Annotated in this window: 55 protein-coding genes (1 of these 55 running past the window's edge); 41 read left to right on the forward strand and 14 right to left on the reverse strand. The window is 44.0% G+C overall.

The annotated features are described in order from the left end of the window. The first annotated feature begins 180 nt into the window (after positions 1 to 180). The 8 genes from B4J50_RS09270 to B4J50_RS09305 all read left to right on the forward strand — a co-directional run bounded on the left by B4J50_RS09270 (position 181) and on the right by B4J50_RS09305 (position 7,287). Positions 181 to 996: an ABC transporter permease gene (locus tag B4J50_RS09270; protein WP_286934304.1), complete on the forward strand. Its 816-nt coding sequence runs from the start codon at positions 181 to 183 to the stop codon at positions 994 to 996. 5 nt (positions 997 to 1,001) lie between these two features. Next, positions 1,002 to 1,487 carry a TIGR00725 family protein gene (locus B4J50_RS09275; RefSeq protein ID WP_024821413.1) on the forward strand — a complete coding sequence of 162 codons (486 nt, stop codon included), beginning with the start codon at positions 1,002 to 1,004 and terminating at the stop codon, positions 1,485 to 1,487. Beyond that, the gene (locus B4J50_RS09280) at positions 1,484 to 2,527 is read left to right on the forward strand and encodes an ABC transporter ATP-binding protein (RefSeq protein WP_024821414.1); all 1,044 of its coding nucleotides are present in this window, start codon (positions 1,484 to 1,486) and stop codon (positions 2,525 to 2,527) included. Before B4J50_RS09275 ends, B4J50_RS09280 begins: the two co-directional genes overlap by 4 nt. A gap of 26 nt (positions 2,528 to 2,553) precedes the next feature. After that, positions 2,554 to 3,636, forward strand: coding sequence for an extracellular solute-binding protein (locus tag B4J50_RS09285; RefSeq protein ID WP_024821415.1), 1,083 nt, complete (start codon positions 2,554 to 2,556; stop codon positions 3,634 to 3,636). A 63-nt stretch (positions 3,637 to 3,699) separates the two neighbouring features. Next, positions 3,700 to 4,530 carry an ABC transporter permease subunit gene (locus B4J50_RS09290; RefSeq protein WP_024821416.1) on the forward strand — a complete coding sequence of 277 codons (831 nt, stop codon included), beginning with the start codon at positions 3,700 to 3,702 and terminating at the stop codon, positions 4,528 to 4,530. A gap of 62 nt (positions 4,531 to 4,592) precedes the next feature. Further along, positions 4,593 to 5,468, forward strand: a complete 876-nt coding sequence (rfbD, locus tag B4J50_RS09295) for a dTDP-4-dehydrorhamnose reductase (RefSeq protein ID WP_286847068.1) — start codon at positions 4,593 to 4,595, stop codon at positions 5,466 to 5,468. Next, entirely contained in the window at positions 5,458 to 6,051 is a 594-nt protein-coding gene (locus tag B4J50_RS09300; RefSeq protein ID WP_286847070.1) for a ribonuclease HI family protein, read from the forward strand. The genes rfbD and B4J50_RS09300 overlap by 11 nt, the downstream gene beginning before the upstream one ends. A 48-nt stretch (positions 6,052 to 6,099) precedes the next feature. Further along, a complete protein-coding gene (locus B4J50_RS09305) occupies positions 6,100 to 7,287 on the forward strand; it encodes an MFS transporter (protein WP_286847071.1) in 1,188 nt (395 codons plus the stop codon). Here the strand turns inward: B4J50_RS09305 and B4J50_RS09310 are convergent. Genes B4J50_RS09310 through B4J50_RS09330 form a run of 5 tightly spaced genes read right to left on the reverse strand, consistent with a single transcriptional unit; the run spans position 7,259 to position 12,692 of the window. Then, positions 7,259 to 8,068 carry an ABC transporter ATP-binding protein gene (locus tag B4J50_RS09310; RefSeq protein ID WP_024821420.1) on the reverse strand — a complete coding sequence of 270 codons (810 nt, stop codon included), beginning with the start codon at positions 8,066 to 8,068 and terminating at the stop codon, positions 7,259 to 7,261. The two genes, B4J50_RS09305 and B4J50_RS09310, sit on opposite strands and share 29 nt — an antisense overlap. Further along, complete coding sequence (locus B4J50_RS09315; protein ID WP_286847074.1) at positions 8,065 to 8,844, reverse strand: ABC transporter ATP-binding protein; 780 nt, start codon at positions 8,842 to 8,844, stop codon at positions 8,065 to 8,067. Before B4J50_RS09315 ends, B4J50_RS09310 begins: the two co-directional genes overlap by 4 nt. After that, a complete protein-coding gene (locus tag B4J50_RS09320) occupies positions 8,841 to 10,025 on the reverse strand; it encodes an ABC transporter permease (RefSeq protein ID WP_286847077.1) in 1,185 nt (394 codons plus the stop codon). The genes B4J50_RS09315 and B4J50_RS09320 overlap by 4 nt, the downstream gene beginning before the upstream one ends. Continuing rightward, positions 10,025 to 10,999, reverse strand: coding sequence for an ABC transporter permease (locus B4J50_RS09325; protein WP_024821423.1), 975 nt, complete (start codon positions 10,997 to 10,999; stop codon positions 10,025 to 10,027). Before B4J50_RS09325 ends, B4J50_RS09320 begins: the two co-directional genes overlap by 1 nt. 10 nt (positions 11,000 to 11,009) lie before the next feature. Next, entirely contained in the window at positions 11,010 to 12,692 is a 1,683-nt protein-coding gene (locus tag B4J50_RS09330; RefSeq protein WP_024821424.1) for an ABC transporter substrate-binding protein, read from the reverse strand. A 194-nt stretch (positions 12,693 to 12,886) separates the two neighbouring features. Between B4J50_RS09330 and mscL the strand changes: the two genes are divergently transcribed. The 3 genes from mscL (at position 12,887) to B4J50_RS09345 (ending at position 15,874) form a co-directional block, all read left to right on the forward strand. Continuing rightward, positions 12,887 to 13,342, forward strand: a complete 456-nt coding sequence (gene mscL, locus B4J50_RS09335; RefSeq protein WP_034326166.1) for a large-conductance mechanosensitive channel protein MscL — start codon at positions 12,887 to 12,889, stop codon at positions 13,340 to 13,342. Positions 13,343 to 13,435: 93 nt separating this feature from the next. Further along, complete coding sequence (ggt, locus tag B4J50_RS09340; protein ID WP_024821426.1) at positions 13,436 to 15,235, forward strand: gamma-glutamyltransferase; 1,800 nt, start codon at positions 13,436 to 13,438, stop codon at positions 15,233 to 15,235. 108 nt (positions 15,236 to 15,343) lie between these two features. After that, positions 15,344 to 15,874 (forward strand): O-acetyl-ADP-ribose deacetylase, encoded by a 531-nt coding sequence (locus B4J50_RS09345; protein ID WP_024821427.1) that lies wholly within the window; start codon positions 15,344 to 15,346, stop codon positions 15,872 to 15,874. A 73-nt stretch (positions 15,875 to 15,947) separates the two neighbouring features. Here B4J50_RS09345 and galE read toward each other — a convergent pair whose 3' ends face one another. Then, a complete protein-coding gene (galE, locus tag B4J50_RS09350) occupies positions 15,948 to 16,922 on the reverse strand; it encodes a UDP-glucose 4-epimerase GalE (RefSeq protein WP_024821428.1) in 975 nt (324 codons plus the stop codon). 176 nt (positions 16,923 to 17,098) lie between these two features. Between galE and B4J50_RS09355 the strand changes: the two genes are divergently transcribed. The 8 genes from B4J50_RS09355 to B4J50_RS09390 all read left to right on the forward strand — a co-directional run bounded on the left by B4J50_RS09355 (position 17,099) and on the right by B4J50_RS09390 (position 25,546). Continuing rightward, positions 17,099 to 17,302 (forward strand): cold-shock protein, encoded by a 204-nt coding sequence (locus tag B4J50_RS09355; RefSeq protein WP_156923315.1) that lies wholly within the window; start codon positions 17,099 to 17,101, stop codon positions 17,300 to 17,302. A 389-nt stretch (positions 17,303 to 17,691) separates the two neighbouring features. Next, positions 17,692 to 19,302 carry a sugar ABC transporter ATP-binding protein gene (locus tag B4J50_RS09360; protein ID WP_024821430.1) on the forward strand — a complete coding sequence of 537 codons (1,611 nt, stop codon included), beginning with the start codon at positions 17,692 to 17,694 and terminating at the stop codon, positions 19,300 to 19,302. Further along, the gene (locus tag B4J50_RS09365) at positions 19,295 to 20,350 is read left to right on the forward strand and encodes an ABC transporter permease (protein WP_024821431.1); all 1,056 of its coding nucleotides are present in this window, start codon (positions 19,295 to 19,297) and stop codon (positions 20,348 to 20,350) included. The genes B4J50_RS09360 and B4J50_RS09365 overlap by 8 nt, the downstream gene beginning before the upstream one ends. Further along, entirely contained in the window at positions 20,347 to 21,438 is a 1,092-nt protein-coding gene (locus B4J50_RS09370; RefSeq protein ID WP_024821432.1) for an ABC transporter permease, read from the forward strand. Before B4J50_RS09365 ends, B4J50_RS09370 begins: the two co-directional genes overlap by 4 nt. 20 nt (positions 21,439 to 21,458) lie before the next feature. Further along, positions 21,459 to 21,839, forward strand: a complete 381-nt coding sequence (locus B4J50_RS09375; RefSeq protein WP_024821433.1) for a DUF6672 family protein — start codon at positions 21,459 to 21,461, stop codon at positions 21,837 to 21,839. Positions 21,840 to 21,870: 31 nt separating this feature from the next. Next, positions 21,871 to 23,073 carry a M20 family metallopeptidase gene (locus B4J50_RS09380; RefSeq protein ID WP_024821434.1) on the forward strand — a complete coding sequence of 401 codons (1,203 nt, stop codon included), beginning with the start codon at positions 21,871 to 21,873 and terminating at the stop codon, positions 23,071 to 23,073. A gap of 107 nt (positions 23,074 to 23,180) precedes the next feature. Further along, on the forward strand, positions 23,181 to 24,377 hold the full coding sequence (locus B4J50_RS09385) for a DUF3798 domain-containing protein (protein ID WP_024821435.1): 1,197 nt from the start codon (positions 23,181 to 23,183) through the stop codon (positions 24,375 to 24,377). A 71-nt stretch (positions 24,378 to 24,448) separates the two neighbouring features. Continuing rightward, positions 24,449 to 25,546, forward strand: a complete 1,098-nt coding sequence (locus B4J50_RS09390) for a M24 family metallopeptidase (protein ID WP_084043835.1) — start codon at positions 24,449 to 24,451, stop codon at positions 25,544 to 25,546. Positions 25,547 to 25,570: 24 nt separating this feature from the next. Here the strand turns inward: B4J50_RS09390 and B4J50_RS09395 are convergent, their stop codons facing one another. From B4J50_RS09395 to B4J50_RS09405, 3 genes are all read right to left on the reverse strand, one after another. Continuing rightward, the gene (locus B4J50_RS09395) at positions 25,571 to 26,281 is read right to left on the reverse strand and encodes a FadR/GntR family transcriptional regulator (protein WP_024821437.1); all 711 of its coding nucleotides are present in this window, start codon (positions 26,279 to 26,281) and stop codon (positions 25,571 to 25,573) included. 51 nt (positions 26,282 to 26,332) lie between these two features. Further along, positions 26,333 to 27,028 carry a FadR/GntR family transcriptional regulator gene (locus tag B4J50_RS09400; protein WP_024821438.1) on the reverse strand — a complete coding sequence of 232 codons (696 nt, stop codon included), beginning with the start codon at positions 27,026 to 27,028 and terminating at the stop codon, positions 26,333 to 26,335. A 95-nt stretch (positions 27,029 to 27,123) separates the two neighbouring features. Beyond that, positions 27,124 to 27,816: a FadR/GntR family transcriptional regulator gene (locus tag B4J50_RS09405; RefSeq protein ID WP_024821439.1), complete on the reverse strand. Its 693-nt coding sequence runs from the start codon at positions 27,814 to 27,816 to the stop codon at positions 27,124 to 27,126. A gap of 190 nt (positions 27,817 to 28,006) precedes the next feature. On the opposite strand from B4J50_RS09405, the gene B4J50_RS09410 reads away from it, so the two are divergent. From B4J50_RS09410 to B4J50_RS09455, 10 genes are all read left to right on the forward strand, one after another. Then, complete coding sequence (locus B4J50_RS09410; protein WP_024821440.1) at positions 28,007 to 28,999, forward strand: ornithine cyclodeaminase family protein; 993 nt, start codon at positions 28,007 to 28,009, stop codon at positions 28,997 to 28,999. Between the two features lie 90 nt (positions 29,000 to 29,089). After that, positions 29,090 to 29,638: a TRAP transporter small permease gene (locus B4J50_RS09415; RefSeq protein WP_024821441.1), complete on the forward strand. Its 549-nt coding sequence runs from the start codon at positions 29,090 to 29,092 to the stop codon at positions 29,636 to 29,638. Further along, entirely contained in the window at positions 29,639 to 30,943 is a 1,305-nt protein-coding gene (locus B4J50_RS09420) for a TRAP transporter large permease (protein WP_024821442.1), read from the forward strand. 24 nt (positions 30,944 to 30,967) lie between these two features. Then, positions 30,968 to 32,569: an L-serine ammonia-lyase, iron-sulfur-dependent, subunit alpha gene (sdaAA, locus tag B4J50_RS09425; RefSeq protein WP_024821443.1), complete on the forward strand. Its 1,602-nt coding sequence runs from the start codon at positions 30,968 to 30,970 to the stop codon at positions 32,567 to 32,569. A 20-nt stretch (positions 32,570 to 32,589) separates the two neighbouring features. Further along, positions 32,590 to 33,606, forward strand: a complete 1,017-nt coding sequence (gene dctP, locus B4J50_RS09430) for a TRAP transporter substrate-binding protein DctP (RefSeq protein WP_286954118.1) — start codon at positions 32,590 to 32,592, stop codon at positions 33,604 to 33,606. A 58-nt stretch (positions 33,607 to 33,664) separates the two neighbouring features. After that, entirely contained in the window at positions 33,665 to 34,936 is a 1,272-nt protein-coding gene (locus B4J50_RS09435) for a serine dehydratase subunit alpha family protein (RefSeq protein WP_024821445.1), read from the forward strand. An 11-nt stretch (positions 34,937 to 34,947) separates the two neighbouring features. Continuing rightward, positions 34,948 to 36,240: a glycine/sarcosine/betaine reductase component B subunit gene (locus B4J50_RS09440; RefSeq protein WP_286847100.1), complete on the forward strand. Its 1,293-nt coding sequence runs from the start codon at positions 34,948 to 34,950 to the stop codon at positions 36,238 to 36,240. Between the two features lie 11 nt (positions 36,241 to 36,251). Then, the gene (locus B4J50_RS09445) at positions 36,252 to 37,562 is read left to right on the forward strand and encodes a glycine/betaine/sarcosine/D-proline family reductase selenoprotein B (protein WP_084043836.1); all 1,311 of its coding nucleotides are present in this window, start codon (positions 36,252 to 36,254) and stop codon (positions 37,560 to 37,562) included. Between the two features lie 2 nt (positions 37,563 to 37,564). Next, positions 37,565 to 37,915, forward strand: coding sequence for a GrdX family protein (locus B4J50_RS09450; protein ID WP_024821449.1), 351 nt, complete (start codon positions 37,565 to 37,567; stop codon positions 37,913 to 37,915). 13 nt (positions 37,916 to 37,928) lie between these two features. After that, on the forward strand, positions 37,929 to 39,014 hold the full coding sequence (locus B4J50_RS09455; RefSeq protein ID WP_286847105.1) for an NAD/NADP octopine/nopaline dehydrogenase family protein: 1,086 nt from the start codon (positions 37,929 to 37,931) through the stop codon (positions 39,012 to 39,014). Between the two features lie 72 nt (positions 39,015 to 39,086). On the opposite strand, the gene B4J50_RS09460 is transcribed toward B4J50_RS09455, so the two are convergent. The 5 genes from B4J50_RS09460 to B4J50_RS09480 form a co-directional block, all read right to left on the reverse strand. After that, positions 39,087 to 40,397, reverse strand: coding sequence for a serine dehydratase subunit alpha family protein (locus tag B4J50_RS09460; protein ID WP_024821451.1), 1,311 nt, complete (start codon positions 40,395 to 40,397; stop codon positions 39,087 to 39,089). Positions 40,398 to 40,425: 28 nt separating this feature from the next. Next, on the reverse strand, positions 40,426 to 41,415 hold the full coding sequence (locus tag B4J50_RS09465; protein ID WP_024821452.1) for a uroporphyrinogen decarboxylase family protein: 990 nt from the start codon (positions 41,413 to 41,415) through the stop codon (positions 40,426 to 40,428). Between the two features lie 86 nt (positions 41,416 to 41,501). Continuing rightward, a complete protein-coding gene (locus B4J50_RS09470) occupies positions 41,502 to 42,167 on the reverse strand; it encodes a GntR family transcriptional regulator (protein ID WP_024821453.1) in 666 nt (221 codons plus the stop codon). Positions 42,168 to 42,490: 323 nt separating this feature from the next. Further along, positions 42,491 to 43,576, reverse strand: a complete 1,086-nt coding sequence (locus B4J50_RS09475; protein ID WP_024821454.1) for an AI-2E family transporter — start codon at positions 43,574 to 43,576, stop codon at positions 42,491 to 42,493. Positions 43,577 to 43,831: 255 nt separating this feature from the next. Continuing rightward, positions 43,832 to 44,491, reverse strand: coding sequence for a GntR family transcriptional regulator (locus B4J50_RS09480; RefSeq protein ID WP_024821455.1), 660 nt, complete (start codon positions 44,489 to 44,491; stop codon positions 43,832 to 43,834). 505 nt (positions 44,492 to 44,996) lie between these two features. Between B4J50_RS09480 and gcvPA the strand changes: the two genes are divergently transcribed. The 12 genes from gcvPA to B4J50_RS09540 form a co-directional block, all read left to right on the forward strand. Further along, a complete protein-coding gene (gcvPA, locus tag B4J50_RS09485) occupies positions 44,997 to 46,388 on the forward strand; it encodes an aminomethyl-transferring glycine dehydrogenase subunit GcvPA (protein ID WP_024821456.1) in 1,392 nt (463 codons plus the stop codon). A gap of 30 nt (positions 46,389 to 46,418) precedes the next feature. Continuing rightward, positions 46,419 to 48,002: an aminomethyl-transferring glycine dehydrogenase subunit GcvPB gene (gene gcvPB, locus B4J50_RS09490; protein WP_084043901.1), complete on the forward strand. Its 1,584-nt coding sequence runs from the start codon at positions 46,419 to 46,421 to the stop codon at positions 48,000 to 48,002. A 6-nt stretch (positions 48,003 to 48,008) separates the two neighbouring features. Beyond that, complete coding sequence (locus B4J50_RS09495; RefSeq protein WP_286847113.1) at positions 48,009 to 49,133, forward strand: ATP-NAD kinase family protein; 1,125 nt, start codon at positions 48,009 to 48,011, stop codon at positions 49,131 to 49,133. 161 nt (positions 49,134 to 49,294) lie between these two features. Next, positions 49,295 to 50,473, forward strand: coding sequence for a saccharopine dehydrogenase family protein (locus tag B4J50_RS09500; protein ID WP_024821459.1), 1,179 nt, complete (start codon positions 49,295 to 49,297; stop codon positions 50,471 to 50,473). A 256-nt stretch (positions 50,474 to 50,729) separates the two neighbouring features. Then, on the forward strand, positions 50,730 to 52,205 hold the full coding sequence (locus tag B4J50_RS09505) for an alanine/glycine:cation symporter family protein (protein ID WP_024821460.1): 1,476 nt from the start codon (positions 50,730 to 50,732) through the stop codon (positions 52,203 to 52,205). A 20-nt stretch (positions 52,206 to 52,225) separates the two neighbouring features. Beyond that, positions 52,226 to 52,540 carry a pyrimidine/purine nucleoside phosphorylase gene (locus tag B4J50_RS09510; RefSeq protein WP_024821461.1) on the forward strand — a complete coding sequence of 105 codons (315 nt, stop codon included), beginning with the start codon at positions 52,226 to 52,228 and terminating at the stop codon, positions 52,538 to 52,540. A gap of 74 nt (positions 52,541 to 52,614) precedes the next feature. Beyond that, positions 52,615 to 54,021, forward strand: coding sequence for a Sapep family Mn(2+)-dependent dipeptidase (locus B4J50_RS09515; RefSeq protein WP_286934275.1), 1,407 nt, complete (start codon positions 52,615 to 52,617; stop codon positions 54,019 to 54,021). A 2-nt stretch (positions 54,022 to 54,023) separates the two neighbouring features. Next, positions 54,024 to 55,211, forward strand: coding sequence for an MFS transporter (locus B4J50_RS09520; protein WP_286847119.1), 1,188 nt, complete (start codon positions 54,024 to 54,026; stop codon positions 55,209 to 55,211). Between the two features lie 4 nt (positions 55,212 to 55,215). Continuing rightward, positions 55,216 to 56,037: a pyrroline-5-carboxylate reductase family protein gene (locus B4J50_RS09525; protein ID WP_024821464.1), complete on the forward strand. Its 822-nt coding sequence runs from the start codon at positions 55,216 to 55,218 to the stop codon at positions 56,035 to 56,037. 26 nt (positions 56,038 to 56,063) lie between these two features. Further along, entirely contained in the window at positions 56,064 to 56,951 is an 888-nt protein-coding gene (locus B4J50_RS09530) for a DMT family transporter (RefSeq protein WP_084043837.1), read from the forward strand. 401 nt (positions 56,952 to 57,352) lie between these two features. Then, positions 57,353 to 57,574, forward strand: coding sequence for a DUF1659 domain-containing protein (locus B4J50_RS09535; protein ID WP_286847122.1), 222 nt, complete (start codon positions 57,353 to 57,355; stop codon positions 57,572 to 57,574). A 42-nt stretch (positions 57,575 to 57,616) separates the two neighbouring features. Continuing rightward, a protein-coding gene (locus B4J50_RS09540) for a DUF2922 domain-containing protein (protein ID WP_024821467.1) crosses the window boundary here: on the forward strand, positions 57,617 to 57,671 show its 5' end (the start). 152 nt of this gene lie beyond the right edge of the window; only the first 55 of its 207 coding nucleotides appear in the window; the start codon lies at positions 57,617 to 57,619; its stop codon lies off the right edge, out of view.

Raw genomic sequence — 57,671 nt, forward strand, 5'->3', positions numbered from 1 at the left:
TATCCTCTTTACGCAGGGTTTTAATCATATCTACTCCTTTACAAAATAGTAGGCTGGGATTTTTTCCCAGCCTTTTCTTTTTTGCAGAACTGTAACTTGAATAAAAATCTTTTCCAGTGTATTCTTTCTCTCAGAATTGAAGTCCGTGTTTTGAATATGGAGGAAATTGTAGTGCATTCAATGGTTCGTCGAGCGTTGTCTTTTTCGTTAGGGGCTCTCTATTTTTCCTATATTTTGGCCCCTATTTTTTTGATTTTAGTGGGGTCTTTGGGGGCGAAATGGTTTGGTACCCTGCTCCCAGAAGGATTTACGTGGTCATGGTATTTGGATCTTTTTTCTCAGCCCATGTACATGGATGCCTTGAAAAGAAGCCTTCTTGTAGCCTTTCTGACTGTTGTCGGCAATGCTTTTATCTCTCTTCCTGCTGTATATGCCGTTCATGTTCTTGACAGGCCAGTGTTGCGGTCTATCTTCAACTTTACAATTCTTTTGCCAGTAGCTATTCCTCCTGTCGTAATGGGACTCGGCATGATCCAGGCTTTTAACTGGCCTGGAATGGCTCTTATAGGTACATGGCAGCTTCTTGTTGCTGCCCATATGGTTTATACTCTCCCCTTTATGCTCCGTCCCCTCATGGCGAATATGGATCTCATAAACTGGAAAACACTGGAGGAAGCGGGATTTTCTCTTGGCGCTGGAACCATGGTTATGATGCGCCGTGTACTGGTTCCTAATCTTCTGCCAGGGCTTATTTCTGGGGCTCTTATGACATTTGCCATGTCTTTAGGGGAGTTTCAGCTCTCGGTAATGCTTACGGGCTCTCAGAGTCAGACCTATCCTGTTGTTTTATATCAGGCCTTTTACGTAAGTACGGGCTTTGCCTGTGCTGCTACTACAATATTAGCTGGACTCTCCCTTTTCTCTCTCTTTTGTGTGTTGGGGCTAGGAGCCCTTTTTGGTAAATCAGGTCACGAACAGACACTTCTCGGGAGTTGAGAAATATGAAAATAGTGAGTGTTATAGGCACATCAACTGCAGATGAAACCGTTTGGAATAATGCGTATCAAGTAGGACGGCTTCTTGCGAAAAACAGATGTGTTGTGGTGTGTGGTGGTCGCGGTGGAGTTATGGAAGCAGTGTGTCGTGGCGTCGCCGAGGGAAAAGGGATATCTATTGGTATCTTACCGGGAGAACGTTCGGAAGCTAATTTATGGGTGACGATCCCCCTTTCTACGTGCCTTGGAGAGGCGCGTAATACGGTTGTAGTTTCAGCTGGGGACGTTGTAATTTCTATTGGAGGAGCTTTTGGGACCCTCTCTGAAATAGGGTTTGCCCTAAAAATGGGGCGGCCGGTAATAGCTTTGGGGACGTGGCAGATTCAGGATGAAAAAGGCGAACCAGCGCCGCTAATTCATGCCGAAACTCCTGAAGAAGCAGTACAAGTGGCTCTTTCCATATTTGAAAATGAAAGGGACGAAAAAGAGTGAGTAGTGTAGATCTTCAACATGTAGTAAAACGATTCGGCCATTTTATTGCGGTAGATAATATTTCTTTAAAGGTAGAGAAGGCCGAATTTTTATCTCTTCTTGGCCCCTCAGGTTGTGGTAAGACTACAACGTTGCGCCTTATAGCGGGCTTTCTCCGTGCTGATGAGGGGAAAATCGTTATTGGGGGAGAGGATAAAACCCATACTGGGCCTCGAAATCGAAGAGTGGGCCTTGTCTTTCAGAACTACGCTCTTTTCCCCAATCTCAGCGTTTTTGAGAATGTAGCTTTTGGTCTCAGAGTTCAAAAAGTAAAAGAGAAAGAGATAGAACAGCGAGTTATGGAACTTTTGGAAATGGTAGGGCTTGCAGAGAAGCGTTGCGGGTACTCCAAAGAACTTTCTGGTGGACAGCAACAGCGAGTAGCTCTTGCTCGAGCTCTTGCCATTCGTCCCGATGTTTTGCTTCTTGATGAGCCTCTTTCTGCTCTTGACGCTAAGGTAAGAAATTCTCTTCGTTTTGAAATTAAAAAAATTCAAAGGGAGAGCATGATTACCACTATTTATGTGACTCATGACCAGGAAGAAGCTCTCTCTATTTCAGATAGAGTGGCAGTTATGAATCGGGGAAAAATAGAACAGGTGGGGACTGCCTGGGACATTTATTCTTCTCCTCGAACCCTTTTTGTGGCAGATTTTGTTGGTGTTAACAATATTATTACAGTTTCTACCTGTGGAGATGGGGTTGCCCATTGGCAAGACATTTCGCTAAAGCTAGCCTGTCTTGAGCGCCGCCCTGCTGGTACATATAAAATTATGGTTCGACCAGAACGTATGAGTTTGGGAACGGAACATGGCGGGTATAACGTACTCACCGGAGTTGTGGAAGGTCGGGTTTTTCTTGGTCCTCTCTCTCGCATTGCTGTAGCCATAGGGGGAGAACGGTTATTGGTGGATGCTTTGAATTCTCATGTGGTATCTATAGAACCTGGAGATCCTGTTCGCCTCGCATTTTCCCCGGAAGATGGGCACGTTTTAGAATAAAAAAGAGAATACGGAGGTTACGAAGGATGAAAAAAATTGCTACTTTAGTTCTCATAGCACTTGCTATCCTTGCATTTGCAGCCGGCTTCGCACTGGCTGCAGAGCAGGAACTTTATTCTGGCGAAAAAGAGTTGGCCGAATTGGCCAAACAAGAGAAAGGGCTTAGCAGCTACGATACAGGTCCTACTTGGGCGAACTGGCAGGGGTTATTCGATGGTTTTACAGCACGTTATGGCATTAAGCTTGTATATAATGACCTTGGGAGTGGAGCCACAGTTGTTCGTCTTGAAAAAGAGTTGAACAACCCTCAGGCCGATACTGCCTATTATTTTATGCCTTTTGGTGCTCTTGCCAAAGAGAGAGGTGTTACTCAGCCTTTTAAGCCTGTAAATTTCGATAAAATTCCAGATATTTTAAAAGATCCAGATGGACATTGGTTCTCCATTCATAAGGGAACTGTGGTTTTTGTAGTGAACAAGCGCCTAATTAAAGAATCTCCCACTTCTTGGGAGGCTCTTCTCGACCCGAAATATAAAAAATCAGTGGTATATCTAGACCCCAGAACAGCTGGAATTGGTTACGCTATTGTTATTGCCACGGCATACTCTCACGGTGGGTCCTTGGACAATCTAGAGCCAGGAATCGATTACCTTGCAGAACTTCAGAAGAACGGCAACGTTCGTATGATCGAAAAAACAACTCCTTTCGATAAGTTTATTAAAGGTGAAATCCCCGTGTGGATTACCTACGATTGGAATGGGTATCGGGCTAAATATATTGCCGGTCTTGGCGATGATGTAGATATTATTATTCCCGAAGAGGGGACTATAACGTCTCCCTATGCTGTCAGCATGGCGAAAGGAGCTCCGAATCCTAATAGTGCCAAACTGTGGTTGAACTATATCCTTTCCGATGAGGGGCAGCAGACCTTCGCAAAAGGTTTTGTTCGGCCCATTCGTGATGACGTAGAGCTTCCCGAAGAGGTTGCTGATAAGTTCCTTCCTGCCTCTGAATATGAAAAAGCTAAGAACGTAGACTGGGTTGCAGCTCAAAAAGTGCAGGAAAAAGCAGCACAGATGTGGGGCAACAAAGTCTTAGGAGAGAATTAGACGTTAATGGAATAAGGGGCGGCTTCCCTTTCCCGCCCCTTTTATTTGAAGGAGTGAACATCTGTGGAGAGACGTTACGTAGCATTTTTCTTTCTTGTCCCCCTTGTGCTTTTACTGGGGATTTTTCTCATATATCCATTGGCTCTGGTTTTTATCGAGAGCGTAAGTATAGATGGGCATATTTCCCTTGCTAATTACCTTATGCTCTTTACTAAAAATCTTTACCGGGAGTCTCTTGGTACAAGTCTTGCCCTCTCTTTCTCCACAGCCATTTTAGGGACAGTTATCGGCTTGCCCCTTTCCTACATCGTCTATAAAAGCCAAGGACGTTTCCGACAGTTTCTCATGGCCCTTACAGCTGTTCCCTTAACGTTTAGTGGCCTTGTGATAGGCTTTATGTTTATCATTTTGTTAGGTACAAGTGGTTTTATCACCATGATTTTCAGTCAGATATTCGGGTTTAACCCCTTGGAGTTTTCTGCTTTCCTCTTCACGTGGCGAGGTTTGGTAGTGGCCTATCTCTATTTCCTTATCCCTCGAATGATTCTTACTATGACAGCTGCCTGGAGCAATGCTGACTGGAGCCTTATTGAGGCGGCAATGAATCTGGGTGCTTCCCGAATGACTATTCTTTTTAAAGTGCTTCTCCCCATGTTAGGCCCTGCTATTTTTGCCGGATCCTCCCTTCTTTTTGCCGTAAGTATGGGAGCTTTTGGAACGGCCTTTGCTCTTACCGGTACAGGCGTTAAAATTCTTCCCCTCGTGATCTATACTCATATATCCGAGGTTTCTGTGGATATTGGGCGAGCTGACGCTCTGGCAGTGGTCCTTGCAGTCGTGACCACCGTGGTTATTACCCTTTACGAAAGGCTTTTTGCTTCTAAAGGGAGATAAGACGACAATCCCCCCCTCCTTCTATGATAAAATGTTGAGCACTACCGGAAGGAGGGAGTAGCATGGATTTTTTTATTACTGGAAGCGGTGGACAACTGGCATGTGCTTTCCAGCGCCTTTTCAAAGAAGAAGATCTTTCTTTTTCTGCATACTCCCGCCAAGAACTAGACATAACAGACATAGGGCGTCTCAGAAGGCGCATAGAAGAAGATAAGCCGAACTGTATTATCAACTGCGCGGCGTGGAACGACGTAGACGGTGCGGAACAAAATTGGCGGGGAGCGTATATGGTTAATGCCATGGGCTCCAAAAATGTAGCTATAGTTGCCGGGGAGCAGGGTATTCCCCTCATCTCTTTCAGTACAGACTATGTTTTTAATGGTAAAAGCGTACGCTCGTGGACTATTGCTGACGCACCTGATCCTCTTAATGTGTATGGGCGCAGTAAGCTTTTGGGAGAACAGTTTATTCGGGATCACACCTCTCGGTTTCTTATAGTAAGGGCGAGTTGGGTTTTTGGACCTGAAGGGAAAGAATCATCAAATTTCCTCAAAAAAGTGTTTCAATGGAGTCTGAATCAGCGGGAGCTTCGAATTGTCTCAGATCAGATATCGAGCCCTACATATGCTCCAGATCTGGCAGAGCGAGTATTGGAGCTCCTTTATCGTCGGGAATGGGGACTCTACCATCTTTCGTGTGCTGGCCGGTGTAGCCGTTTTGAATGGGCTTCTTTTGCTCTTAAAGAACTAGGATGGCAGGGAACCATAGAACCAGCACGAAGCGAAGATTTTCGGCCTTTAGCTCAGCGCCCAGCAATGAGCGCATTAGATTCTTTCCCCTTAGAGGAGTTGAGTATTCGTATGCCTCGTTGGGAAGATTCAACTCTTCGTTTTTTAAAATCTATTGGACAGAAGAATGGTGACATTAATGACATATAGTGGACATTTTGATGGAGCTTCCCGTGGAAATCCAGGTGAAGCAGGAGCAGGAGCCCTGCTTTATGACGGAGAAGGCAATATTATATGGCAAAAAACGACGTATCTTGGCTCCAAAACGAATAATGAAGCAGAATACGAGGGATTGCTCATGTTGCTTCGCGAAATAAGAGAGCGGAATATAGAGCAAATTGTTATTCGTGGAGACAGTCGACTTGTAATCTGCCAGATGAAAAAAGAGTGGAAAGTAGCCAGTCCCCATCTTAAAATACTTTGGGAAGAAGCCCAACGTTTGATCCGTGGCCGCTCCATTGCCTTTGAATGGGTTCCAAGGGAGGAAAACAGCGATGCAGATTGTCTGTCAAATCAGGCCATAGACAAACATTCTGCGGATAAGCCTTCCGTCAATGTTTTTGATCCTTCTCGCCTTGAAAAGGTGGCGCCTTCTATCTTTATTGCCCATGGGACGGAAGATTATGCTGTAGATGTAAAACATAAGGCATGTACCTGCCCGGGTTTTATGCACCAAAAGCGCTGTAAACATTTAGACGCAGCTCTCTCCTTCTTAAATGGCGCTAAGTCTTGAGACTCTATTGAGCTCTCGATAAAAACCTAGTATTAGGAGGCATTTGTTATGGCGTCGCAACTTGATAGAAGAACTTTCCGACTCTGCTGGCTCGTAACATATTTCAGTCAGACATTTGTCTCTATGTTCTTTCTCTATCCAGTGGCCATTCAACAGCAGGGATTCCCTTTTATCCTCACCGGGTGGCTCATGAGCATTTTCAGCGTCACATCTACGTTGGTTCGTCCTTTTAGTGGAATAATAACAGAGCGGATAGGCGTTCGGAAAAGTTTGCTCATAGCTTCTATTTTCCTTTTTGCTTCATCACTTCCGTTGTTGTGGGTTCAGTCTTTTTCCGGTCTCATGATCTTGCGGGCGTGTATGGGCTTCTTCTATGGAATAGTGATGGTAGCTATTACTACGTATCAGGCCCTGAGCATTCCGGCCGATCGCCGGGGGCGTTTGTACGCCTGGATCGCTATTGCGTATGTATTGCCTCTCGTAACAATTCTTCCAATAGCCGAATTCTCTCTCTCCCGTATGGGAACGAGCTTTTATCTTATTTTGGCCCCTCTTCTTGTCCTCGCTCTCATTTTTTCTACGAAGTACCTTCCGCGTCTCGCCGAACTGGAACATTCCGATGAAGATGACTCTCCTTTCCCCCATAACAGGAACCAGGCGCAACAATGGGGAAGTTGGAAAGAGATGTTTTCCGTTCCAGGTTTTTGGCCTCTTATGGCGACTCTTCTGACGTGGTCTCTCGTCAATTCCTCTACCTTACAATATATGCCCTCCCTTATTCATTCCAGAGGAATGATTGCCAGTGCTTTTATGATGACAAACGCAGTAGTTTCTCTCTTCTTGCGCTTCCTTGCCACGGGAATTATGGACCGCATAGACCGCACGTTGATAGGAAGCCTTTCCATTGCTCTTATGGGCGCTGTAGTGGTAGGTGCAAAAGTAGCTTTCAGTAACCAGGCTTTCTGCTTTTTAGGAGCTATTTACGGGATAGGCATGGGAATGGGTTTCCCTGTAATGCTTGCTTTAATGCCAGATATATTCCCTCGCCATCTTCAGCCGAAGGGAGTGGCGGCGGGGACTCTTCTTATGGAAGGGGGCTTCATTATAACTCCCTTCATTATGAGTTATGGAGGCTTTCTATGGGGGCTGGAGAATGTTTTGGCTCTTATGGGCGCTTTTGGATGTGCAAATGGATTGTTCCTTGCTTTTAAAGGCTGGAAGCGCTCACGTCGGTGAGAGTGGGCGTCGCATCTATAAGCCTTCGAGTGTATCTGTGTTTTGGGAAGGATAAGAGCTTTTGCGTTGCTCCCTCTTCGCAGCATTCCCCCCGTAACAATATCATGCCTTTCTCTGCTGCAGCCCTGGCGAGATAGAGATCATGTGTAACGAAAATCATAGACATGCCGTATGTTACTCTCTCACATAAAAGATCTACAATATCACTTCGAGTCGAGGCGTCTTGCATGCTTGTAGGCTCATCGCATAAAAGAAGCTCTGGTTCTAAAATCAGAGCTCGAGCCAAAGCGATACGCTGTCTTTGCCCTCCAGAAAGACCAGATCGAACGCGGGTGGAGAGAAGTCGATCTTCCCGTATCCCTAATTTTTCAAGAATATTTCTAGCTCTACCGTACGCTTCAGAGCGGCTTTTTCGCCCATATACGATAATCCATGGTTCTGCTACAGCATCTATAACTGTCAATGTGGGAGGCAGACTGCCGTAAGGATCCTGAGAAACATAACCACATCGTCGTCGAAGCCCTATGCGTTCTTGACGCGAGCAACGATGTATATTTCCCCCGAAAAGAAAAGACGCTCCTTCTGTAGGAGAAATAAGCCCTAATAAAATTCGTAAAAGAGTTGTTTTGCCACTACCTGATTCTCCAATAAGGGCAAGACTTTCTCCCTTTCGTAATATGAGATTTATATTTTTAAGAGCCCAACAACCACGTTCATTTCTTCTCCTGGATGGGAAGAAGACGCTAACCTTTCTTGCCTCTACGAGGAATCCGTTTGTCATGACAAATCTCCTTCTATCTTTTTCAGAGCTTGAACAAGCTGAATTGTATGAGAGTGACGAGGAGCGTTCACTATTTTTGAGGGGCTTCCTTCCTCAACAATCTCTCCGCTTTTCATTACTGCTATCTCATCACAAATATGGGTAGCTAAAGGGAGATCATGGGTTACGAAGAGCATGCCCATATTTCGTCTTTTTACTAAATTCTCTAGCATAGATATAATCTCTTTCTGAGTAATTACATCAAGAGCAGTTGTTGGTTCATCTGCGAGAAGGAAGGCTGGATCACACGCTAAAGCAATGGCTATGGCCGCTCGTTGCTTCTGCCCTCCAGATAGTTCATGGGGGTATCTTTTTGCAAGAAAAACTTCAAGTTCGGCCTCTTCGAGCAGAGAGGCGCATCTCTTTTTGGCAACTGAGCCGGAAAGTCCAAGATGAACCTCTAAAACTTCTTCTATATGTTCTCCTATGGTGAGCACTGGCGTAAAGGAATTCATAGCTCCTTGCGGAACCAGCGCTATCTCTTTCCATCGAATAGAGTTCAACATACTGTCATTAAGAGTTAAAAGGTTAATATTATCGTAAATAATGGCCCCTTCTACCGTGACTTGGGGAGAAAGGAGCCCTGGGATAGCCATGAGGAGAGAGCTTTTCCCACTTCCAGATTCTCCTACAAGGCCCGTAATGGTGCCTTTATGGAGAGTTAGAGATACGTTCTTGATGGCGAGTACCTTGTTTTTCCCTTCATAGGTTACGGAGAGGTTGATTATATCAATCATGACCGCGCTTCCCCCTTCAAAAGAGGATCCACTCGTTCTTCTAAATATTTCCCCAGATCAAGAAAAACCAGACAGAGCAATGTAATCCCCAACCCTGGAGGAATAAGTAGCCACCAGGCTCCTTGAGAGAAAGCGCCAAAAGCATAAGCTTCGTGAAGCATCCGCCCCCACGAAATGATGCGAGGATCTGAGAGCCCTAGAAAAGAGATACCTGCCTCAGATAGAATGGCGCTAGGAACTCCCAAGGCGATATTTGCCAAAAGCAGGGGGAGGGTTTCTGGTAGCAAGTGGCGCCAGAGAATATAATGAGTCGGAGCACCAAGACCTCGCAAGCCCTCGATGTAGCCGCTATCTCGCAGAGTAAGTGTCATTGCTCGAACTGTACGAGCCGTCCCCATCCATGAAAAAAGCGAAAGAATAAGAACCAATTGCCAAAGGCCCTTCCCCCAAAAAGCGGCTAAAACCATGAGGATGGGGAGGATTGGGATGGAGAGAAGCACATCTACACCTCTCATAATGAGGGCATCAAGCCATCCCCCAACATAACCACTTAAGAGTCCAAAAGAAAGGCCTAGAAAAGTGGCCAGAAAGGTTGCGCTGATCCCCACTATCAGGGAAACTCTCACCCCCTCTATAAAAAGGAGCAAGACATCTCGGCCGCGCTGATCTGTTCCTAACGCTCCCCACCGCCCTCCCTCTATATGTAAAGCGAGGTCTCCCTTTACAATATATTCTGGGTGATCAAAAGCAAGAGTGTACTCTCCCTCTTCAGGGAAAAGAACCTGAGGAACTTGTGCAAAAGGAGAGGCGCCAAGCATCTCTTTAAAAGCCATGTCCCGCCCGTCTATCTCCAGAGTTGTTTCCCCTTGAGGAAAGAGCAGCAAAAAAAGTTCTCGATCTGGCATTATCCAGAGGAGAGAGACAGGCTTTGTAGCTACAATATACCCTACGAGACGAAGGCGAGCTGGAGGGCTATATGTCCATGCAATAGAGGATTCCCCTTTGTTTTTCGATATGGCGAGGTCTATCGTAGGAGGAAGATTGTGACGTAGCCATAGTGGTTTCGCAAAGGGCGGTGCTACTTCATCAGAAGGAGAAATGCTAAAAAGGGAGGGGCCCACCATTGCCAAGAAGAAGAGGCATAGGAGGACACGGAAGCTCCATCGTCGACGCAGCTCCATTATTTTTCTCTCCTTTCAAAACGAACCCTCGGGTCTACTATGCCGTAAAGAAGGTCAGCAGCCAGGTTGCTGAAAATTGTCAGTAAAGCGAGAAGATAGAAGGCAGCGCTGGCAGCAGGATAGTCGCGACCGGTTACAGAATCGAAGAGGAAACGACCTACTCCATGCAGAGAGAAAACAGTTTCTGTAATGACTGCCCCTGAAATAATCCCTGGTATGGAGAGGAGCAAAATAGTGAGGAGGGGAGGGATAAGAGTGCGGAAAGCGTGATTCCAGACAATTCGTTTTTTCGGGAGGCCTCGAGCCTTTCCCATGGCAATAAAATCTTCCCCCAAAACTTTCACCATAAGGTTTCGCACATAGAGAGCCCATCCTCCAAAACTGAGAAGGACTAAAGATCCTACAGGCAACATAAGATGCCACACGTAGTCGATTATGGAGACCCAGAATCCTTGAGGAGGAGGGATGGAGACACTGCCTCGAAGTGGGAAGAGGGGAAGAGCGTAAGCAAAAGCCATAAGTAGAATGAGTTGCAAAAAGAAAGAAGGAAAAGAGAAGGAAAGAGCGCCGCCCCATAGAACAATTCTCTCTCCCCAGCACCCCCTTTGTAACGCAGCTCGTATACCAAGCCATGTGCCAATACCTGCAGAAAGGAGCAACGCTGATCCGAGCAGCGCAATAGTATTGGGGAGACGGGAGGATAGCTCTTCCCAAATAGGCCGAGCGGTGAGAAAAGACAATCCAAAATGGAAAGTGACCATTTGTTTCATATAGAGAATAAATTGAGTCTCCAGAGGCTTATCCAGACCGTATAGACGTTGCAATTCCATCTTGGCTTCAGGAGAAAATCTGGGATCCAGAATGGTTCCTACAGGATCTCCCGGCATAAGGCGGAAGAGCAAAAAATTTAAGACAAGAACAATGAACAGAACGAGAATGGAGCCTGCTATTCGTCGAGCCCAGTAATTTTTCATGGTTGATCCCTCATTTGCGAAGAAGCCAGAAGTGGGGGTTGCGTATAAAGTGAACGTACTCTCCAGGGCGATATTCTTTGAAGATAAAGGGCCCTGACCCCACCAACTGGGAGAGTCCCTCTTCGCCTTCCAACGGGGTTTGTGCTGGTTTCCAACTCTGCCAATCCGATACTTTTTCCAGTATATGACGAGGAAAAATAGGGAGCCCCCCAATATTATGGAGATGCCAATAGCTCGTGGTCTTCATAGTAACCTCCAAGGTGTATTCGTCAGGCGTCTCAACTTTATCAACATCACTCACAGCATCATAAAATCGAGGTGGCCGATGTTTTTTAAGAAAGCTAATAGTAAAAGCAGGGTCAGAAGCTGTCAGGGGACGTCCGTCCTGCCACGTAACCCCTTTCCTAATATGGAAGGAGAGTTTTGTTGCCGGAAGGTCTCCCTCTCTTATAGTCTCTATCTTCCATGATTCAGCGATCCATGGAAGATCGCCCAGGTTTTCAGGATTTATTGCCAGAAGGGCGTCGTAAATAAGTGACAGAACGTTCCAGTCATAGGCGGAACTGGCTGTTAGAGGGTTGAGAGAGCGTGGCTCATCTGCAAGAGCTACACGAAGGGGTTCCATAGAACCTTCCCTCGGTTCCATGCGCAGGAAACTCCATATATTATCCGATGTTGTATAGGAAGTGGCATACGTCCCTTTCCACAACGTCGAAGCGGCGGATATGGAATATCGACTGTAGATCGGAACTACTGGCACAATGTCTGCCAACATCTTTTGGGCTTCAGAAGCTGCCAATCGAGCAGAGGCTTCGTCGTGGGCCCATCGAAGCCTTTCGAGAATGCTATCCAGGTTGGAATTATATATGCCAGGAATATTATATCCGCCCTTTACGTCCATAGAGGAGTGGTATAAGGCGAACAAGGAATCTGGGTCCCGTGTCATCTGCCACGCCAAAACATATGCATCGAATTTTCGCTCGTCCAGCAGTGCGATCATAGTAGAAAAATCCATGGGTTCGACCTCTATGGGAATCCCAATGGCTCGAAGAGAAGCCGCAGCTTGTTCGGCGATCTCTGCTGTTGTGGGAGCTATCTGAGCAGTAGGCGAGAGGAGCTTCTGTGGAGTAAGAGTTCTTTTAGCATCAGGTCCGGTCCCATCTGGAGATACGAGGATGCCATTTTTGTTCCAGCTCCAGCCAGCTTCCTGTAGACGTTTTTTCGCATGATCAGGGTTATAAGGGTAGGTAACCACATTTTGTTCAAAGTAGGGAGAAGCTGGAGGTAAAAAGGTAGACAGTGGCTCTGCATAGCCCGAGAAAAGGTCTCGTACCAGTTTCTCTCGTGGAATTGCCTCGCAAACGGCCTGGCGTAACGCTACAGAGTTCCATGGAAAGGCTCGTAAATTAAAACCGAGGAAAAATCCGTGGAATCCTTTTGCAAGAGACATGCCTATTGAGAGATTCTGAGACAACCTCTCAATATCTACAGGTCGAGCAATATCACTGAGGATATGAACCTGCCCCTTCTCCAGAGCCAAAAGTTGGGCATCAGGATCACGTACAATTATCAAATATAAATCTGTAACACGAGGACCAGAAAAAGAGCTCATCTCAAAAGCTCTTGCAGACACTGGTAAAATCATGACGAAACTAAGAATAAAAATAGCTACAATTATCAGTGTACGCTTCATCTTCTCACCCCCATAAAATGGTGCCAGGTCTTGAATTGCGCAGCGTTTTTATAACTTCATTTTTATCGTGTTCTTTTTATTGTCCATTGTAATATTATTTTTTATTCCTGCCCCATGTATTTACCGATAAAGATGTTTAGATTGTTTCATTATATAATATAGGGATAACTATTTTTTAATATAGGGGGGATACCATGTCTATCTTAAAAGAATTCAAAGAGTTTGCCGTGAAGGGTAACGCTATGGATATGGCGGTAGGAATCATTATTGGTGGAGCATTTGGGAGCGTTGTTTCTTCTTTGGTGAATGATGTAATAATGCCGCCTATTGGGTTACTTATGGGCAATGTAGATTTTAAAGATGTTTTTTGGGTTTTGAAGGAAGGGGCGACGGCTGGGCCCTATGTTTCTTTGGCGCAAGCAAAAGAGGCTGGAGCTGTTACATTGAATGCAGGTTTGTTTATTAACTCCATAGTAAGCTTTCTTATAGTGTCCTTCGCTGTTTTTGTCCTTGTGAAAAATTTGAACCGACTAAGAAAACCATCAATGCCAGCACCGAAACCACCAGTAAAAATATGCCCGTACTGCTTCACTGAAATTCCTGAACAGGCTCTTCGATGCCCAGCTTGTACTTCTACTTTGGAAAAATAAAATAAGGCCAGATCTTGAAATGTTCAGGATCTGGCACGGCCTTATAATATGGGAATGTAGGTGCAGATTAATGGAAATATGGGGTTATAGGAGATGAAAATACGTAAGTTAAGGTTTTGCAACGCTGGATTTCTGGGCTCGGGACATGGCATCATTTGTTGTTCCTTTATACTATATGCCTTCCTCTTTTTTGCCCCAACATCTCAGGCTGTAACGATAGCTCCTGTCCTTCAATCTGATCACGGCATTGTTGTTGCGATGAATCCTGATGCCGCTAAGGTTGGGGCAGAAATTTTGGAGAAAGGTGGGAATGCTTTTGATGCGGCTATAGCAGTGAGTGTGGCTTTGGGAGTGGTAGAGCCCTATGGTTCTGGTTTGGGGGGAGAGGGGTATCTTATTGGCAGAACAGCTGATGGGGAGAGATTTGCTTTGGACTTTCGCAGCGTTGCTCCTCATTTGGCTACATATGAAAATATAAGAAAGAGTAAGATGTCATTTGCGAAGACGATGCAAACTCTGAAGGGGGCAGGTGTTCCCGGCCTTCCCGCTGCTCTGGAATACATTCATAAAAAGCTGGCAACCATGCCTTTATCGGATTTGATATCGCCGGCTATCCACTTAGCGGAAGAAGGATTTGTGGTTACTAAGGAATTCGCCCAGGCAGTGGCTTTTTACTACGATCACCTGATCCTTTCCGCTCCTGATTTTCTAAAGAACGGACAGCAACTTTGGAAAGAGGGAGACCGATGTTTCAATCTACCTTTGGCCCAAACGCTTCGCATTTTGAGTCAAGAAGGATTGCAATCGTTTTATAGTGGTTCTATTGCTGATTCTATAGAAACATTTATGAAACACAACGAGGGCTGGATTCAAAAAGGAGATCTTCAGTCTTATAGTGTATGTGCGCGAAGCCCTCTTCATGGAACGTATCGAGACTACGATATATATGTAGCGGGAATGCCAGCAGGAGGGCCGCGTCTTATTGAAACCCTCAATATTTTGGAGAAATTCAATATCTCTGCTTTTGAATGGGACGACCCATTACGAATACACCTTATGCAAGAAATTTTTATCCTTACAGCACTGGATCAGGAAAAATTCGTAGGTGATACATCTTTTGACGATCTGCCAGAACATGGTCTAGTAGATAAAAAATATGCTCAACGTCGTTTTATGGAGCTTAATCTATCTCAGGCTTCTTCCCCAGAGGAATGGAAACAACGCTACGGAAATCCTCTCCTTTTTGAAGAGGGCAAAAAATTCTCAGATATTTTAATAGAAGAAAAACCCTATAAAGCTCCTATAGAAAACAAGGAAATTGTGCCTGTAGAATCATCCTCTACAACCCATTTTGCCATAGTGGACCAATGGGGGAATACTGTTTCCTGGACACAAACCATATCCGATTTTTGGGGAACAGGCTATTGGGTAGGAGGTTTTTTTCTTAACAACGAATTATGTAATTTCCAAGATGGATCTGCACAGGGAGACCCGCTTTACATGGAAGAAGGGAAACGCCCTCGCACTACAATTGCCCCTTTAATTATAGAAAAGGGCGGAAAGATTAAGTGGGTGCTTGGAACGCCTGGAGGAGGACGTATCGTTTCCACCTTAGTTCAGGTAATAGTAGATCTTGTCGATTTTCATATGACCCTTGAGGAGGCTGTAAAAGCTCCTAAATTTGTAGGCTACACTCTGTATCCAGAGTTGCGCATGGAAGACGCTTTCCCTGTGAACACTATAAAATGCCTTGAGAAATTTTTCGGCCATACTGTGAAATTGTACCCATATCCAGATGCATTTTTTGGTGGATTAAATGCCATTGGTGTCAATGAAAATGGCATCGTTCAAGGAATAGGCTCTCTGCGCCGCAATGGTGCTGCTGGAAAATAAATGACATCACCCTTACAAACAAGAAAACAAATGACAGTAAAAAATAAGTATTTTTTAAGTACTTTTAATGGACAAAGGCAATTTTTTCACGAAAGGAGAGGGAGTATTATGACTATCGATAAGAGGATCCGCCTCTACGAGGGAGACATAACGACTATGGCGGTGAATGCCATTGTTAATGCCGCAAATACGTCTCTTCTTGGCGGTGGCGGAGTGGATGGTGCTATTCATAGAGCTGCGGGCCCCGAGTTGCTTAAAGCCTGTCGTTCTCTTGGAGGGTGTGCCACTGGAGATGCAAAGATAACAAAGGGATATAATCTTCCCGCCTCTTACGTCATCCATACCCCCGGGCCGGTTTGGCACGGCGGAACGAGGGGGGAAGCAGAGCTTCTGGCTTCATGCTACCGTCGAAGCCTGGAACTTGCAAGGGATCATGACTGTACTACAATAGCGTTCCCGGCTATAAGCTGTGGTGTCTATGGCTATCCTGTTGCGGAAGCATGCTCAATAGCGCTGAATACGATTTCGGATTTCCTGGCGAACGACCAAAAAATCAAGGTAGTTTATCTGGTTGCCTTTGGTTCGGTGATTGCGAGGGAATACGAGAAACTTGGGGTGCCTGCGGCGGAAGAAATATAATTTCGCAGAGAGGGAAAAGAGAGGCGCCGTTTTTCCTTCTCTGCTATTCCACACTGTATCCTTGCGAGCATCGCTATCCGAATCTTTTTTGATGCCACGCCCAGGCTGTTTCGACAATCTGTTCCAAAGCGGCATAGCGTGGTTCCCATTCCAAAGTCTTGATAGCTTTTTGAGAGGAAGCCACGAGTTTCGCGGGATCTCCCCAACGTCGTGCTCCGTCTATAGTGGGGACGGGATGTTGGGTTACCTTTCGTACTGTTTCTATAATATCGAGTACAGAATAGCCGCTTCCATTCCCAAGGTTATATGTTTCTATGGAGGCTTTCCCTGCTAAAAGGCGCTGTAATCCTAAGACATGAGCTTGTGCCAAGTCCGTTACATGAATGTAGTCTCGCACACACGTACCGTCCTTTGTAGGGTAGTCTCCACCGAAAATAGCAATAGACGCACGCCGCCCCAGCGCCACATCAAGTACAAGAGGAATCAGATGGGTTTCAGGAGAGTGATCTTCCCCTGTACGTCCCTGGGGGTCTGCCCCTGCGGCATTAAAATAACGGAAAGAAATACTTTTAAGTCCATAGGCGTCATAATAGCGGCGCAACACACTTTCGAGGAAGAGCTTTGTTTCGCCATATACATTTGTGGGTGTTTTGTTGGCTTCTTCTGAAATTGGCACAGTTTCAGGCTCGCCATAAACAGCGGCTGTAGAAGAAAGCACAAAAGACATAACGTTATGGCTTCTCATCGCGCGTAAAAGATTGAGTGTCCCAGTTATATTGTTCCAATAGTATCCTTCTGGTTCCTTCATAGACTCCCCTACAAGACTGAGAGCTGCGAAGTGAAGTACACCTTCAATAGGATATGTATCAAAAACTTTTTGTACAAAAACTTCATCCCGTAAGTCGCCTTCCGCGAGATAGGGAGAAAAGACAAGATCTTTATGCCCGCGGCTGAAATTATCGAGAACGACTACATGGAAGCCAGCTTCCTGTAAAGCCAAAACTGCTGTGCTACCTATATACCCAGCTCCTCCTGTGACGAGAATCATTGCTATCACCCCTTAAAAATACAAACAATTGAAGTATACCTGAAAAAGTTTGAGAGTGCTTTCTCTTTTGTGTTTTTTGTATAATTGAATAGAGAGTGCTAGACCTTTATTTAGAAATATGATAGCGTGATAAACGCTGGTTTGAGGCCGGCTATTCGATTTATTTAGGAGGAAAAATCTTGAAACAGGGAACAGTCAAATGGTTTAATGCGACGAAGGGCTATGGGTTTATTACGAGCGATGAGGGGAAAGATGTCTTTGTCCATTTTAGCGCTATTCAGGGGGATGGTTTCAAGACTCTCGATGAAGGTCAGCGAGTTTCCTTCGATGTAACAGCCGGCGCAAAGGGAGATCAGGCAGCAAACGTTATAAAACTTTAGTTTTATAACGTAACGTCAAGTCTTGAATGTATGCAATTGCGCTTAAAGTATACGAATAAAGCATGTTGATAGAGAAGGTGGCCCAAAGGTACATGGGCTGCCTTTTTTTATGTGCCACTTCCTTGCTGCTCTATACCTAAGTTATGCAATGTATCCTCTCTTTTCTGTGCCCATGCGAATTGTTGCGTGCTATACGCAATGTTGACAATTACAACTGAAAGTGGATCCGCTTTTTTCTCCTCATTTGAAACCGAATTCTATTTTTCTTAAGTATATACAAGTTTAAAAAATTTAAAGATATCCTCTTGACTGAGAAATATTGCTGTGTTAATGTTCAAATGTCCAACAGCCATACTGTAGGATATTGTTTAAAGAGAGGGGGGTGCGGAATGTTTGATTCGAAACCGCTTCTGCAAATGTGCAGTATCTGTAAGGACTTTTACGGCAATAAAGTTCTGGAAGGTATCGATTTTCACTTGAAGCGGGGAGAAATTATAGGCTTAGTGGGGGAAAACGGAGCTGGAAAATCAACCCTCATGAACGTTCTGTTTGGAATGCCTGTTATCCATGACACAGGCGGTTATAGTGGAAAAATTCTAATAGAAGGGGAAGAGGTTCATTTTACTAACCCTTTGGACGCTATTGATAACGGAATAGGAATGGTTCATCAAGAATTTTTCCTCATCCCAAGCTTTACCGCAACAGAGAATATCCTTCTCAATAGAGAAGTCTCTCGATACAACCCTTTAGTTGAAGTTTTTGGTGATCGTTTTCGATTGTTGGATAGACCCGCTATGAAAAAACGCGCAGAAAAAGCGATACAGGTTTTGGGGGTAGATATCCACCCAGATGCGCTCGTTTCAGAGATGCCGGTAAGTTATAAACAATTTACTGAAATAGCGCGCGAAATAGATAGAGAGCAGATGAAAATTTTAGTTCTCGATGAGCCCACTGCCGTACTAACGGAGTCTGAGGCAGAGACCTTCTTGAAGACATTAAAGAGACTATCTGCGAAAGGAATTGGTCTCATCTTTATATCTCATAGGCTTCAGGAAGTTCTAGATGTATGCGACCGCATTATCGTTTTAAGAGATGGCCGGGTTATTAGAGATATTCCCACATCAGAAGCGGATATTCGAAGCATTGCATCGTGGATGGTTGGTCGCGAGATTAAAGAAAGCTCAACACAAGTCAATAAAAGAGAAAAAACAAAAAGGCCTGTAGTTTTATCTGTTCAGAACTTACAAGTGGATATGCCTGGAGAAAAAGTAAAAAATGTTTCTTTCGATGCTTTTGGTGGAGAAATATTAGGTATTGGAGGACTTGCAGGGCAGGGGAAGCTCGGTATCCCCAATGGCATTATGGGATTGTTCCCTTCCAGGGGAACTGTCTTATTAGATGGCAAAGAACTTAAACTTAATGATCCTCTTTCCTCATTACGGTCAGGCCTGTCTTTTATCTCAGAAGATAGAAGGGGAGTTGGTCTTCTCCTCGATGAGTCCATAGCTTTAAATATTGCCTTTACTGCCATGCAGGTCCATGAACGATTTATTAAAAAACTCCTCGGTGGATTTATTAAATGGAGGAATGAGGAAGAATTGTATCAATATGCAGAGGACTATATAAAAAAGTTAGATATAAAGTGTACTGGACCAAACCAAAGGGTTATAGAACTTTCCGGAGGAAACCAGCAAAAAGTGTGTGTCGCAAAGGTCCTTGCCACTTCCCCTCACGTCCTCTTTGCTTCAGAACCTACTCGGGGCATTGATATAGGGGCAAAACAGCTTGTCCTTGATGTTTTAAAGGAATTTAACGAAAAATTGGGGACGACTATTATTGTGACGAGTTCTGAACTTCAAGAGCTTCGTTCTGTCTGCCATAGAATTGCAATTGTTAGTGAAGGGGAGATAGCAGATATCCTCCCAGCAGATGCTCCTTTGGAAGAATTCGGTCTCCTTATGCTTGGCAATAAGAAAAAGGAGGAAGCAACTCATGCATAACTCCCAACAAATAGAAAGAATCGTAGCGCAATTTGGTTGGCCTCGTGTCATTATTGCTTTCTTTCTTGTGATACTCTTTGCTATTGCTCCTTTTGTTGGCGTTCGCGTGGATACGTCCTTAAGCGACACATTAGTTAGGGTAGGAATGAACGGCATTATGGTGTTAGCCATGGTTCCCATGATCCAGTCCGGTTGTGGCCTTAACTTTGGGTTGCCTTTAGGTGTTATAGCTGGGCTTGTTGGCGCAGTGACATCTATGGAATTTTCCTTACAGGGATTTACAGGTTTTTTTGTAGCTCTTTTAATTGCTATCCCTCTCGCGGCTCTTTTAGGCTATATCTATGGCTGGATTTTAAATCTGGCGAAAGGCGATGAAATGATGATCGCCACCTATGTAGGTTTTTCCTCTGTGGCTTTTATGTGTATGATGTGGCTCCTTTTGCCCTATCGTAATCCACTCATGCTGTGGGGATTTGGTGGTAGTGGTTTGCGAACTACGATCAGTCTCGAAGGTTTTTGGCTTGAAGTTTTGAACAAATTTTTAGCTTTCCGTATTGGTAATTACTTCTTTTTCCCAACAGGCACCTTCCTTTTTTTTGTGGCGGCATGCTTTTTAGTGTGGGCTTTTTTCAGAACGAAAACAGGAACTGCTATGACATCTGCAGGGAGTAACCCGCAATTTGCCAGAGCTAACGGCGTTAATGTCGATCGCATGAGAGTTTTATCGGTAATTATATCTACTGTTCTGGGTGCAGTTGGGATGGTTGTGTACGAACAAAGTTATGGTTTTATCCAGCTCTATATGGGGCCTTTTTACATGGCTTTCCCAGCTGTAGCAGCAGTGTTGCTAGGTGGAGCTTCTGTAAACAAAGCGACAATTACGAACGTTGTTATAGGAACGTTGCTCTTCCAAGGAATACTGACCATGACCCCTTCTGTTATTAACGGTCTTCTAGAGACAGACATGTCAGAGGTTATTCGAATCATTGTCTCTAATGGCATGATTTTATACGCTCTTACCAGGAAAGAGCAGGTGAAAAAAAGATGAAAAAACATTCTTTAAAGGGGTTTATATTATCGAACATAGTTCCCATCATATTTCTTGTTTTCGCTCTTTTCGCCATTCCTATCTCAGGCTTAAGTTGCCACTATCTTCTTCAGGAAATGATAACTCGCCTAAGCCGTAATACTTTTCTGGTTTTATCTCTTCTTATACCAGTACTTGCCGGAATGGGATTGAATTTTGGAATGGTTCTTGGCGCAATGGCCGGGCAAATTGGTTTAATCCTTGCCGTCGATTGGGGTGTTGCAGGTATTCCGGGCTTGTTGATAGCAGCTTTGATAGGAACCCCCATATCCATTCTTTTAGGCCTTCTTTGTGGGTATGTAATGAATAGAGCAAAAGGCAGGGAAATGGTGACTTCGTATATTTTAGGATTCTTCATGAATGGGGTTTACCAATTCGTGGTTCTTTATTGTATGGGATCGATTTTCCCACTCAAAGATCCTGAACTTTTGCTCTCTAGAGGGTACGGCGTAAGGAACACAATGGCTCTTCCCGGCATTAGGAAGGCGCTGGATTCTCTTGTGACAATAGAAATACAAGGGCTTTCTATCCCTGTAGCAACTTTTGTGGTTATTTTAGCCTTTTGTCTCCTTTTGGTCATGTTTGAAAAGACAAAACTTGGGCAAGACATGCGGGCTGTAGGTAAGGATATGGCCGTTGCAGATGGGGCTGGAATTCCTGTGGAAAAAACGCGTATCGTGGCCATTATTATTTCCACTCTTCTTGCTTGTTACGGGCAAATTATCTTCCTGCAAAATCTTGGAACCATAAATACCTACAATAGTCATGAACAGACAGGTATTTTCGCTATAGCAGCGCTCCTTATTGGTGGTGCCACAGTTTCGAAGGCACGTATTTCCAATGTTTTTATCGGAGTCCTCCTCTTTCACTTAATGTTTGTGATCTCACCGACTGCTGGAAAAAATCTTATAGGGGATGCGCAGCTTGGTGAATACTTTAGGGTATTTGTTTCTTACGGGATTATTGCTGTAACTCTTTTGCTTCACGCGTGGGAACGACGTCGAGCTCGAATAGCTCGAATGAAAATGGAAGACGAAGATCTGGTTTAGAAGAGAAGAGGTGATTTGCCTTGAGCACTTTAAAGAGAAGAATACTTTTACGGACTCTTCTTGTGGTGGCTTTAGTTTTCTTTGGGGTTTTTTTAGTTTTTATAGGTAAACGGCATGTTGTCGTTTTTGCGAATGAAGAGATACAGCAAAATGGAGAAGTTTTTCCAGCTTTAGATTGTGTTCGTATTACAGCAGGAGAAGAAAAATTTGAACTTGAGTCAGAAGATAGGATTGCAATAGAAGTTGCCGGCTTAAAGAATGTCTTTTTAATAGAGACTTTATCAGATGGAGTGATTGGTAAATCTATAACTTTTCCTCTTTCTTTAAAGCTTGAGCGAATGGTTATCGTCTCTCTACCTCTTGTTGCAGCAGGTTCCTCTGATGTCATAGTGACAGAATAATCATAATGCATATATGTTGGAGGTGTAGTTCATGTCTCAGTATGAAGATCTTGCACTGAAAATGGACGAGTATATTTGCAAAAACCTTGATGAACTTGGAACACTCAGCGACTGGATAGCAGAGCACCCAGAACTCAGCCATGAGGAATACGAGACGTCCAAAGTTTTATGTGAAGCCCTAGAAAAAGAAAATTTTACAATAGAACGACCATATGCGGGGTATGACACAGGTTTCAACGCATTCTTTAAAAATAGAGGAGACGATGCCCCTACTGTAGGGCTTCTTGCCCAATATGATGCCTTACCTGAAGTAGGGCATGGTTGTGGCCATAATATGTGTGGAGCTATTTCAGTTCTAGCGGCAAGAGCTCTCAAACATGTACTGGAGAAAGAAAATATTCCTGCCCAGATCAGAGTTATTGGCACTCCGGCGGAAGAAACAACAGGTGAAAAAGTACCCATGGCAAAAGCGGGACTTTTTGACGACTGTGATCTTGTCCTCATGGCTCATCCAGAAACAGGGAGCTCTTTTATAGGTTTTAATTCTCTAGCTGTAGATCCCTTCGAGTTTACTTTTGCTGGGAAATCAGCCCATGCAGCGGCGTCTCCTTGGGAGGGAAAAAATGCTCTTAATGGCCTTCAGCTGTTTTTGCACGGAATAGATATGTTACGCCAGCATGTCAGACCAGAAGTACGTATGCATGGCATTGTTACAGAAGGAGGATCGGCGCCCAATATAGTTCCAAGCAAAGCGGCGGCGAGACTGCTTTTAAGAGCCCCTTGGAGAACCTATTTAAATGAAGTTGTAGAGCAGGTTTTTGATTGCGCCAGAGGAGCGGCTATAGCAACTCAAACGGAAGTATCTTGGAGCAAATGTGGATATAGCATGGATAATATGCTCCCCAACCCTACCGGTAAAAATATGCTCAAAAAAATTATGGAAGAAGAAGTAGGAGAGCCTATTAATGATTATCCGAGCCTTACTGGTTCTACAGATATGGGTGCTATTTCGTGGAGGCTTCCCACTTTGGAACTGCTTATTTGTGTTTCTGAACAAGAAATTGCACCTCACACTGTCGATTTTGGGCGAGCATGCCGTGGAGGCAAGGCGAGGAGTGCCCTGAGCAAAGCTGCAAGGGGATTGGCCAGGGCTAGCCTAAAAACTATTTTAGATGAAACGTTGCGAATAAGGATGAAAGAAGACTATGAAAAGCAAAAACACATTCAACTATAAGAACGTAATGAAAAGGAGGAGGTAAAGACTATACGTTTCAAAGAGTTGCAAAGGGGAAACATTGAGAGGGAACTGTGAAGATAAAAATGTAGTAGGGGGTGCTTTTTATGAAAAAGGTTGTTTGTCGTTTTTTATGTGCTGTATTTTTAGTGTGCTCTTTTTCTGGATTAGCATTAGCAGAAGCGCCATTCCATATCGGTATCGTTACTCCAACAGTTTCTCAAGCTGAAGATAATTACCGGGGAGCAGAGGCTCTATTGAAAAAATATGGTGATGTGGCGGATGGAGGCATGGTTAGACATCTCACATCTCCAGATAACTTTAACGCGGAAATGGAGACGACAATTACTCAAATTGTAAGTCTTGCCGATGATCCTCTAATGAAAGTAATTGTTGTTGATGAGGCTGTTCCTGGAACAACAGAGGCTTTTAAAAGAATTATGGAGAAGCGGCCAGATATTGTAAGACTTGCAGGTAATCCCCTCGAAGATCCTAATATGATTTGTCCAGTAGCTTCTCTTGCTGTAATGCCAGATCATATTAGCCGAGGATACACAATTATATATGGTGCGAAAGAAATGGGAGCTGATACGTTTGTCCATATTTCTTTCCCACGTCATTTGAGCATAGAACTTCTTTCAAGGCGTATGCATATAATGGAAGAAGTATGTAAAGACTTAGGTCTTAAGTTTGTTCAGGAAACAGCGCCAGATCCTACATCAGATGTAGGAGTGGCAGGCGCGCAACAGTACGTCCTTGAAAAAACGCCAGCATGGCTTGAAAAATATGGGAAAAATGCGTGTTTCTTTACGACGAACCAAACTCATATTGAGCCATTGTTGCGACAATTGACCCACCATCATGGCGGTTACTTTTTGGAAGCAGATAGTCCGTCTCCATTGAAGGGATATCCAGGGGCTTTTCATCTAGATCTTGAGAAGGAGAAGGGTAATTGGGAAGCCATTATGGCTAAAATAGAAAAAGCAGTAGTAGATGCCGGAGCTGGTGGAAGACTGGGTACATGGGCGTACTCTACTGCCTATGCTACTGCTGCAGGGCTTGGCGAGTTCGGGAAATGGGTAGTAGAAGGGAAAACCGACATTAATGACACGGAGGCGCTAAAAAAAGCTCTTGAGACATATACTCCGGGAGCATCATGGAGAACAATGTACTATACAGATAAAAATACAGGTGTAAAGATGAAAAATTATCTCCTTATTATGCAAGACTCCTACGTCTTTGGGAAAGGGTTCCTCCATTTGACGGATGTTGAGATACCTAAGAAATACTACAAAATAAAGTAAGAAATAGTTTGTTTTAGTAAGAAAGAGGGAAGCAGATAAAAGCTTCTCTCTTTCTCTTATACGAGGAGGATATGATGGATTACGTAAAAAGATTTAACAAACTTCTCGAAATTCTTCAAAATAGCAATTTAGATGGAATTTTTTTAGCTCCCTCTTCAGATCTGGAATACACCACAGGCCTTAAGCTTCATCCTGACAGTCGATTTAAAGGAGTCATGATCTCTAAAAATGGAGAATCTTTTGCTCTCTGCCCCTCCCTTTATCGCGAAGAAATGGAGGCAGCTCTTCCTGAAAGTACGGCCATTTTGGAATGGAAAGATGGTCAAGGATTTGTGGAAGTATTTAAAGATGGGATAAAAGCCTTAGGCCTTAACAATGGAAGAGTTGCATTTAATGCAGGAGTGAAAGCTGTAGATATGCTTGATGCAGTTTTAGAGACGAACATAACGTGTGTAAATGGGGCATCGGTTCTTTCGCCTCTTCGACGTAGTAAAGATGAGCAGGAACTTGATTTTTTGAGAGCGGCATCAAGAAATAATGATGCAGTTATGGAAGACCTGAAAAATTTCATCCGCCCAGGAGTTACGGAAAAAGATATAGCGAAGCATATTATGTTTCTCCATGAGAAAAGAGGGGGGGTTCCCCGGTACCCTGTTGTAGCCTCTGGAATAAATGGGTCGATGCCACATTATGGAGGCCAAGACAATCGAATTATTCAAAACAAAGACATTATTATCGTTGATACTGGGGCTTGGTATAACAGCTACAATTGTGATATGACACGAATGTTTTTTATAGGGGATCCGACGGAAGAACAGAAAAAGGTATATAGAATTGTTCTAGAAGCACAAAATGTTGGAGAAGAAGAGGCTACGCTAGGAGCCATACCGGAGGATATAGACAATAAGGCGAGAAAAGTTATTGAAACAGCAGGTTATGGTGCTGCTTTTACCCACCGTTTAGGTCATGGAACTGGTATGGATCCTCATGAAGATCCCTTTATCGTAGCAGGAAATAAAAGACCTCTGGAGGTTGGGAACTGTTTCAGCATAGAACCGGGGATTTATCTAAAGGGGGCATTTGGGGTCCGTATAGAAAATCTTATTGCTATTACAGAAACGGGTCCTGAAGTATTAAATAAACTAGATAAAGAAATGATCATTCTATAAAATTGCGAGTAGCCCTTTGAAGGGTTACTCGCAATTCTTTTGCGCATCAAGGCTTAATAATTGACTTTTAAGCATATGTTCAATGTGTTTCTTTACGCTTTCACGTGCTTTACCTATGTCTCTATTGAGTATGCAGTTTAATATTGCTTCATGTTCTGTCATCATCTCTTGCCAGCTAGACAAGGGAAGCCTTGTATATCTATATCTTTGTGCATTAATTTCTTCTCGTATGGAGGCTAATATTTTAACAGCCAAGCTGTTTCCTGCTATTTCAGCTAGATATTCATGGAATTTAGTATGTGAGGAAGGATTGATAGCTTCATTTTTATTGCCTCGTTCTAAAAAAACAATTTCTTTGAGAGTTTCAAGGTCCTCTTCTGTTGCCCGTTCTATAACCCATTCTACAATTTGTGTCTCTAAAAGAATTCGAATTTCCATTAATTCTCGTATGGAAACATTTTCCGATAAGTGTTCAACGAGCTCATTGTTTGCCAAATATCGCAGCGCATTGGCAGAAATGTATGTGCCATCTCCAGATCGGGATTCGACGATGTTATATATTGAGAGAGCTTTTAAAACTTCTCGGATGCAATTTCTGCTGACTTGAAATATCTCAGCAAGAGCTAGTTCCCCTGGGATCTTTTCTCCAGGTTTCCATGCCCCTTTTTTTACTGCTTCGAGCATTTGTTCTAAAACATTTTCATATAACGTAGATTTATTAGCAGGCTTTATCATTTATATCCTTTCTGAAGCATTAAAAATAATGTGTTCTTATTTCAATACGACCTAACGCTGTTCTTTTTCGTGTAAACGTTCCAAGATCTCATATTGGCCGTGAGACAGGTGTTTATACATAATCTTTTTGGCTTTCTCTGGATTCCGCTCTTTTATAGCTTGACATATTTCCCAATTTTCTTTCTTGAAAGCAGCAAGGTTCTCAACTGGCGAGGTTTTGAAAATGAGTCGTTGCGTCGCGAGTTCATTGCGAATAGATCCAAGTAACCGCAATAAAAAACGATTTCCCGCCATCTCTGCTAAGACATTATGAAATTTATCGTGAATATCTACATCCGGATGTTCCTCGTCTTTTAATAAAAGCTCCTCCATTTTTTGAATTTGTTGCTCAGTAGCCCGTTGTGCTGCCCAATAAGCAATTTGGCCTTCTAACAATTGCCGAGCTTCCACAAGCTCTTTTAATGTAGACTCTTCAAAAAGGCTTGCAACAAACTCAGTGTTAGTAATATTGCGAAGAGCATTTATAGATAAATACGTGCCATCACCAGGACGCGCTTCAACAATTCCTGAAAGTTCAAGAGCCTTTAAAACTTCTCGAATACAATTTCGGCTTACCCCGAAGGTTTTCGCTAAAGCTTGTTCTCCAGGCAACTTCATACCAGGTTCCCATATATTTTTTTTAATAGCATCAATAATTTGGTTGAGAACGCTTTCATGAAGTGTCGATTTACTTGCCGGTTTAAACATTATATCCCCCTTACGTATAAGACCTTGTTAAAGTATATACTATTTGAACTCCATGAAGAGACATAAAAATAGATTTTATATTTTATATAACAATTTTATAGTCTCTCTTTCTCCTTTTTCTCCAGAATCCCTTTTTGCGAATGGGCGAGGTGTTGGATCATAGTTTCTCGTGCCTTTTCTGGAGCCCGTGCTTTTACCGCCTGACAGATTTCCCAGTGGTCTTTCCGAAATTGTTCCAGATCTGTAGAGGGCCATGACTTAAACATAATTCTTTGAGCAGATACTTCATTTCGTATGGAATCTAAAAGACGCAATAGAAAGGGATTCCCGGCTACTTCCGCCAGAAAATTATGAAATTGGTTATGTATATCTACGTTGGGAACGTCTGTTTCTTCCATCAAAATATGCTCTAAGATATTCACATCTTCCTCAGTAGCCCGTTCGGCTGCCCAGTAGGCAATTTGTCCTTCCAGAAGTTGCCGTGCCTCCATGAGCTCTGCAAGAGTGCTTTCCTCGAAGAGAGAGGCAACAAGTTCTGTATTAGCTATGTTACACAAAGCACTGTCGGAAAGATATGTGCCGTCACCAGCTCGGGCTTCGACTATCCCTGTAAGCTCAAGAGCTTTTAAAACCTCTCGTATGCAGTTCCGACTTACGCCGAAGGTTTTCGCCAAAGATTGTTCCCCAGGTAATTTCATACCCGGTTCCCAAGCCTTATTTTTTATGGCGTTGATCATTTGATGTAGCACATTTTCATGAAGAGTTGCCTTGTTTGCGGGTTTAAACATAAGATCCTCCTGTATTCAATACAGTTTTATTTATAAAATTTTATTTTTTCAGGCTTGACGTTATTGCCTTGCTGTGATAATGTTCAATTGTTCAACAGCAGGGCATAAGATCATTTCTACTATATCCTGCCATTCTCTATCAGTAAAGCTCAAAGATACGTAACAATTAATGAAGGGGGAGGTTTTTTCTATGAATACGTTGTTGATGAGCCAGAATGAAATCAAAGAGCTTATTACGATGAAAGATGTAGTTGAGGCCTGCGACAAAACCTTTCAAGGAATGGGCGACGGAACTGTTATTAACCCCACGAAAGTCAATCTAGATCTTGGAGAAACAGCATCGTTCCCTCCTTATAGTGGATTTATGAATGCTATGCCTGCCTATGTTGGATGGTCAGACACGGCTGGAATAAAGTGGGCTGGCGGGTTCTTAGGCGAACGTAAAAAAGTTGGTCTTCCCTATATTACCTCTCTTATTATGCTCATAGATCCTAAAATGGGCAACTTCACAGCAGTGATGGATGGTGCATACATTACCAATCTTCGTACAGGTGCTCAGACAGCGGTAGCCCTTAAGTATCTTTTCCCTAGAAAATCTCTTCGTTTATGTCTCTATGGAGCGGGAATGCAGGGGCATACTCAGACCATGGCCATTTCCCAGCTTTTTGACATAGAAGAAGTACACGTATACGACATTAGTAAAGCAGCTGCTGAGCGCTATGCCTCTGACATGGCTTCTTATGTAAAAGGGAAAATTCATATTGCGAATACCCCCGAAGAAGCAGCGGATGGAGATGTGGTCGTTTGTGTTACTCAATCAAAAGATAAGTTTTTTAAAAATGAGTGGTTTAAGCCAGGAATGTTGCTTTTCCCTATGGGATCATATCAGGAATGTGATAATGATTGTATTTTAAACGCGGATAAAATAATAGTAGATCATATTGGACAGACCCTTCACCGCGGCGCTCTTGCAGAACTTGGTACCTCTGGACGGATCACAGAAAAAGACATTTTTGCCACCATCGGCGAATTAGCTGCTGGAAAAAAGAAAGCCTCTGTAGCTAACGGAGAAAAGATTCTCTGTATCCCCATTGGAACAGGCGCTATGGATATTGGTGTGGCTTCAGTTGTGCTTGACAGAGCTAAGAAGAGCCAACGCGGAAAAACGTACGCATTTGTATAGAACAAGCGGGTAGCGCCGCACATAAAGAATGGGTGTCGTTAGGCGAGTACGACACCCATTCTTTAAAAGAGTAAGAGGGGAGGGTCTGGGATGTCAGAGTCAAAAAGTTTTTTTAACACCATTCTTTATTGGGCAGCAAAAGCGCAAGATGTAGTTTTGGTTTTTCTGATGTCATTCATCTCGATTCTTGTTTTTGGCCAGGTTGTGTTGCGCTATGTTTTTAAAGCCCCCCTTATGGGAATAGAAGAGTTGCTTCTTTTTCCCACAACATGGGCATATCTTATCGGGGCTATAAAAGCTTCGGCAGACAAAAATCAGATAGTGGCCAGGGTGCTCGAAGTTTTTATGCGGAAACAGAAATCAGTGTATTTAGTGCGTGCCATTGCTGCTGCTTTAAGTGGAGTTGTTCTAATTTGGCTTTCCTATTGGGGATACGATTATCTCAAATATGCTCTACGTGTCCAAAAAGAAAGTCCCACGCTCTTTATTCCCATGATTTGGTCTGAGTCTCTTGTTTTTGTCAGTATGGCTTGCATGACCTTCTATACCATCGTTGAATTTTTTGGTCATGTTCGAGACTTTATCCGAACACCTCAAGACGTGCTAACCCAGATGGAAGTGGAAGAGGAGGTATATTAAATGGTATCTGTTGCTCTTATCGCTTTATTAATTCTCGTTGTATTCCTCTCCCTCGGTGTTCCTTTACCTTTCTGTTTTGGTGGAGCCCTTATGTATATGAGCATTATAGGTGGCGTATCCATGAAAGGCATGATGATGTGGGGGTTGCAACAGATTTTGAGCCCTGTCCTGCTCTGTGTCCCCCTCTTTATTTTTGCAGGAAGTTTAATGAGTCAAAGCGGTATTGCAAAATATCTACTTGATCTAGTGGACGTTTTTGTAGGGAGAGTAAAGGGTGGTTTAGGTGTTGTAGCTACAGTAAGTTGCGCCATTATTGGCGCTATCTCTGGCAGCGGTTTTACAGGAGTAGCAGCAGTGGGTCCTATCCTTATTCCACGCATGGTTGAGCAAGGATACCCAAAAGGTTACGCTACGGCTCTTGTCACAGATTCTTCTATTCTTGGGCTCCTTATTCCTCCAAGTGTTATTTTGATTGTCTACGGCTGGGTCACCGAAACATCTATCTTAGCCTGTTTTCTTGCCACAGTAGGGCCGGGAATCCTCGTTACTATTTTCTTTTCCATCATTAATCTTATATGGGCTAAACGGTTCCCTCTCAAACTGGAGCCAGAGCTTAAAAAAGAAGAAAAAATGCGCGAAATTGTTCATCGAGGTTGGAAAGCATTACCAGCCCTCATGATGCCAGTTATTATTCTTGGCGGAATTTATGGGGGAATTATGACTCCTACAGAGGCCGCAGCAGTAGCTGTTATATATGCAATTCCTGTAGGTTTCCTAATTTATAAAGGGCTTAAAGCTAAAAATTATTATGAGGTAGCCAAAAATTCTGCAATATCCGTTGGATCTATCATGGTCATGATTTTATGTAGCCTCATGCTCAGCCAGACATTTGTTATGCTTCAAATTCCTCAAGCTATTGTAAAAACTATGTTTGGAATTACACAGAATAAGGTTATATTGTTGGTCCTCATCAATCTTCTTCTTTTCTTCATAGGCATGATTGTGAATGACCTTACAGGAGTTATTCTTGTCGCGCCCTTACTTTTACCATTAGCTTTAGCCATAGGAATTCACCCTATCCATTTTGCCTCCATTCTTGGTGTTAACCTCGCAGTCGGCGGTGTCACGCCACCCTATGCGAGCATCCTTTATTTAGGAATGAAGATTGGAGAGGTGGAATTTGTTGAGATTCTTCGTCCAGCAATGACTTTTCTTTTGTTGGGCTATATCCCCGTTATGATCCTTACTACATTTTGGCCCCCTCTGTCCCTTTTCCTTCCTGGAATTATGGGATTTTTACAGTAGTGGGTATTAAGGGAAGTGGCGTCTATGAACTTTTGTCAGAACCGTAACAGACTCGTGAGTCTTTTTGATTCCCTCGGTCCTATTATGACAGGACCCTCTAGTTCTCATACAGCGGGAGTCCTCAGAATAGGGCGAATGGGCCGACTCTTTTTAGGAGGAGACCCTGAGCGCATTGACCTTTTTTTCTATGGCGCATTGGCTGAAACCTATAAAGGACATATGAGCGATTCTGCTATAGTAGGCGGCTTGCTTGGCATGAGAGAAGATTCTCCGGAAATAGGAGAAGCTCTTTCTTTGGCCGAGCAAAAAAATATCCCTGTTTTATATCACTTGGAACCACTCTCCAAAAGAAACCCGAACACTGTAGATATGCTTCTTGCGAGACGAGATCAAAGCCTTCGGGTTGTAGGAATTTCTGTCGGTGGTGGCGAAATTCTTATGACAGATATTGAAGACTTTCCTATTTACTTGCAAGGAAGCGAAGAAGGGATTCTCTTTATTGCAGATAAGCTTTTCACAAAAGAGTTTTTAGCTGAACTTTTGGAAGAGAACGTTTTATTCCTTGAAAAGAGTGTCTCGTCAAACCATGAAGAAAAGGACGTCCTTTACACCTGCCTTACGGAAAAACCTTTGTCAGATATTCAGCTTAAAAAAATAGAAAGAGAAGCAGGAGTTAGAAAGGTTTTTCCCCTTACTTGTTTGCTTGATTACAAATTGAAAAACGATGAACCTCTTTTCTCTTCTTTCGAAGGATGGCTTCACTATGCTGACTCTCTCCATATTTCTTTACCTGAAGCAGCAATTGCATTTGAAGAAAAAAGGAGTGGCTTATCCAAGGGTTTTATTCGTGAAAAGGTACAGATTGCGTGGCAAACAATGTCTCAATCTGTAGAAAAGGGGATGGGGAACGATCTTTGTCTTTTAGGTGGGCTTATGCCCCATGATGAAGGTGTAAAACTTATGGCTCTTGTAGAAGGAGGGCGATCTCTTTCTGGTGAAACTGTAGGAAAGGCTGTGGCAAGAGCGCTGGGCGTCATGACATTGAACGGATGTATGGGGTGTGTAGTAGCAGCTCCGACTGCGGGGTCAAGTGGTGTATTGCCTGGAGCCCTTCTAACAGCAGCTGAACATTTAAGCTCAGATATTGCGGAAATAGAAGATGCGTTACTTGTAGCGGCAATGACAGGGGCTCTCATCGCTATGAGGGCACCAGTTTCCGGAGCATTGGGAGGATGCCAATCCGAGATAGGTGTTGCTTCTGCCATGACTGCTGCTGCTTTAGCACAGCTTTCCGGAGGTACTGCAAAAGAGGTTGTTCATGCTTCTTCACTTGCTTTAAAAAATATTTTGGGACTTATCTGTGACCCTGTTGCAGGACCAGTTGAGATTCCATGCATTAAACGCAATGCTATAGGGGTAGCCAATGCTTTTGCGGCTTCAGATATGGCTATTGCTGGCATAGAAAGTATTATCCCGCCAGATGAAGTGGTCGATGCTCTCATCAATGTACAGAAGCTTTTGCCTGTTGAACTTCGAGGAAGCATGCGAGGAGGGTTAGCTTCTACCCCTACCGCACAAAAACTCAAAGACAAATGGTTTGCAAAATTGGGAGTAAAGAATAGTTAAGCATAAAGGAGGCGGTGTTCATGAAAAAGTTTTTTGCAGCACTATTGGGAATTTCTTTTGTTTTTGCGGCTCTCTTTATGGTAGGCGGAGAAGCTCTGGCCAAAGAGAAATCTTATGTCTGGAAGATTTCTCATATCCGCCCGGCAGATACGGCAATTGACAAAGATGTGAAGTGGTTTGCAGAAAAACTTGAACAGGAATCTAACGGTCGTATTAAGCTCCAGATTTTTGATAACAGTCAGCTTGGCGACTACACCGTCGTTCATGAAAGAGTGAGTGTTGGTGCGGTAGACATGGCCATTCAGCCTGTCGTTACCACTGCCGACAAAATGCTCCAGATATTGAATCTCCCGTACATTGTGAATGATTGGGAGGGAGTAAAGAAAAATTATGTAAGCGGCACTCCCCTCATGAACTGGGCAGCGGAACGTTACGCCAAACAAGACCTCAAAATTATTAGCGTTTGGCCGGTGTATTTCGGAGGAACCGCTCTCATGAAAAAACCTGAGAAACCTGGCGATCCTTCCGTCTCTAAAGGGCTGAAAGTCCGAGTCCCGACGCAGAAAGCCTTTGAGCTTCTGGCAGATGCACAAGGGTACATGGCTACTCCTCTTGCTTTTGCTGAAACATTTACAGCTCTTCAGACTGGAATTGTAGATGGGGCTTTTGGAGCCGGAGCAGAAGGATATTATGCGAATTTCCGCGACATTATCAAGTGCTATGTTCCATCGAATACTCATTTTGAGCAGTGGTATCTCATTATAAACATGGAACTTTGGAACTCTCTTTCTGAGGAAGATCAGGCTTTAATTACTACGTTGGCTCGCGAAATGGAAGATCGCCGCGTTGCTCAGGCTGAATCTGATCAAGCGGCAAAAGAGAAGCGTATGGAAGAGTATGGCATTGAGGTTGTTCACCTTTCCAAAGAGGAGCTTCAAGCCCTTACTGATAATGCTCGAGAAAAAGTTTGGCCTGAAATGAGAAAGATACTTGGAGAGGCAAACTTTGACGAAGCTGTGAAGCTAGTTATGGATTAAAACTGTTTATAAGTAGGGGCTTCAATAAGCCCCTACTTTCTAAAAAGGGGGAATTGTAGTGTCAGAATCGTTGCTTACCATTTTGAAAAGAGAAGTTAAGCCAGCCCTTGGATGTACTGGCCCGACCTCTGTTTCTTTTGCTGCAAGTGTGGCTCAAGCAGCTGTGGAAGGGGAAGTAAAATCCATAAAAGTTGTGATGGATCGGGATACGTATAAAAATTCTATAGCAGTGGGTATCCCAGGTACATCGCTATTAGGGCTTGATATAGCGGCTTCTCTTGGTGCCGTTGCTGGGGATGCAGAAGCAGGCCTAGAGGTTTTACATAATATCACGAAGGAAGACGAGAAAAGGGCCATAGCCATGCTACCCAACACCCACATTTCTATCGATTGGACTCGAAAAGAGGTTGGTCTTTATATTGATGCTACAGTTGAAACTACAAATGGAGTTGGACGAGCAGTTGTCGTTAAAACCCATACAAATGTAGTTCTTATAAAAGCCAATGAAGAAATGATATTGGCTAAACCCCAAGAAGATACAGCAGCTTCTGACTATTCGAAAGATGCAATCCTTTCTTATAAGCTTAAGGATCTTTACGATTTTTCTTTAAGTGAGCCTCTTGAGAATTTATTATTCCTTCAAGATGCCATAGTGATGAACGAAAAACTTGCCAAGGCTGGTTTTGAAGAACAAGCAGGAGGAAAGTTTGGACAGGGGTTCCTCGATTATCCCTATATGAATCCTATTATCAAGGCTAAAGCCTTGACAGCCGCTGCCTCTGATGCACGAATGGATGGCCTGGGGCTGCCAGCCATGAGTTGTGCCACAAGTGGAAATGTTGGCATTACAGCTTCGTTACCCCTTGTTGTTATGGCTCGTGAACTTGATAAAGATAAAGAAGCGCTTCTTCGATCTCTTGCCCTTAGTTTTCTTGTCACTATTTATCTAAAGAGTCATATTGGTCGCCTTTCACCGATGTGTGCTTGCGCCATAGCTGCGGGGTTGGGTGTTACTTCTGGAATGGTCCTTATGCTTGACGGTTCTTTTGAGCAGGTGGAAAGAGCAATCAATACTGTTGTAGGAAGTATTGGCGGCATCTTGTGCGATGGCGCAAAGCTCGGATGTGCTATGAAGTTGGCCAATGCGGTAGGTACGGCAATGGAATCAGCTTATTTGGCAATGAATAATACGTCTATCCGTTCAGGAGACGGACTCGTTTGTGAGAGAGCAGATGATACCATCTGCATTCTTGGCCGGATAGCACAAAAGGGAATGGCTCCTGCCGATGAAGAAATGTGCCGTGCCATTATAGAACGAGAACAGGGTTAGGGGGGAACTTTATGGAAACCTTGAAGCTGAGACGAATCTCAATTTCAAACATAGAGTTTGGGACAGTCACTGAAATTAAGGATAAGACTCTTTTTATAGATAAAGAAGAGCTCGTTTCCCTTCTTCTCGAAGATAAGCAGCTTCAAAGTGTTGATATTAAAGTAGCTCGGCCTGGGGAAAGCAAGCGAATTATCCCTGTAAAAGATGTCATAGAGCCTCGAACGAAACTCGAAGAAAAAACCTACACCTTCCCGGGCTTTTTTTGTGACCCTAATTTCCTTTCGGGTCGAGGAACCACAGTTGTTCTCGATGGGGCAGCTGTGGTGACGTCAGGTAAACTTGTGAATTTCCAGGAAGGTCTCATAGATATGAAGGGAAAAGGTGCGGAATACAGCATCTTTTCGAAGAAGAACAATATAGTTTTGCTTTTTGAGCCAGTCCCTGGTCTTGGGAAACATGAACACGAGCGAAGTGTACGAAACGGCGGCATTAAGGTCGCCCGTTTCCTGGCAGAAACAGTAAAGAACTACCCTTTATACGAAGAAACAACGTACACGGTTCCTACGTTGGCGGAACTCCTAGGAAGAAACAGCTCATTACCTAAAGTGATTTATGTCTGTCAAGCCATAGCACAAGGATTGCTTCACGATAACTATTTCTATGGTCTCAACGCGCAGGGATGTCTTCCTGTGTTCATGAATCCGACAGAGCTTATGGATGGAGCTGTGGTAAGCGGTAATTGCGCAGCCCCATGCCACAAACATACTACGTACCACCATCAAAACAACCCTATTGTAGAAGATCTTTTATTAGAACATGAAAAAAATATTAATTTTCTAGGAGTTATAGTCGCTCCTGTTCGCACAGCTTTCGTAGAGAAAGAGCGGATCTGCAACCAGGTATTCAAAATAGCTGAAATGCTGGGAGCAGATGGGGCCATCATTTCCGAAGATGGGGGAGGCAACCCCGAGGCCGATCTCATGATGCTCACGAGGCTCTTTGAAAAGCGTGGCATAAAAACAGTGCTGGTCACAGATGAATATGCTGGTTCTGATGGTGCGTCTCCAGGCCTTGCAGATGTAACTCCAGAGGCAGATGCTGTTGTAACGAACGGAAACGGGAATGAGCGAGTGATTTTACCTCCTATGGACGAAGTTATTGGCCATATTGAATGTGTTGATGTCATTACAGGCGGTCATTCCGGCAGTCTTCTCCCTGATGGGTCTGTGTCTATGGAAATAGCTGGCATCATGGGGGCTACCAACGAATTAGGCATAGAAAACCTCACCACATGGGCAATTTAGGAGGAGGAGCTATGAAAAAGATCAAAGTCGTTCATTACATAAATCAATTTTTCGGGCAGATTGGTGGGGAGGATAAAGCAGGTATACATCCCTTTACGACAGATGGGCCAGTGGGTATTGGTAATATTTTTCAACAAGAGTCTGATAATCGGTATGTAATAGTAAAAACGATTATTTGCGGAGATAACTATGCAGCGGAGAACTTAGAGACAGTGAAAGAACAGGTTCTTCTATGGGTTAAGAAGGAAGAACCAGATCTATTTATTGCAGGGCCAGCCTTTGCTGCGGGACGATATGGAACCTCTTGCGGCACCCTATGTCAAGCTATAACAACGACTTTGAAAATCCCAGCTATAACAGCCATGCATCCTGTAAATCCAGGGGTAGATATTGCCAGAAAAGATCTTTTCATTATTGAAACAGGTGATTCAGCTCGGGAAATTTCTTCTGTTGTGCCTCGAATGATTCATCTCGCGGATAAAGTTCTGGAGAAGAAAACTATTGGAGGCCCTGAAGAAGAAGGATATATCCCAAGAGGCATACGAACCAATATACGGAAACCTCAAAGGGGATCTCGGCGAGCAGTGGATATGTTGGTTAACAAACTTTACAACCGTCCTTACATTACAGAACTCCCCATGCCAGTCTTCGATACTGTTCCTCCAGCTCGCCCTGTCTTAAACATGAGAGATGCCGTAATCGCCATTGGTACGGAGGGTGGGATTGTACCTCGAGGAAATCCAGACCGAATAGAGGCTCATAACGCTTCGAAATGGTGTCACTATTCCATAGAGGGCCTCGATGCATTGCAAAAAGGGGATTATGAAGTCGCTCATGGAGGCTACGATCCTGTAGCTGCAAATGAAAATCCTAATCGTGTATTGCCTCTTGATGCTGCACGGATTTTAGAAAAAGAGAAGGCTTTTGCTCGTCTCCATAACGAATATCCCGTTACTGTAGGAAATGTTACGGCGGTGAGGTCTGCGGAACGATATGGGCGAGAAATAGGAGAAATGCTTTTAAGCCAGGGGGTACATGGAGTTATTCTTACTTCCACTTGAGGAACGGGTACTCGTTGCGGAGCAACGTTGGCCCGAGAAATAGAGCGAGTGGGGTTACCAGCAGTTCTCATTACAGCCATCCCATCGGTTGCCTTCACAGTAGGGGCCAACCGAATAATACGAGGGGTTGCTATTCCTCATCCAGTAGGCGCTCCTTCAGAGAAGCCAGCAGAAGAGCTTGCCATCCGGAAACGTCTTCTTGAAAGAGCTCTCAAAGCCTTGTCTGAACCCATTTTAGAACAGACTATTTTCGAGGAATAGAAATGCGTATCCTATCGAACAATCCTCGGGTGATCAGTGCTTTCTCCCAAGCAGAATCTATAAAAGGTTCGGCCTCCCTTGTGTTGGAGTTTGCACGGAAATACATCCATGTGGGGTTTGTTCTCTTTGCGCATCCATTAGCTGGGAATGCTCGTCTTTGCCGAAATCCTTACAGATCTGTTGTACTCGATGGACCTCAGAATGAAGTGTGTGCCCGGTCGGTACTCTGGATTGATGATGCAATTGAACGTCTATCTCGAGGACAATTCGATAGCGATATAGCCAAGCAAGATGACTATAGCTTCATTGATTATGATTTGCTCTTATCGACGATTCGCTTAAATATAACCTAAAGGAGGGGTAGCAATGGATCATAAATTTGCAGTACTTGGCAGCGGGAATGGAGCACGGGCTTTTTGTGCACAGATAGGGGCTAAAGGGTACGACGTTATGATGTGGGAACCTCTCGAGGCTACCGAAGATTACAAACGACTTCGGGAAGAAAAGAAGATGTATCTTAAAGGAGATATTAATCTAGAAGGTAATTTAATGGGTGTTACCATGGACATTGCTGAAGCTATGGATAAGGCGAAAGTGCTTTTTGTGGTCGTTCCTTCTTTTGCACATGAGCCTATCTTCAAGAAAATGCTCCCCCATCTTAAAGATGGACAGCATGTAGTAGTAGTACCTGGTAACTATGCTGGTTTCAGACTTCGTAAAATAATGAAAGAAGCTGGAGTTGATGTAAAAATTTCCATTTCAGAGACAGCTTCTATGCCTTATGCTTGCCGCATTAGCAGCTACAATGCAGTCCGGATTTTTAAAAAGAAATTTAAGTTGCAAATTGCCACTTCTCCTGCAGCTGAAGCAAAAGAAGTATTCGAAATAATGCAAGATATTTTTAAGGGGTATGTAGAATTTATTCCCTCCAATAGTTTACTTGCCATTGACCTTGATAATATCAACTTTACCCTCCACCCACTGCCAGTTCTTCTAAATTATGGCGCTATCGAAAAAAATCCGGAAGGATTTCGCCATTACATGGATGGAATTACTCCCGAGATAACAAAGCTTATGGAAAAAATGGATGAAGAGCGAAGAGCCATTGGTAGAGCTTATGGAGTAAATCTCATTGAAGCCCTTGAACAGCTTAAAATGTTTTACGGAGACAACGACACAAAAACATATTATGAGTACGTGCAGAGTCCTCAATCTCCCTATGAAGACTTAATAGGGCATAATATAAAAGGGCGATACCTTACAGAAGATGTTCCCGGAGTTCTTGTTCCGGCCCTGCTGCTTGCCCGAAAAGCTGGTTGTAGTGCTCCTACAGTGGAGCTTGCGGTGGAATTGGCTTCTCGTCTTCATGGAGTGGACTATCTGAAGAATGGAACCACCCTTGAGACACTGGGTATTGCAGATCTTTCCATTGACCAGATTCGTAATATTTAACAAAAGAACTGAAAAGGGGCAGCCTTAACAAGGCTGCCCCTTTTCTTTATGAGATGTTTGGGGTTGTTTTATTTAGCAGGCAGAGCGAGAAGCCATAATATCGAGAATAATTTTGTCTACGTCACTCATTCCCTGGGTGTTTACCGTTACCACATTGGCGACGGTTTCTTCGATCTTCTCGTCAATAACTCCCTGGGGGATTTCAATGCAATGTCCGTTCATAACGAGCTCTGCGGCCTGTACAGCCTCAAAAGCTCCAGTTCCGACCTTCAGTGAGCATGTTTCCTTGGCTCCATCGCACAGCATTCCAACAAGGTTCCCCAGCACAAGCTCCATGGCTTTGGCTGCCTGGACATCGGAACCTCCCAGAAGATGAACGATCCCGCCGGCAGCACCGGCTCCAGCCGCTACGGCACATCCGCAAACCGGGCTCAGTCGTCCCATCCGGCTCTTCACGAAGCTTGTACACAGGTGGCTGTAAATAATGCCTTCCGCTATCTCTCTGTCGCTTTTGCCCAGTTCACGTCCCAGAATATAGACGGGCAGGATGGCGGTGATTCCATGGTTCCCACTCCCCGCGCTGCTCATGACAGGGTAGGGGGCTCCAGACATTCGAGCGTCGGAAGCTGCGGAACTAATAGCGCGAATTTTAATGGACCGGTCCAGGGTCTCCCAGTTGGCAGCGGCTTTTTTGAGGGTTTTGCCCACCTCAAGACCGAGGGTTTGGCTCTCGTCGAAACCATGTTCTGCCATGTCCATATTCATTTGTGCCCCTTCCAGCGCATAGGCGGCATCATTGTCGTCCATCTGCTGGATAAGGTCCACCACAGATGAGAAGGGCATTTGGGCGATCTCCTGCGCGGCAGAAAGAGACTCTTTCTCTCCAGATTTATTCTCTTTTGTCTCTGCCTCAAGAGAGAAGACAGTTTTCCCATCAAGGGTGACCTGTACAATGCCTGTATGGCTGCCTTCAATGATACAGATGGCTGTTTTATCCCCGCCCTGCACGCTTGCTTTGACATAAACACCGTTCCGGTCGGGATCCGGGAGGACCTGTACATGTCCGGCAGACACCATTTTCTGAGCTTTAAGCACCATGTCGTCAGTACAGTCTTTGAGGACTTCGAGACCGAGGGAACTCTTTCCGCACAAGGCGCCTAGCGCCGCGGCAATGACATTGCCCCGAAGGCCGTTTGTCCCGGGAATGCCTACAGACATTCCATTCTTGAATATATTTCCACTCACCAGAACCTTAATGGAATTTACAGAGACCTTTCCCAGCTCTTCCGTAGCCCGGGCGACAGCCAAAGCTACCGCGCCGGGCTCGGTACATCCTAATGCAGGCTTTACCTCTTCTTTAAGGAAATTCTTGAGCGATACCATGTATATAGACTCCTTCTCTTCAGCAGATTTACCGTGCTGTCTCTTCGATAAGTTTCTTGACAAGCAGCAGACGCTCGTCGGATGTGTTCGGGTTAACTACGCAGCCAGGAGCAAAAATAACAGCTTTTCCATCATTATGTTTCCATGTATCTTGAACCTGAGCGCGAAGTTCTTCTTCTGTCCCATTGGGAAGAGTGTGCTTGTGGCTCAATCCTCCGCAGAAGCAGCGGTCGGTTTTAGCCCGAGCTTCCTCCATGGAAGGACCGTCATCTCTATCATGCCAGTTCAAAACTTGAATTGGGTAATCAAGAAGTTCCTCGAAATAGATGTTCGATCCATGAATGTGAAGCACGTTAAACCAAGATGTATCTTTAATGGCGTCAAGGATGACTCGGTCGTACTTTTTCATGAACTCGTTGAGTTGTGTTTCGTTAAGACGGTCGCGGCTTGCCATCTGCGTAGCAAAAAATACTCCCGCCGCACCGTTCTCAACAGCAGCCAGAGCAAATTCCTTCGTGGTCTCGGTAATAACTTCCAATCCCTTATGAACCTTCTCTGGGCACTCTACCAGGTGCTTTTTCAGAGTCTCTTCACCAGCCATTTTAAGAGCAGTTGTAAGGGGACTGAAAACAGTCTGTACAATAGGAACCTGACAATGGAGTTCTTTAAGGGCAATTCGCTGAGATTCAAGAACAATGGCATACTCCCCAGATGTACCGCAACGAGGAGTAATCTTGTCCCAATCCTCAGGCGTAGCTATAGGGAAATTGGCAGCTACGGGTGGTTCGCCAAACCCTTCGAATACCTTGAGGTCTGTACCCCAATCAATGGTGGAGAACATTCCGTAAGGCATGTATTTAATAAAGTCCAGATCCAGAGCTTCTTGATAATGAATAGCGAGCTCCGCCAATCTTCGAGGCATTCTGTCTTTGTTGGGGAAATGCCACCAAAGGCTGTACGGTAAACGATCTGTCTCTTTCCCAGCTATAGCATGTTCGATTCGTTCGCGATGATTCATAGATAAATCCTCCTTAGTAAAGAAATTTGGCATAAGCGACATATGTCTGTCTAAGGTTCACAACGCGTACAGTTCATAGAAAGAACTTACCGCGTTAAATACTGAATTATGTGATGTTCTGCGTTTTTTAAATGCTCTTTCAGAAGATCTACAGCTTTTTCTATATTTCTTTCTCGTAAAGCAGTTATCAACTGCTTGTGAGCTTCGATAGATTCAGATTGGAAACTTAAAGTTCTTAAATAAATACGAATATAGCGATCAATATTCTGGTTGAGAGAATCAATCATAGCGAGAAGGCGAGGCCTCTTCGCATATTGATATAGAAAAGAGTGAAACTTCCAGTTTTGATCACTCCAATTGGCAGAATCTTTTTCTGCGCCAGCTTCTTCTACAAGCCGCAGTGCTTCATCAAGGACGTCGTTGGAAAGATTGGGAAAGGCGAAACGCAAGGCTTCAGACTCTAAAATAAAACGAATTTCGAAAATTTCTTTTGCTTCATCGGGAGAAAGAGTGGAAACGACCGCTCCTTTATAGGGGTAAAAAGTTACAAGCCCTTCTGCCTCCAATTGCATTAAGGCTTCTCGAACGGGGATGCGGCTTACACCTAGCTGGAAAGCGATGTCATCTTGTCGCAGCTGCTGCCCACTTTCCAAATATCCTCTCATAATGGCTTCTCTGAGACTTTCTAAGACCTTTTGCTTCATCGTCTTGTCACCGTCAGAGCTAATGGGGGTCAATTGCGCTAAAGACAAAAAGAACTCCCTCCCTTCGTTCAATAGTCAGTTTATTTCGCCAATGATTTTATACGATATTTTATATTATTTTTATCTCACTATACTAAATATCGTAAAGATGTCAATAATGATGACTGGTTTTGTAAATGTGCAGTGCTTGAACATGATGGGGGCATAAGGAAAAGGGGCGTTCTTTCAGAAATAACCCTTGCCTAATCAAAAAGGTGGCTTCTCAGAAACGAAGCCACCTTTGTAATCAGTTCCTCAGTTACATAGAGTATCAAATATGCTTTCGTCATTCATTTATATTGCGTTCTTTCAAGACGAGGTACTTCCTCTTTCTACTTTTTCCTTCGCCCGGATTCCATAAGAATAGCTACTGGCCGAAGGGAAGGGATATTTTCACAGACAATTTTAATGACAACAGCGATGGGAACGGCGAGTACAGCTCCGAAACCACCCCAGAGCCATCCCCAGAAGAGCAGCGATACTAATACGATAATTGGATTGATGTCGAGAGCGTCTCCCATGACCTTGGGGGTTAAGAAATTTCCTATCCCCATTTGAATTATTAATAGAGCGATAGATGCGGCTATAGCAGGCCCCAAATCGGGGTAAAATTTTACCAACGCCACTAAAATAGGGGGGATAGACGCTAGAATCGATCCAATGTAAGGAATAAAGTTGAGAACAAAGGCCAGCACTCCCCAGTTAACGGCGAAATCCACTCCGATGGCCGTTAAGGCGAGCCATGCGGCTATGCCGGTCGCGGCGCTGATGATCACCGCTGTAACTAAATATCGACCTATCTGTGCGGATATGGCGTTAATAACCTGCTGCACTCGCTCCGCAGTAGTGGGGGAAAAAGCTCGTTTAAGTTTCCCCCCTGGCGCAGGTGTCCCCAGCAATATGAAGATCAGAAATACGATCACGAGAAAAAGATTACTAACCAGAGAAATAGCAGTTCCTGGAAGTGTAAGAAGCCAGGAAGTTAAGCGTTTCCCCCAATCAAATTCAATCAAAAGATCTGTTGGTAGGTCTGTGGATTGGCCGACATCCTGTATAAGATGTATCAGGCGTTCATAATAGGCCGGGAATGCGTTTACAAAGGGCATTAAACGCCTATAGAGGAAAGTGAACGCCAGTAAACAGACACCTAAAAAAAGAATAAGTAACAACGTTATAGAGAGGGTAGGAGGAATTTTTTTCTTCTCGAGCTTTCTCACTATAGGTTTAAAAATATAAGAAAGAAGCCATGCCACTACCAAAGGCATAACAACGCTTCTTGCAGAGCGAAGCACGGCGCCTGCCGCTACAACACAAAGAAACCCCATAAAGAAAAAAAGGCTTCGGAACCCATATCGACTTACAACCTGAACCCTTTCTTTTATCTCTTCGTTACTATTATTCTCAGAAGAAGAGCCCATATTTCCCCTCCTATCCTAGGAGGTCTGCGTTGATACGACCACCTATGCAGCCAATGTAACCGATGTGGCCAATATAGACAATAATTAAATGGTGCCAGATTTTGACGAAGAGTGTTTCCCCTATACAGTTCACTCAGATGACGTAACCTCACAAGTTTCAGTACGCCCACCTCTAGATGTGATCATTGCAGGCTCCAGTGCTCTCATGCCACTAAACATGCTGAAGAAAGGTGCATTTCCCCTCTCTTGCATATTTCAAGACTTGGCACCATGCTCTCCAACGCATTCAGCGGAGGCAAGAATGTGAGAGCGCATTAATTCAACAGCTCTTTCTTCATTATGCTCCTTCAGTGCATTTACAATTTCTCTATGTTCATCAAGGCTGGGGTTCCCTCCGAAGTCAAAAAATGATTCAAAAAGCACTAAATAGACGAGAGAGCGAGAGAGTACGCTTACGATAAGATCATAAAGAACTACATTCCCGCTGGCTTCCGCAATAATTTTATGGAAAGCATTGTTTATCTCCAGGTACTTATCCAAATCCTTCTCTGCAAAAATACTTTCTTCTTTTTGCATCTCTTCTTCCAACATGCAAAGCTGAAGAGGCGTTATGTGATGTACCGCTTTTTTCACAGCCAAACATTCTAAATATGCTCGCATCTCGAAGGTATTTTCAATCTCTTCTTTAGATGGGTCGACTAAACTGGCACCTTCGTTGGGTATCATGTTAATAAGCCCTTCATTTGCAAGACGTCTAAATGCCTCTCGCACAGGGGTTCGACTCACATGTAACTGCTCTGCGATAGCTATTTCTGGAAGATGTTGCCCCGGTTTGAATTCTTTATTCATGATTTTACGGCGTAGTTCTTTGTATACATAATCTACAGATGATTGTGTTTGAGAATGATGCCTCAATAAAAAAACCTCCCTGTCCACATAGATTTTCTGTCGAAGGAACCCTATTCAGAACTCCCCACGAGAAAATTCTCCATAACTGCTTAGATTCAGACATAGATAAATATATTTATATTAAAGAAGATGTTATTTAAGAAGTTGTGAGAGAACGGAAAAATCAATTAAAAAGCTGGCTTTATTTTATCAAATTTTTCATAAAGACCTCCAACTCATCATACATTTATTTCCCTAGTGTCTTCATTGTCGCCTTGTTTTCCAGAATTCTATGTATCCATTGAATGCTAAAAGATGCAATATCGATTGTCAAGGACCTTAGAAATTTATGCGGCGAGAAGGAAAAGATGTCGAATCTGGTTGTTCCCATTCTAAAAGTATCTCTTGTATCGAGTTGTTTATGAAATTTTAGAAATTGAAAAAACTTGACAGGACGGGGAAAATGGATTATGAATACTATGTATTCCATGAATACTAAAAGAATTATATAGTAAGAAAGAGGAGGAAGCTCATGGACAAGAAAAAGGTCGTATACCCTTATATTCCAAACTCCGTTCCTCATATTCAGGAAGAAATGTTGAAGGAAATAGGTGCGGAAAGCATTGATGAATTTTTTGAGTGTATCCCTTATGAATTAAGGCTTCACAAACCACTTGATCTTCCCGCCCCCCTCCTTTCTGAAATTGAGCTTAAGCGACATGTGCAACAGGTTCTTTCAAAGAATGCCACTACTACAGAAAATATTAGTTTTCTTGGCGGAGGGTGCTGGAACCACTACGTTCCCGCCATATGCGATGAAATAAACCAACGTTCGGAATTTCTTACGGCCTACGCAGGAGAGCCTTACGAAGATCACGGAAGATTTCAAGCTCTTTTTGAATATGAAAGCATGATGGCCGAGCTTGTGGATATGGATGTTGTAAACGTTCCAACATATGATGGAGCTCAGGCCGCAGCCACAGCCATCAGAATGGCTTCCAGAATTGCGAACCGCAGCGAAGTGCTTGTGGCTGAAAATATTCATCCAGAAACAAAAGCAGTTATAAAAAATTACTGCAACCCAGATCTCTCAATAGTCTGCGTCCCCTGCGATCCTAAAACAGGATGCCTTGATGTACAGAAACTCAAAAGCCTTACATCGTCTAAAACTGCTGTTCTCTATTTTGAAAACCCATCTTTTATCGGCACTATAGATTCCAATGGTTCCCACATAGCGAAAATCCTTCATGAGGCTGGAGCTCTTATGGTTGTAGGTGTGGATCCTTCCTCTATGGGACTCCTGACGCCTCCGTCCCGTTACGGGGCAGATATTGTTTGCGGAGACCTACAACCTCTTGGTATGCATCAATGTTATGGTGGAGCCCGGGGTGGGTTCATGGCTACTCGGGACGACGAAACCTTCGTTAGAGAGTATCCATCCCGGCTTTTTGGAATAGCTCCCACAACCCATGGTGAGTGGGGATTTGGAGATGTAGCTTGGGAACGAACATCCTTTGCAGAGCGAGAAAAAGCTAAAGAATTTGTTGGAACAGCAGCGGCTCTCTGGGGAATTACTGCAGGGGTCTACGTAGCTCTTATGGGGCCAAAAGGCATGAAGGAGCTTGGAGAGAACGTTTATATACGCTGTCAGTACCTTATGGAAAAAATGGCGGTGCTTCCAGGCGTAAAAATACCCCTTCAATCCACCCCTCATTTTAAAGAGTTTATTGTGAACTTTGATGGAACAGGAAAGTCTGTGAAGGAGATTAATAAAGCTCTATTAGATAGGAATATTTTTGGTGGCCTCAATGTCTCGAAACTTTTCCCAAGCTATGGCGAGAGCGCTCTTTACAGCGTAACAGAAGTTACAACGCAACAAGACATGGATACTCTCATCACAGCTCTAGGCGAAATTCTTGTATAAATTGAAAGAAAGGAATGAACGCTCATGGGAATGAATATGCAAACCAAACTGAGAGACTTCCATCAGGCGCGGTGGGACGAACCCATTATTTACGAGCTCTCAACACCAGGCGAACGGGGAGTGCTCTTGCCCGAGATAGAAGAAGGAATACAGAACACCGTTAAAGATCCTATAAAAAAGCTTCCTGCCCATATGGTCCGATCAGATGAGGCAAACCTTCCTGAAATGGGACAAATGAGGGTTTTAAAACACTATCTTCGCCTTTCTCAGGAAAACCTCGGTGCTGATCTGAACATTGATATTGGGCAGGGGACGTGCACGATGAAGTACAACCCCAAAATAAACGAGGTCCTGGCACAAAATCCCAAAATAAGCCAGCTCCACCCATATCAAGATGAATCTACAGTTCAGGGGGCTCTTGAAATTATCTATAACATGGATATTGCTTTGAGGGCTATTTCTGGAATGGACGCTTTTTCTCTTCAGACAGGTGGAGGTTCTCAAGCTCTTTATTCCATTATTTCCATTATCAGAGCCTGGCTTGAGCATACGGGGCAGACAGAAACAAAAGATGAAATTATCACGACCATATATTCCCATCCTTCTAACGCTGCGGTAGCTAAACTTAAAGGTTTTAAAATCATCACAATATACCCTGGCGACGACGGACGTCCAGATTTCGAAGCCCTTAAAAATGCTGTTTCAGAACGAACAGCTGCTCTTATGATTACAAACCCTGAAGATATTGGAATTTATAATTCGCGGATCAAGGATTTTACAGATCTGGTACATAGCGTTGGAGGTCTTTGCAGCTACGATCAGGCAAATCTCAACGGCATTATGGGCATAACTCGCGCTCGGGAGGCCGGCTTCGATATTTGCTTCTTCAACCTTCATAAAACCTTTTCGGCTCCCCATGGCTGCGGCGGCCCGGGAAGTGGTGCTGTCGGCGTTACAGAAAGGTTGAAACAGTATCTTCCTGCCCCCCTTGTAGAAAAAAACATGAAGACGGGTGCTTTTTCTTTAAACTATAACCTTCCCCATTCTGTAGGGAAAATTAAAAACTTTTATGGGACCCTCCCCGCCATTCTCAAAGCCTATGCGTGGGTTCGGGCTTTAGGAGCCGATGGTATTAAGGAAGCGGCCAGGGTGGCAGTCTTAAATAATAACTATATTTTTAGAAAAATCCTGGCTATACGAGGTGCTTCTGCACCATATGCTGAAGGGGAACACAGGGTAGAGCAAGTCCGTTACAGTTGGCAGAAACTGAAAGAAGAAACGGGTGTAACCACAACTGATGTACAGAACAGGATGTTCGATTTTGGTGTCCACTATTGGACAAGCCATGAACCCTGGATAGTTCCAGAACCTTTCACTATCGAGCCAACGGAATCTTACTCAAAACAAGAGCTGGACGAGTTTATAGCTATCACTGAACAGATTGTGAAAGAAGCTTACGAAAACCCGGAGATAGTTAAAACAGCCCCTCATAAGAGTACGATCCATACAGTAGACCACTCTTATTTTGATGACCCTGAGAAGTGGGCTATTACGTGGAGGAGTTATCAAAAGAAATATCAGGGCTATTTTGAAAAAAGACGGATAGAGGAGTAACAAGGCATGAAAAAGCTGGGGCTCATCATTAATCCAATTGCTGGAATGGGTGGCAAAGTTGGGCTCAAGGGAACTGATGGCCCCGCTATATTGGCACGGGCTCTGGAGATGGGAGCCACCTCTCATGCTCCGGAGCGCGCTGCTGAGGCCCTGGAAAAACTTTTAGACATAAAAGAGGGAATACAAATTCTTACCTTTCCGGGAGATATGGGAGAAAGAGTAGCAAAACAAAAGGGGTTCTCCCCAACAATCTTATTGAAAGGAGTGATATCTGGAAAAAACACTACTTGTGAAGACACAATCCTTGCAGCAAAAGAGTTGTTAAAACAAAAAGTGGATCTTCTACTTTTTGCCGGAGGAGATGGTACGGCCCGTGACATATGTGAGAGTGTGGGCTCTCAACTTGCAGTACTCGGCATCCCCTCCGGAGTGAAAATTCACTCAGCTGTTTTTGGCTGTTCTCCGCAACAGGCTGGTGAAGTGGCTCAATTATACTTGAAAGGGCAGAGTACACAAAAGAAACTCGCAGAGGTAATGGATATTGATGAAGACCTCTTCAGAAGCGGAGTTGTAACTGCTAAGCTTTATGGGTATCTCAATATCCCTTTCGAAAGAAGAAGAGTGCAACGGCTTAAAGCAGGAAGTCCTGCTTCTGAAGAAGCTGTACACCAAGCAATAGCTGATCATATTATTCACAACGAAATGGATGCCGATACGCTGTACATCATTGGGCCGGGAACAACCACAAGGGCTGTTATGTCTGCTCTGAACCTTGATTACTCTCTTTTAGGTGTGGATTGTGTTTGCAACAAACGTCTTGTAGGAAAAGATCTTTCAGAAGAAGCACTATTAAAGCTTTGCGCTCAGCATAAAAAGGTGAAACTTCTTATAACCCCTATTGGTGGACAGGGTTTTCTTTTGGGGCGAGGAAACCAGCAAATAAGTCCTCGTGTTCTTCACTTTGTATCTCGTGATGATCTCTTTGTTCTCTGTACACCAGCTAAACTTTGTTCTTTGGAAGGTTCTCCTTTACTTATCGATACCGGCGATACACCCATTAATCAGAAATTTTCCGGTTATATCCATCTCATTACAGGATATAAGGAATATGTAGTGTATAAAGTACGATGAGACGCTGCAGCGTAATCGTTGACAGAAGGTTTTTTTGTGATATTGTAATTGATGTACACAATGGATTCAATGAATTCATTTCGTTGCTGAGCGAGTCGTACGTAACTTTAACTTCTTTTCTGCGCGTTTAACGCAAAAATATTCAGAAGGGAGTTTTCAATATGGCTAAACGCAAATCATTACAAATTGGTGCAGGGATGGTTGGTCGTTGTATTGTCAACGATATGATAAAAGATTTTGATGTTACTGTCCTTGATATGAGCGAAGAGAATTTGGCTGAAACGAAGCGCCTCTTCCCTGATGTAAAAACCGTCAAGGGGTCTGCCACAGACGAGAAGCTTTTTCAGGAAATTACCAAAGATGTAGATATCGTTACCGCTGCTATGCCTGGAACAGTAGGGTATAAGGTGACTGAGATCGCTATGAAATATGGGAAAAAGCTTGCCAGTGTCTCCAGCATGCATGGTCGTTCCGACGAACCTTTCGATAAGATCGGGAAAGAAACAGGCGGGCTCGGTATTTCAATGATTGGCTTTGAGCCTGGGATGAGCAACTTTTTTGCTGGACGTGGTTACCACCTTCTCGACAAATGTGAGGAGATGTATGTTTACGTTGGCGGCATTCCTTATAATCCGCGCCCTCCTTTTAACTACACTACCACCTGGTCTTTCACAGATAACCTCAATCAGTTTGCACAGCCTACCACTGTCGTCCGTAACGGACAGGAAATTGTAATTAAGGCATTGAGTGAGCTTAAAGAATTTCAAATCGAAGATTATCCGGTTATGGAAGCCTTTACCAGTAATGGCCTTGGAAGCCTTTTCCGCAGCTTCCACAATGTGCCCAACATGGCCGCCTATACTGTTCGTTGGCCTGGGTTGACTCAGCAGATGCGTTTCCTGGTAGATCTCGATCTCTTCGATTGGGAACCTAGAGAGATTGCCGGACATAAACTTGTACCGCGTGAAATTCTCTTCAGCCTCTTCGCTGATAAATATAAGAAACTTCCTGGTGACCTTGATATGTCTGTTATGCGCATTATCACCAAGGGATATAAAAATGGCGATGCCGTAAATTACACGTGGGAAATAGCACAAGTTGAGGATCCTGACAGCGGCTATTCATCTATGGCTTGGTGTACGGCCAGTACCTGCGGCATTTTTGCCCGTGCTATGTGTGAAGGCAGAATTAAGGGATGTGGAATGGTCTCTGCTGAAAAACTTGCAGCTGATGACGATTTCTACAACTGGGTTATGGCCGAGCAGGATAAACGTGGCGTTCATTACAAGCTCAAGATCGACATTAAAAAGGACGCCAAGAAAAAGTGGAGTCGTGGCTAGGTGTACAGAGGAGTTATTTATAGATAAGAGAAAAGTTAGGAGTTTTTCCTAACTTTTCTCTAGCACCTATTGTTTCCAGTTTTAAGAAAAGAACTTTGATAGGAATCGTTACGATTCGTAACAGTCATATCTCGTATTTTAGATAGCTTAGGGTCTAAACAGCGTCAAACCACCTTTATATATCCCTTTTATGCGCTGGCAGTTTTTTTACTCCGGCACTGTAAGGTGTCACATTACAAGGAGGTGCCTGTAGCCCATGGACGTTGCACTAGTAACGAAATGGTTAGAGTTCTTCGCTTGGAAAGTTCTTTGGAACCGTTTTTTCCCTATTATTTTTATTGTTATGGGTTTGTACCTGACAATAGGAATGCGTTTCTTTCAATTTAGACGGGCTGGAGATATCGTATATAACACTATAGGAACCCTTTTTAGAAAGAAGAAAAAAGAGGAGAAAGAGAAAGGATTTATTAGCGCTTTTGGAGCCTTTGCCACAGCCCTGGGGGGGACTGTAGGTACAGGTAACATTGCTGGAGTTTCCAGCGCCATAGCCATTGGTGGCCCAGGTGCGTTATTCTGGATGTGGATTGCGGCCTTGGTGGGAATGGTCACTAAAATGGCCGAGATTATTTTGACTCAACATTATAAACAGCGTTTCCCAGATGGGACATGCTACGGAAGTGCCGCCTTTTACATTGAAAAAGGGCTTGTTCAAGAACGAGGTTGGAAATGGTGTAAGGTACTAGCTATTGTATTCACCGTTTTCATGATTGGTGCTTTCTATTTTGCTCCTGGCCCATACACCATAATGGAATCTTTTCAACGCTCTTTCAATCTAAGCAAATATACCGCTATTGGGATGAGCATTGCTTATACCCTCCTTTGTTATTACATTGTTCTTGGCGGTATCCCTCGCGTGGTTAAATTCGCAGAAAACGTCGTTCCTGCTATGGTTGTCCTTTATGTTACGGCAGGGCTTTTTGTTATTTTCCAAGACTTTGGAGCTCTTAAAGATGCGTTTGCCAGCATCTTTTATTATGCATTTACGCCCTGTGCCGCTGTCGGCGGATTTGCTGGTGTAGGGGTTATGAAAGCTGTTCAGGTTGGCGTTGCCCGTAGCGTCTATAGCAATGAAGCCGGTTGGGGAAGTTCCGCCATTATCCACGCTACAGTGGAAGTGGACCACCCTGCTCGTCAGGGTATGTGGGGAGCTTTTGAAGTCTTTGTAGACACCATTATAGTCTGTTCCATCTCAGGCCTGATGGTGATAGTTACCGGTGCCTGGAAGAGTGGTCATGGCGGGGCTGGCGCTGTAGGCGACGCTTTGACAGCAGTATTTGGGTCATACGGTGCATATGCGCTGTCATTTTTCATGCTTATTTTTGCTTTGACCACCACAACAGGTTGGTTCTCATACTTGGAATCCCTGATCGTCTATTGCACTAGAAATAAGACACGTGAACAGCGCATGAAGTATATTCAGTTCGTTCGTTTCACTGGTCCTGGTGTTCCCCTGCTCTTTACTCTCTATGCTTTCTATAACAACATGGTTCCCTCAGTGGTCTGGATGGTTTTAGACATTCAATCTGCCGTTCCCGTATATGTGAACGTTGTGGCGTTGGTCTTGTTGTCTCCGCTCATATTCCGTCTTACGAAGGAGTTTGAAACCGATTATCTTGATCCTGAAAAAGCTGCTCGGAAAGCCGCCAAAAGAGACGCTCAGCTTGCAGAGTAGCCTATGAGGAGGACGTGTAGATGTCTGATTTTTTTGACGCTGTTAAGGTTAAAATTCAAGTCAATAGCTTCTTTGGAGGGAAAGTTCAGAGTCGTACTCTAATTTTCCCCAACGGAAGTCGTAAAACGTTGGGAGTGTATCTCCCAGGCGATTATGAGTTCCATTCTGACGGGCCAGAGAAAGTGTTAATGACTGCAGGTTCTGTGGAAGTCTTTTTCCCTGGAGACGCTGACTGGCGAAAAGTAGGCGTAGGCGAGGTCTATATGGTCCCTGCAAACACTGTCTTCAAGATCAGATGTGCAGAACTGTCGGAGTATATTTGCGACTTTCTTTAATATATGTCGATGTTCTGCCGCTGCAAAGCGGCAGAACATCATACTTTTTCCTTAAGGAAGCGGAGGTTTAGAGGATGAAGAATCTCGATGAATTAGTACTCTCTCGATCGCAAGAACTGATACAGACTGTTCAGGAGAGTGTCCGCATTCCCAGCATTTGTTCCGCACCTCAGCCCGACTGTCCCTATGGCAGGGAGATAGGGCGTACCCTGGACCATGCTCTGCATGTAGCCCAATCCTTAGGGTTTCATACTGTTAATCTCGATGGCAAAGTGGCATGGGCTGAATATGGTGATGGCGAGGAAATTGTTGGAGCCATGGGGCACCTTGATGTGGTTCCTCCAGGAGAAAATTGGGATTTCGATCCTTTCTGTGGAGATATAGTTGATAACCACATACGGGGCAGAGGAACACAAGATGATAAAGGACCTCTTTTCAGCTCCCTCTTTGCATTAAAAGCGCTGGCAGACTCTGGCGTTCCTTTGAAAAATAAGATTCGGATTATTTTCGGTCTAGACGAAGAATCCGGCAAAATGAGAGATGTAACAGCCTATCTAGAATCTGAAGGCCCTTGGCTGATGGGGTACACTCCCGACGGAGAATACCCGGTAATCAATGCAGAGAAAGGGGCTCTCAAGTTTATTGGCAAAACCAATTTCACTGGAAATCTCCCAGGTAAAATCACGCCTCTTTCTTACAACGGGGGTGAAAGCACGGGATCTGTGCCAGCAAAAGCGGAAGCCCTCCTTTCAGGGGGAAAAAGGGAATTGGAAGAAGCGAAGGGTATTCTGACAAAGATGGCAGCAGAACTTCACTGGCCAATTTCTACCAGTTGGCACGACTCCCATCTGAAGATTTCCGTTATGGGTAAAGCTGCGCATGCAACCTTACCTGGATTGGGTGTGAATGCCATTGGAAGGCTCTGTTCTCTAATGGCAAAATTGGATATGGCAGAAACATACCGTCGTTTCTTTCGCTTTATTGGAGAAAACATTGCCCTTTCCCCTGATCTATCAGGTCTAGGTTTAGCGGCTTCTCATCCTCATACGGGGGATATTACCTGTAATTTGGCTCAACTTAAAGGAGACAACAACAATGCTTCTTTCTTTGTAGGGATCTATATACCAGCTGAGACAATTTCTTTCGAAGATGCTTGCTCTAAAATTAAATCTATTTGCCTCAAAGAAGCTATTGTTCTTGATATACAAACTCAGATGGCACCACTGCTTGTATCTCCTCAATCTCGTCTCATTCAGGCCTTATCCAGGGGCTATAAGAGCGCGACAAATGAGGAGCCTCGATTACTATCTATGTGTGGCAGCACATATTCGAAAAAAATGCCGAATATGGTTCCATTTGGGGGGGCTTTCAATGATGAACCGGACTTCGCTCACGGGGCGAATGAAAGAGTTCTCATAGATCGCCTGCTCCGCAGTACGTGCATCATGTCTCATGCTCTTAGAGAGCTGGCGAACGATTAGCTATGACATATAGCCCAGTAGTGTTCCAACTTCTATTTATGACGTTTTCAGCAGCGGCGATGGATAGTGGCTACTACTTCCTTCCGGCCTATTTTTCCAGTGTTGGTTTCGATACTGGCCCATGGCTGGGATGGATAATGGGGGCCGGGTATGGAGTATCAGCTCTTTCTCGACCATTCGCTCCTTTGATAGTAGAACGAATTGGTCTTGATCGCTCTCTGAAAGTTGGATTTCTATTACTACTGGTTGCTTCCGTAGCTTTGGCTGTTGGTCCATTAACAGTGGGACTTGCTATCTTCTACAAAGTACTTCTTGGCTTCGGCTTTACGCTTCAGGGAGTTTCCATGATAGCTTATCAAATGGTTCTCGTTCCAAAACAGACGCGAGGACGGGATATCGCCCTGATCTCTTTGGGGTACGTTCTTCCATCTCTCATACTTGCGCCTTGCCTTGAATGGATTCTCCTTAAAGGCTATCCGCACGTCTACTCTTTAACTCTTGTAGCAGTTGTGTTAGGCGGATTATTGCTCAGTCTTCGCTTCAGAGGAGAGCTAGAACACCCCAGCCTTTGTAAAGAAGAGAAAGGGGCTGCTAGCTACAAAGAAATATTCACCATGCGCCCAATCCTTGCATTCATGGCTGTCATGTTCGTTTTCTCCTTAGTGGATGCCATGCAGATTACCTTCGTGTCTCTTGCTTATGAACGACATCTTGTGGCTACGGCGTTTTTCCTTCCTGTTGCCGTTACGTCTCTGGCAATCCGTACTTTAGGAGGCTCCCTTTTGAATCGTTTCCCTCGTCGTCTTTTAGCAGGAGCTACTACCTTTGTTACAGCCATTGGTATTTTAGGTACGAGTTTCGCCTCATCCTCATGGCAACTTGTATTCTTAGGAATTTTTTTCGGCATTGGAATGGGAATCGGATTCCCTGCCATGACGTGCCTGGTAGGGGATTTAGGTGATGATCGAACGCGTACAAAGCTTGCAGCAATCTATGGGCTGCTTTATTCAGGTACTTTCTTTATAGTCCCTGCAATTATTAGCTCTATTGCGGCATACCTGAACTATACAATAGCCTATCGTCTTGTATCTATTGCCTTTTTAAGCCTGAACGTTGCTGCTTTTCGCTGGAGTTATGGTATACAGCAAGCCGCGACTTCACAAAATATAGAAACCATATCGGAGGTATGACATTATGAAAATTGGATTTATTGGTGCGGGTCTCATTTGTGAAATTCTAACTCAAAATATTTTGGGCAGCGGGCTTGTTAAAGCGGAGGATATCCACATTACCGATGTTTTTAAAGCTCGTGAAAAAGAAATGCACGATCGCTATGGCCTTACAGTTGCTTCTGATAAGGCTGACGTTATTAAGGCTGCAGATTTTGTGTTTATTTGTGTTCGCTCTGATAATGCAATAGATCTTGCAGAGGAACTTCGTAAAATGAACCCTGATTTCAGTGGCAAAGCCCTTGTTTCCATCTCATCGGGCATACCCATGAAACTTTATGAGGATATCTTCCCAGACCTTGCCATTGCCAGGGCTCTTCCCAACCCTCCCAGCCGCATTGGCCATGGAGTAGTTGCTGTAGCCTTTAACAAAAAATTTAACGATACTCAGAGAGAAAATCTCATGAAACTTTTTGATTCCATGGGGAAAGCTTATATGCTCGACGAAGAGAAAATCAACGTTGCTACAGCTACTACAGGCCCTGCACCTGTCTATGCTTTCTTCGAAGCCATGGTAGAATCTGCTCTACTTCTTGGCATTGACCATAAAACGGCATCTCATATGGCCTTTGGGACAGTAGAAGGTTGTTTAAAAGTTTGGGAACGACAAATTGATAATATAGCAGGCCTATTGAAAGAGACGAGCACTCCAGGTGGTATCTCTGTCCGTCAGCTTTATGCACTTGAAAAACGGGCTTTCAAGGCTATTGTCAAAGAAAACTATGAGGAAGGCTGGACTCGCACAAAGGCTTACAGCGATTCTATTCGAGAAATGTTAAAAAAGTAAGTTTTTAAAAGAAAGTCTCGAAGGTAGTGTCTGTGAATATTATTGGAGTTTTTTATAGCCTTCTTGTCGCTTTTGTGTGGGGAAGTGCCCCTATTATCTATCGCTATTGCATTGCGAGCAGTTCTGCATTGAAGATGCAGGCTGTGCGTAGCATTGGATTTTTAGGATGTGGTCTGGTTATAGCGGCATTTTCTCCAGATATAATGCGAGTTGCTTTCCATTCGGCCTTCCTGGTTTCCATTGGTGGGCTATCGGCTCTTTTAGTTGGCGACTCGCTTTTTTTCCACGGCATTAAACTTATAGGGCCTGGTACCGCTACCGCTATTACAGGTACCTATCCCTTCTTTGCAAGTGTTGCGGCGATTCTTTTCCTTGGCGAAAAAGCTACCACGGCAACGGTTGTGGGAACAATCTGTATTTTTGTTGGATTAGTGGTCTTCCGCATGAAAAAAGAGGAACCAAAGCAGAAATCTCTTAAGGGAGTTCTTCTGGCACTCTTCGCAGCTTTTTTTTGGAGTGTTAACTTTGTTTTAACTAGATGGGGAATGACTGCAGGTAATATTTCGCCCAAGGCCCTTGTTTTCTGGCAATCTATTTCTTTCTTCATATCTATATGGCTGTGCTGGGGCATCTCTTGGTTTAGAAACGGGCGACAAGAGCCTTTTTTTAAAATGCCGCTTAAAAACATGCTCATGATGATAACAGTGGGAGTTCTATCAATGGGGTTGGGAGGCTTCCTGACGTCAGAAGCGATGAGATATGCTCCTGCATCGGTAGTAACTCCTATTACTGCATCTAGCCCCCTCTTTGCGGCATTTTGGGGGAGAGTACTCTATAGGGAACCTATTTTAATTCCCCAATGGATTGGCATTGTCCTTATACTTGCTGGTGGAGTTGCCATCAACTTCGGTTGATAAGGCATTCATAGAACAGTAACAAAGCCCCTCTTGTAGTGAAAACGAAGCAGCGTTTCAACTACGGGAGGGGCTTTCTCCCGTCCTCTTACCCACACTATCAATAGTATGCAACAAGCAACCATTGGCCGGCATGTAGTACATAGAGCAAAACCTAGCACCACCCTACCTCCAAAAACCTTCCAGCGACGTTATTTACGCGCTCAGGAAGGGCCATCATGTACCAAGAACCTCTCCTGGCTTTACTGCACGTTGCACAGCCTGATGCCACGTATTTTACAAGGCCAGCTGTTCGACGAAAGGCCCTACTTGGGGAACTTCTCCCCCCACGTATTTGTATCTTTTACCCCTTGACCCCACTTATAAGGGTGAAGGCTGGTAAAAGAAAGGAGGTGTGGCTCGTGTCTCTGTATATTCCTGTTGAAAGTCGGCTACAGCTTCGCATTAATCTTGGTCCCGATGAAAATGGCGACATGGTTCTTAAAAGCATGAACTTCTCTGATGTATTACCTGAAGCCGAAGCTGACAAAGTAGATCTTGTCGCGAAATCTCTTGCTTCCTTGCTTGAGTATCCTCTCGAGGAAACGCTGAAGATCGATAGTAACGCCGTTGAAGAGCAGTAGTTATCAGGTATCGTAGAGTTTAGATAAAAAGGGGGGATACATATGAAGAGCGTACGACTCAAGTTTGGAACGTCCGACGGAAAAAAACGAACCATCT

The sequence above is a fragment of the Aminobacterium sp. UBA4908 genome, from assembly GCF_002398115.1.
GTDB lineage: Bacteria > Synergistota > Synergistia > Synergistales > Aminobacteriaceae > Aminobacterium > Aminobacterium mobile.

Excerpts from the sequence above, each read along its gene's own strand:
- B4J50_RS09270 (WP_286934304.1), top strand. The coding sequence starts at position 181 with ATGGTTCGTCGAGCGTTGTCTTTTTCGTTAGGGGCTCTCTATTTTTCC.
- B4J50_RS09275 (WP_024821413.1), top strand. The coding sequence starts at position 1,002 with ATGAAAATAGTGAGTGTTATAGGCACATCAACTGCAGATGAAACCGTT.
- B4J50_RS09285 (WP_024821415.1), top strand. The coding sequence starts at position 2,554 with ATGAAAAAAATTGCTACTTTAGTTCTCATAGCACTTGCTATCCTTGCA.
- rfbD (WP_286847068.1), top strand. The coding sequence starts at position 4,593 with ATGGATTTTTTTATTACTGGAAGCGGTGGACAACTGGCATGTGCTTTC.
- B4J50_RS09300 (WP_286847070.1), top strand. The coding sequence starts at position 5,458 with ATGACATATAGTGGACATTTTGATGGAGCTTCCCGTGGAAATCCAGGT.
- B4J50_RS09305 (WP_286847071.1), top strand. The coding sequence starts at position 6,100 with ATGGCGTCGCAACTTGATAGAAGAACTTTCCGACTCTGCTGGCTCGTA.
- B4J50_RS09310 (WP_024821420.1), bottom strand. The coding sequence starts at position 8,068 with ATGACAAACGGATTCCTCGTAGAGGCAAGAAAGGTTAGCGTCTTCTTC.
- B4J50_RS09315 (WP_286847074.1), bottom strand. The coding sequence starts at position 8,844 with ATGATTGATATAATCAACCTCTCCGTAACCTATGAAGGGAAAAACAAG.
- B4J50_RS09320 (WP_286847077.1), bottom strand. The coding sequence starts at position 10,025 with ATGGAGCTGCGTCGACGATGGAGCTTCCGTGTCCTCCTATGCCTCTTC.
- B4J50_RS09325 (WP_024821423.1), bottom strand. The coding sequence starts at position 10,999 with ATGAAAAATTACTGGGCTCGACGAATAGCAGGCTCCATTCTCGTTCTG.
- B4J50_RS09330 (WP_024821424.1), bottom strand. The coding sequence starts at position 12,692 with ATGAAGCGTACACTGATAATTGTAGCTATTTTTATTCTTAGTTTCGTC.
- mscL (WP_034326166.1), top strand. The coding sequence starts at position 12,887 with ATGTCTATCTTAAAAGAATTCAAAGAGTTTGCCGTGAAGGGTAACGCT.
- ggt (WP_024821426.1), top strand. The coding sequence starts at position 13,436 with ATGAAAATACGTAAGTTAAGGTTTTGCAACGCTGGATTTCTGGGCTCG.
- B4J50_RS09345 (WP_024821427.1), top strand. The coding sequence starts at position 15,344 with ATGACTATCGATAAGAGGATCCGCCTCTACGAGGGAGACATAACGACT.
- galE (WP_024821428.1), bottom strand. The coding sequence starts at position 16,922 with ATGATTCTCGTCACAGGAGGAGCTGGGTATATAGGTAGCACAGCAGTT.
- B4J50_RS09360 (WP_024821430.1), top strand. The coding sequence starts at position 17,692 with ATGTTTGATTCGAAACCGCTTCTGCAAATGTGCAGTATCTGTAAGGAC.
- B4J50_RS09365 (WP_024821431.1), top strand. The coding sequence starts at position 19,295 with ATGCATAACTCCCAACAAATAGAAAGAATCGTAGCGCAATTTGGTTGG.
- B4J50_RS09370 (WP_024821432.1), top strand. The coding sequence starts at position 20,347 with ATGAAAAAACATTCTTTAAAGGGGTTTATATTATCGAACATAGTTCCC.
- B4J50_RS09380 (WP_024821434.1), top strand. The coding sequence starts at position 21,871 with ATGTCTCAGTATGAAGATCTTGCACTGAAAATGGACGAGTATATTTGC.
- B4J50_RS09385 (WP_024821435.1), top strand. The coding sequence starts at position 23,181 with ATGAAAAAGGTTGTTTGTCGTTTTTTATGTGCTGTATTTTTAGTGTGC.
- B4J50_RS09390 (WP_084043835.1), top strand. The coding sequence starts at position 24,449 with ATGATGGATTACGTAAAAAGATTTAACAAACTTCTCGAAATTCTTCAA.
- B4J50_RS09395 (WP_024821437.1), bottom strand. The coding sequence starts at position 26,281 with ATGATAAAGCCTGCTAATAAATCTACGTTATATGAAAATGTTTTAGAA.
- B4J50_RS09400 (WP_024821438.1), bottom strand. The coding sequence starts at position 27,028 with ATGTTTAAACCGGCAAGTAAATCGACACTTCATGAAAGCGTTCTCAAC.
- B4J50_RS09405 (WP_024821439.1), bottom strand. The coding sequence starts at position 27,816 with ATGTTTAAACCCGCAAACAAGGCAACTCTTCATGAAAATGTGCTACAT.
- B4J50_RS09410 (WP_024821440.1), top strand. The coding sequence starts at position 28,007 with ATGAATACGTTGTTGATGAGCCAGAATGAAATCAAAGAGCTTATTACG.
- B4J50_RS09415 (WP_024821441.1), top strand. The coding sequence starts at position 29,090 with ATGTCAGAGTCAAAAAGTTTTTTTAACACCATTCTTTATTGGGCAGCA.
- B4J50_RS09420 (WP_024821442.1), top strand. The coding sequence starts at position 29,639 with ATGGTATCTGTTGCTCTTATCGCTTTATTAATTCTCGTTGTATTCCTC.
- sdaAA (WP_024821443.1), top strand. The coding sequence starts at position 30,968 with ATGAACTTTTGTCAGAACCGTAACAGACTCGTGAGTCTTTTTGATTCC.
- dctP (WP_286954118.1), top strand. The coding sequence starts at position 32,590 with ATGAAAAAGTTTTTTGCAGCACTATTGGGAATTTCTTTTGTTTTTGCG.
- B4J50_RS09440 (WP_286847100.1), top strand. The coding sequence starts at position 34,948 with ATGGAAACCTTGAAGCTGAGACGAATCTCAATTTCAAACATAGAGTTT.
- B4J50_RS09450 (WP_024821449.1), top strand. The coding sequence starts at position 37,565 with ATGCGTATCCTATCGAACAATCCTCGGGTGATCAGTGCTTTCTCCCAA.
- B4J50_RS09455 (WP_286847105.1), top strand. The coding sequence starts at position 37,929 with ATGGATCATAAATTTGCAGTACTTGGCAGCGGGAATGGAGCACGGGCT.
- B4J50_RS09460 (WP_024821451.1), bottom strand. The coding sequence starts at position 40,397 with ATGGTATCGCTCAAGAATTTCCTTAAAGAAGAGGTAAAGCCTGCATTA.
- B4J50_RS09465 (WP_024821452.1), bottom strand. The coding sequence starts at position 41,415 with ATGAATCATCGCGAACGAATCGAACATGCTATAGCTGGGAAAGAGACA.
- B4J50_RS09475 (WP_024821454.1), bottom strand. The coding sequence starts at position 43,576 with ATGGGCTCTTCTTCTGAGAATAATAGTAACGAAGAGATAAAAGAAAGG.
- gcvPA (WP_024821456.1), top strand. The coding sequence starts at position 44,997 with ATGGACAAGAAAAAGGTCGTATACCCTTATATTCCAAACTCCGTTCCT.
- gcvPB (WP_084043901.1), top strand. The coding sequence starts at position 46,419 with ATGAATATGCAAACCAAACTGAGAGACTTCCATCAGGCGCGGTGGGAC.
- B4J50_RS09495 (WP_286847113.1), top strand. The coding sequence starts at position 48,009 with ATGAAAAAGCTGGGGCTCATCATTAATCCAATTGCTGGAATGGGTGGC.
- B4J50_RS09500 (WP_024821459.1), top strand. The coding sequence starts at position 49,295 with ATGGCTAAACGCAAATCATTACAAATTGGTGCAGGGATGGTTGGTCGT.
- B4J50_RS09505 (WP_024821460.1), top strand. The coding sequence starts at position 50,730 with ATGGACGTTGCACTAGTAACGAAATGGTTAGAGTTCTTCGCTTGGAAA.
- B4J50_RS09510 (WP_024821461.1), top strand. The coding sequence starts at position 52,226 with ATGTCTGATTTTTTTGACGCTGTTAAGGTTAAAATTCAAGTCAATAGC.
- B4J50_RS09515 (WP_286934275.1), top strand. The coding sequence starts at position 52,615 with ATGAAGAATCTCGATGAATTAGTACTCTCTCGATCGCAAGAACTGATA.
- B4J50_RS09520 (WP_286847119.1), top strand. The coding sequence starts at position 54,024 with ATGACATATAGCCCAGTAGTGTTCCAACTTCTATTTATGACGTTTTCA.
- B4J50_RS09525 (WP_024821464.1), top strand. The coding sequence starts at position 55,216 with ATGAAAATTGGATTTATTGGTGCGGGTCTCATTTGTGAAATTCTAACT.